The sequence below is a fragment of the Streptomyces sp. NPDC048612 genome, from assembly GCF_043199295.1.
GTDB lineage: Bacteria > Actinomycetota > Actinomycetes > Streptomycetales > Streptomycetaceae > Streptomyces.
In genome coordinates this window covers 1-56,522 of sequence record NZ_JBICVV010000031.1, presented here as the reverse complement: position 1 = coordinate 56,522, position 56,522 = coordinate 1, and the positions used below count along the sequence as shown (strand labels likewise).

Annotated in this window: 48 protein-coding genes, 1 tRNA gene and 1 riboswitch; of the genes, 25 read left to right on the top strand and 24 right to left on the bottom strand. The window is 72.3% G+C overall.

Annotation, left to right across the window (positions count from 1 at the left end):
* Positions 1 to 35: 35 nt before the first annotated feature.
* A complete protein-coding gene (locus ACGFN2_RS32575; RefSeq protein WP_018093152.1) occupies positions 36 to 404 on the bottom strand; it encodes an STAS domain-containing protein in 369 nt (122 codons plus the stop codon).
* A 259-nt stretch (positions 405 to 663) separates the two neighbouring features.
* Between ACGFN2_RS32575 and ACGFN2_RS32570 the strand changes: the two genes are divergently transcribed.
* Positions 664 to 1,602, top strand: coding sequence for an RNA polymerase sigma factor SigF (locus tag ACGFN2_RS32570; RefSeq protein ID WP_393366338.1), 939 nt, complete (start codon positions 664 to 666; stop codon positions 1,600 to 1,602).
* Between the two features lie 136 nt (positions 1,603 to 1,738).
* Here ACGFN2_RS32570 and hutI read toward each other — a convergent pair whose 3' ends face one another.
* The 4 genes from hutI to hutU are packed head-to-tail and all read right to left on the bottom strand — an operon-like array spanning position 1,739 to position 7,183.
* Positions 1,739 to 2,920: an imidazolonepropionase gene (gene hutI / locus ACGFN2_RS32565; RefSeq protein ID WP_393366336.1), complete on the bottom strand. Its 1,182-nt coding sequence runs from the start codon at positions 2,918 to 2,920 to the stop codon at positions 1,739 to 1,741.
* Between the two features lie 17 nt (positions 2,921 to 2,937).
* Positions 2,938 to 4,293 carry a formimidoylglutamate deiminase gene (locus ACGFN2_RS32560; protein WP_393366334.1) on the bottom strand — a complete coding sequence of 452 codons (1,356 nt, stop codon included), beginning with the start codon at positions 4,291 to 4,293 and terminating at the stop codon, positions 2,938 to 2,940.
* Entirely contained in the window at positions 4,284 to 5,501 is a 1,218-nt protein-coding gene (locus tag ACGFN2_RS32555) for an allantoate amidohydrolase (RefSeq protein WP_362608893.1), read from the bottom strand. Before ACGFN2_RS32555 ends, ACGFN2_RS32560 begins: the two co-directional genes overlap by 10 nt.
* Before the next feature lie 17 nt (positions 5,502 to 5,518).
* The gene (gene hutU, locus ACGFN2_RS32550; protein ID WP_362608818.1) at positions 5,519 to 7,183 is read right to left on the bottom strand and encodes a urocanate hydratase; all 1,665 of its coding nucleotides are present in this window, start codon (positions 7,181 to 7,183) and stop codon (positions 5,519 to 5,521) included.
* 217 nt (positions 7,184 to 7,400) lie between these two features.
* Between hutU and ACGFN2_RS32545 the strand changes: the two genes are divergently transcribed.
* The 5 genes from ACGFN2_RS32545 (at position 7,401) to ACGFN2_RS32525 (ending at position 11,867) form a co-directional block, all read left to right on the top strand.
* On the top strand, positions 7,401 to 7,907 hold the full coding sequence (locus ACGFN2_RS32545; RefSeq protein WP_362608820.1) for a hypothetical protein: 507 nt from the start codon (positions 7,401 to 7,403) through the stop codon (positions 7,905 to 7,907).
* Positions 7,904 to 8,278, top strand: coding sequence for a transcriptional regulator (locus ACGFN2_RS32540; RefSeq protein WP_362608821.1), 375 nt, complete (start codon positions 7,904 to 7,906; stop codon positions 8,276 to 8,278). Before ACGFN2_RS32545 ends, ACGFN2_RS32540 begins: the two co-directional genes overlap by 4 nt.
* On the top strand, positions 8,275 to 9,267 hold the full coding sequence (locus ACGFN2_RS32535; protein ID WP_393366331.1) for an ABC transporter ATP-binding protein: 993 nt from the start codon (positions 8,275 to 8,277) through the stop codon (positions 9,265 to 9,267). The genes ACGFN2_RS32540 and ACGFN2_RS32535 overlap by 4 nt, the downstream gene beginning before the upstream one ends.
* Positions 9,268 to 9,278: 11 nt before the next feature.
* Positions 9,279 to 10,259 (top strand): ABC transporter permease, encoded by a 981-nt coding sequence (locus tag ACGFN2_RS32530; protein ID WP_393366329.1) that lies wholly within the window; start codon positions 9,279 to 9,281, stop codon positions 10,257 to 10,259.
* Positions 10,260 to 10,532: 273 nt separating this feature from the next.
* On the top strand, positions 10,533 to 11,867 hold the full coding sequence (locus ACGFN2_RS32525) for a diaminopimelate decarboxylase (protein ID WP_393366327.1): 1,335 nt from the start codon (positions 10,533 to 10,535) through the stop codon (positions 11,865 to 11,867).
* A 61-nt stretch (positions 11,868 to 11,928) separates the two neighbouring features.
* Here ACGFN2_RS32525 and ACGFN2_RS32520 read toward each other — a convergent pair whose 3' ends face one another.
* The 3 genes from ACGFN2_RS32520 to ACGFN2_RS32510 all read right to left on the bottom strand — a co-directional run bounded on the left by ACGFN2_RS32520 (position 11,929) and on the right by ACGFN2_RS32510 (position 15,667).
* Positions 11,929 to 12,540, bottom strand: coding sequence for a hypothetical protein (locus ACGFN2_RS32520; RefSeq protein WP_393366325.1), 612 nt, complete (start codon positions 12,538 to 12,540; stop codon positions 11,929 to 11,931).
* A gap of 356 nt (positions 12,541 to 12,896) precedes the next feature.
* The gene (locus ACGFN2_RS32515; protein ID WP_393366323.1) at positions 12,897 to 13,952 is read right to left on the bottom strand and encodes a MurR/RpiR family transcriptional regulator; all 1,056 of its coding nucleotides are present in this window, start codon (positions 13,950 to 13,952) and stop codon (positions 12,897 to 12,899) included.
* A 242-nt stretch (positions 13,953 to 14,194) separates the two neighbouring features.
* Positions 14,195 to 15,667, bottom strand: coding sequence for an aromatic amino acid ammonia-lyase (locus ACGFN2_RS32510; protein WP_393366357.1), 1,473 nt, complete (start codon positions 15,665 to 15,667; stop codon positions 14,195 to 14,197).
* Positions 15,668 to 15,852: 185 nt separating this feature from the next.
* Between ACGFN2_RS32510 and ACGFN2_RS32505 the strand changes: the two genes are divergently transcribed.
* From ACGFN2_RS32505 to ACGFN2_RS32490, 4 genes are read left to right on the top strand one after another with little or no spacing between them, the layout of a single operon-like run.
* On the top strand, positions 15,853 to 17,076 hold the full coding sequence (locus ACGFN2_RS32505; RefSeq protein ID WP_393366321.1) for an ABC transporter ATP-binding protein: 1,224 nt from the start codon (positions 15,853 to 15,855) through the stop codon (positions 17,074 to 17,076).
* Complete coding sequence (locus ACGFN2_RS32500; RefSeq protein ID WP_393366319.1) at positions 17,073 to 17,747, top strand: ABC transporter permease; 675 nt, start codon at positions 17,073 to 17,075, stop codon at positions 17,745 to 17,747. The genes ACGFN2_RS32505 and ACGFN2_RS32500 overlap by 4 nt, the downstream gene beginning before the upstream one ends.
* Positions 17,748 to 17,754: 7 nt before the next feature.
* Positions 17,755 to 18,426 (top strand): ABC transporter permease, encoded by a 672-nt coding sequence (locus ACGFN2_RS32495; protein WP_393366317.1) that lies wholly within the window; start codon positions 17,755 to 17,757, stop codon positions 18,424 to 18,426.
* Positions 18,427 to 18,485: 59 nt separating this feature from the next.
* On the top strand, positions 18,486 to 19,412 hold the full coding sequence (locus ACGFN2_RS32490) for an ABC transporter substrate-binding protein (protein WP_393366315.1): 927 nt from the start codon (positions 18,486 to 18,488) through the stop codon (positions 19,410 to 19,412).
* Here the strand turns inward: ACGFN2_RS32490 and ACGFN2_RS32485 are convergent.
* Both ACGFN2_RS32485 and ACGFN2_RS32480 read right to left on the bottom strand, forming a co-directional pair.
* A complete protein-coding gene (locus tag ACGFN2_RS32485; RefSeq protein WP_393366355.1) occupies positions 19,390 to 20,454 on the bottom strand; it encodes a sigma-70 family RNA polymerase sigma factor in 1,065 nt (354 codons plus the stop codon). The genes ACGFN2_RS32490 and ACGFN2_RS32485 overlap by 23 nt on opposite strands.
* 220 nt (positions 20,455 to 20,674) lie before the next feature.
* Positions 20,675 to 21,718: a LacI family DNA-binding transcriptional regulator gene (locus ACGFN2_RS32480; RefSeq protein WP_393366313.1), complete on the bottom strand. Its 1,044-nt coding sequence runs from the start codon at positions 21,716 to 21,718 to the stop codon at positions 20,675 to 20,677.
* Positions 21,719 to 21,935: 217 nt separating this feature from the next.
* Here ACGFN2_RS32480 and ACGFN2_RS32475 point away from each other — a divergent pair, with 217 nt between their 5' ends.
* The 4 genes from ACGFN2_RS32475 to ACGFN2_RS32460 all read left to right on the top strand — a co-directional run bounded on the left by ACGFN2_RS32475 (position 21,936) and on the right by ACGFN2_RS32460 (position 25,491).
* Positions 21,936 to 22,931: an amidohydrolase gene (locus ACGFN2_RS32475; RefSeq protein WP_393366311.1), complete on the top strand. Its 996-nt coding sequence runs from the start codon at positions 21,936 to 21,938 to the stop codon at positions 22,929 to 22,931.
* Positions 22,928 to 23,482, top strand: a complete 555-nt coding sequence (locus tag ACGFN2_RS32470) for a cysteine dioxygenase family protein (protein WP_362608842.1) — start codon at positions 22,928 to 22,930, stop codon at positions 23,480 to 23,482. Before ACGFN2_RS32475 ends, ACGFN2_RS32470 begins: the two co-directional genes overlap by 4 nt.
* A gap of 141 nt (positions 23,483 to 23,623) precedes the next feature.
* Positions 23,624 to 25,036: a cytosine permease gene (locus tag ACGFN2_RS32465; protein ID WP_362608843.1), complete on the top strand. Its 1,413-nt coding sequence runs from the start codon at positions 23,624 to 23,626 to the stop codon at positions 25,034 to 25,036.
* A 41-nt stretch (positions 25,037 to 25,077) separates the two neighbouring features.
* Positions 25,078 to 25,491: a hypothetical protein gene (locus ACGFN2_RS32460; protein ID WP_362608845.1), complete on the top strand. Its 414-nt coding sequence runs from the start codon at positions 25,078 to 25,080 to the stop codon at positions 25,489 to 25,491.
* Between the two features lie 356 nt (positions 25,492 to 25,847).
* Here ACGFN2_RS32460 and ACGFN2_RS32455 read toward each other — a convergent pair whose 3' ends face one another.
* Positions 25,848 to 27,236 carry a cystathionine beta-synthase gene (locus ACGFN2_RS32455; protein WP_362608847.1) on the bottom strand — a complete coding sequence of 463 codons (1,389 nt, stop codon included), beginning with the start codon at positions 27,234 to 27,236 and terminating at the stop codon, positions 25,848 to 25,850.
* 197 nt (positions 27,237 to 27,433) lie between these two features.
* Between ACGFN2_RS32455 and ACGFN2_RS32450 the strand changes: the two genes are divergently transcribed.
* The 3 genes from ACGFN2_RS32450 (at position 27,434) to ACGFN2_RS32440 (ending at position 31,482) form a co-directional block, all read left to right on the top strand.
* Positions 27,434 to 28,447 (top strand): SGNH/GDSL hydrolase family protein, encoded by a 1,014-nt coding sequence (locus ACGFN2_RS32450; RefSeq protein WP_393366307.1) that lies wholly within the window; start codon positions 27,434 to 27,436, stop codon positions 28,445 to 28,447.
* Positions 28,448 to 28,652: 205 nt separating this feature from the next.
* Positions 28,653 to 29,873: an acetyl-CoA C-acetyltransferase gene (locus ACGFN2_RS32445; protein ID WP_393366305.1), complete on the top strand. Its 1,221-nt coding sequence runs from the start codon at positions 28,653 to 28,655 to the stop codon at positions 29,871 to 29,873.
* Positions 29,874 to 30,525: 652 nt separating this feature from the next.
* Complete coding sequence (locus ACGFN2_RS32440; RefSeq protein ID WP_362608852.1) at positions 30,526 to 31,482, top strand: hypothetical protein; 957 nt, start codon at positions 30,526 to 30,528, stop codon at positions 31,480 to 31,482.
* A 16-nt stretch (positions 31,483 to 31,498) separates the two neighbouring features.
* Here the strand turns inward: ACGFN2_RS32440 and ACGFN2_RS32435 are convergent, their stop codons facing one another.
* Positions 31,499 to 31,858, bottom strand: coding sequence for a hypothetical protein (locus ACGFN2_RS32435; RefSeq protein WP_393366303.1), 360 nt, complete (start codon positions 31,856 to 31,858; stop codon positions 31,499 to 31,501).
* A 98-nt stretch (positions 31,859 to 31,956) separates the two neighbouring features.
* Between ACGFN2_RS32435 and ACGFN2_RS32430 the strand changes: the two genes are divergently transcribed.
* Positions 31,957 to 32,184 carry a DUF4287 domain-containing protein gene (locus ACGFN2_RS32430; RefSeq protein ID WP_362608855.1) on the top strand — a complete coding sequence of 76 codons (228 nt, stop codon included), beginning with the start codon at positions 31,957 to 31,959 and terminating at the stop codon, positions 32,182 to 32,184.
* Between the two features lie 137 nt (positions 32,185 to 32,321).
* On the opposite strand, the gene ACGFN2_RS32425 is transcribed toward ACGFN2_RS32430, so the two are convergent.
* Complete coding sequence (locus tag ACGFN2_RS32425; RefSeq protein WP_362608857.1) at positions 32,322 to 33,185, bottom strand: Bax inhibitor-1/YccA family protein; 864 nt, start codon at positions 33,183 to 33,185, stop codon at positions 32,322 to 32,324.
* A 627-nt stretch (positions 33,186 to 33,812) separates the two neighbouring features.
* On the opposite strand from ACGFN2_RS32425, the gene ACGFN2_RS32420 reads away from it, so the two are divergent.
* Entirely contained in the window at positions 33,813 to 36,659 is a 2,847-nt protein-coding gene (locus ACGFN2_RS32420) for a CDP-glycerol glycerophosphotransferase family protein (RefSeq protein WP_393366353.1), read from the top strand.
* Positions 36,659 to 37,828, top strand: coding sequence for a glycosyltransferase (locus tag ACGFN2_RS32415; protein ID WP_362608859.1), 1,170 nt, complete (start codon positions 36,659 to 36,661; stop codon positions 37,826 to 37,828). The genes ACGFN2_RS32420 and ACGFN2_RS32415 overlap by 1 nt, the downstream gene beginning before the upstream one ends.
* Before the next feature lie 92 nt (positions 37,829 to 37,920).
* On the opposite strand, the gene ACGFN2_RS32410 is transcribed toward ACGFN2_RS32415, so the two are convergent.
* Positions 37,921 to 38,002, bottom strand: a tRNA-Leu gene (locus tag ACGFN2_RS32410).
* Between the two features lie 471 nt (positions 38,003 to 38,473).
* On the opposite strand from ACGFN2_RS32410, the gene ACGFN2_RS32405 reads away from it, so the two are divergent.
* Positions 38,474 to 39,286, top strand: coding sequence for an ABC transporter ATP-binding protein (locus ACGFN2_RS32405; RefSeq protein ID WP_393366300.1), 813 nt, complete (start codon positions 38,474 to 38,476; stop codon positions 39,284 to 39,286).
* 48 nt (positions 39,287 to 39,334) lie between these two features.
* Positions 39,335 to 41,866, top strand: a complete 2,532-nt coding sequence (locus tag ACGFN2_RS32400; protein ID WP_393366298.1) for an ABC transporter permease — start codon at positions 39,335 to 39,337, stop codon at positions 41,864 to 41,866.
* 279 nt (positions 41,867 to 42,145) lie between these two features.
* Here ACGFN2_RS32400 and ACGFN2_RS32395 read toward each other — a convergent pair whose 3' ends face one another.
* A complete protein-coding gene (locus tag ACGFN2_RS32395) occupies positions 42,146 to 43,462 on the bottom strand; it encodes a class I SAM-dependent methyltransferase (RefSeq protein ID WP_393366296.1) in 1,317 nt (438 codons plus the stop codon).
* Between the two features lie 211 nt (positions 43,463 to 43,673).
* Complete coding sequence (locus ACGFN2_RS32390; RefSeq protein WP_362608866.1) at positions 43,674 to 45,065, bottom strand: NAD(P)/FAD-dependent oxidoreductase; 1,392 nt, start codon at positions 45,063 to 45,065, stop codon at positions 43,674 to 43,676.
* Between the two features lie 572 nt (positions 45,066 to 45,637).
* Between ACGFN2_RS32390 and ACGFN2_RS32385 the strand changes: the two genes are divergently transcribed.
* Complete coding sequence (locus ACGFN2_RS32385) at positions 45,638 to 45,910, top strand: type II toxin-antitoxin system Phd/YefM family antitoxin (protein WP_393366294.1); 273 nt, start codon at positions 45,638 to 45,640, stop codon at positions 45,908 to 45,910.
* Positions 45,907 to 46,176, top strand: coding sequence for a type II toxin-antitoxin system RelE/ParE family toxin (locus tag ACGFN2_RS32380; RefSeq protein WP_362608870.1), 270 nt, complete (start codon positions 45,907 to 45,909; stop codon positions 46,174 to 46,176). The genes ACGFN2_RS32385 and ACGFN2_RS32380 overlap by 4 nt, the downstream gene beginning before the upstream one ends.
* Positions 46,177 to 46,224: 48 nt before the next feature.
* Here the strand turns inward: ACGFN2_RS32380 and ACGFN2_RS32375 are convergent, their stop codons facing one another.
* From ACGFN2_RS32375 to ACGFN2_RS32340, 8 genes are all read right to left on the bottom strand, one after another.
* A complete protein-coding gene (locus ACGFN2_RS32375) occupies positions 46,225 to 47,226 on the bottom strand; it encodes an exopolyphosphatase (RefSeq protein WP_393366291.1) in 1,002 nt (333 codons plus the stop codon).
* Entirely contained in the window at positions 47,223 to 47,783 is a 561-nt protein-coding gene (locus ACGFN2_RS32370) for a DUF501 domain-containing protein (protein WP_362608873.1), read from the bottom strand. The genes ACGFN2_RS32375 and ACGFN2_RS32370 overlap by 4 nt, the downstream gene beginning before the upstream one ends.
* Positions 47,784 to 47,903: 120 nt before the next feature.
* Positions 47,904 to 48,356 (bottom strand): septum formation initiator family protein, encoded by a 453-nt coding sequence (locus tag ACGFN2_RS32365; RefSeq protein ID WP_362608875.1) that lies wholly within the window; start codon positions 48,354 to 48,356, stop codon positions 47,904 to 47,906.
* Positions 48,357 to 48,513: 157 nt separating this feature from the next.
* Positions 48,514 to 49,836, bottom strand: coding sequence for a phosphopyruvate hydratase (gene eno / locus ACGFN2_RS32360; RefSeq protein ID WP_393366288.1), 1,323 nt, complete (start codon positions 49,834 to 49,836; stop codon positions 48,514 to 48,516).
* 298 nt (positions 49,837 to 50,134) lie between these two features.
* Entirely contained in the window at positions 50,135 to 50,788 is a 654-nt protein-coding gene (locus tag ACGFN2_RS32355) for a transglycosylase family protein (protein WP_362608878.1), read from the bottom strand.
* A 7-nt stretch (positions 50,789 to 50,795) separates the two neighbouring features.
* Positions 50,796 to 50,966: riboswitch (cyclic di-AMP (ydaO/yuaA leader) on the bottom strand.
* 251 nt (positions 50,967 to 51,217) lie between these two features.
* Positions 51,218 to 52,255, bottom strand: a complete 1,038-nt coding sequence (locus ACGFN2_RS32350) for a transglycosylase family protein (RefSeq protein ID WP_393366286.1) — start codon at positions 52,253 to 52,255, stop codon at positions 51,218 to 51,220.
* A gap of 322 nt (positions 52,256 to 52,577) precedes the next feature.
* A complete protein-coding gene (locus tag ACGFN2_RS32345; RefSeq protein WP_362608880.1) occupies positions 52,578 to 53,885 on the bottom strand; it encodes a cytochrome P450 in 1,308 nt (435 codons plus the stop codon).
* Positions 53,886 to 53,944: 59 nt separating this feature from the next.
* Positions 53,945 to 54,820 carry a LysR family transcriptional regulator gene (locus ACGFN2_RS32340; RefSeq protein ID WP_393366284.1) on the bottom strand — a complete coding sequence of 292 codons (876 nt, stop codon included), beginning with the start codon at positions 54,818 to 54,820 and terminating at the stop codon, positions 53,945 to 53,947.
* A gap of 154 nt (positions 54,821 to 54,974) precedes the next feature.
* Between ACGFN2_RS32340 and ACGFN2_RS32335 the strand changes: the two genes are divergently transcribed.
* Positions 54,975 to 56,270, top strand: a complete 1,296-nt coding sequence (locus ACGFN2_RS32335) for an MFS transporter (RefSeq protein ID WP_362608884.1) — start codon at positions 54,975 to 54,977, stop codon at positions 56,268 to 56,270.
* Positions 56,271 to 56,522 lie beyond the last annotated feature (252 nt).

Below are 56,522 nucleotides of genomic sequence, written 5' to 3'. Positions count from 1 at the left end.
GCCCGGAATGCAACCTTCCGGACACCGCCGGCACGTCAGTCGGCCAGCGCGGCGTCGAGCGAGTCGTGCACGGTGAAGACCGCCTCCGCGCCCGTGATCTCGAAGACCCGGGCCACCACCGGCTGCATCCCCGCCAGGTGGACCCCGCCCCCCTCGGCCTCCGCCTTCAGGCGCGCGCCGAGCAGCACATTGAGTCCGGTGGAGTCCATGAACTCAAGGGGTGAGCAGTCCACCACCAGGCGTGCGTAACCGTCGTCCACACACCCCTCCAGTGATTCACGCAACAGATCAGCCGTGTGGTGATCCAGCTCACCGGAGACCGTCACCACCGCGCTGGCGCCGTGATGGCGGATCTCGACGTGAAGCCGGCCCCGGCTTGCACTGCCGACCGTCCCGCGGTCCATGCGCGCGCACCCCTCTTGCTGTCTAGACGACTGTTTGCTTACGACTGCGCTCGTCGAACCCTACGCCTTCGCGATGCCTCTCGGTAGCGGAACAATCCGCATATTGCTCAATATACGGACACCACGCACTTGCCATCTTCAGCCAAACCCAGGTAGGCGTAGAAGCACACATCCGAAACGGCCGGCTTTGGAGGCGCCGCACACCGCAGCTTCGCGTAGAGGCATCGGCAGCCATATGCCGAGAACGATGGAGGAGACCATGTCACCCCGGCTCGACGAATTGCGCACTGACGACACGCTGCAGCCCGCATCGTCGACACCCCCGTCCGACCCGACCGGACAGATCCCTGCCCAGTCCTCGCCCGCCGAATCAGATCTGGCGGCTCTGACTGAGATCGACGATCTGCCCGAGATCCCGCCGTTCGACGAGGTGGGCCCGGTGGACGCGAGGGCTCTGTCCAAGACCCTCTTCGAGCGCCTCGAAACGCTTGAGGAAGGCACCCACGAATTCGCGTACGTCCGCAACACCCTGGTCGAGCTCAACCTCGCGCTGGTGAAGTTCGCGGCCTCCCGGTTCCGCTCGCGCAGCGAGCCCATGGAGGACATCGTCCAGGTCGGCACGATCGGCCTGATCAAGGCGATCGACCGCTTCGAACTCAGCCGTGGTGTGGAGTTCCCGACGTTCGCGATGCCGACCATCGTCGGCGAGATCAAGCGTTTCTTCCGTGACACCAGCTGGTCGGTGCGGGTACCGCGGCGGCTGCAGGAGCTGCGGCTGGACCTCGCCAAGGCGGGTGACGAACTCGCGCAGAAGCTGGACCGCGCCCCCACGGTGCAGGAACTCGCCGCGCGGCTCGACATCAGCCGTGACGAGGTCGTCGAGGGCATGGCCGCGAGCAACGCGTACACCGCGAGCTCGCTGGACGCCCAGCCCGAGGAGGACGACAACGAGGGCGCGCTGGCGGACCGCATCGGCTACGAGGACCACGGTCTCGAGGGCATCGAGTACGTGGAGTCCCTCAAGCCGCTGATCGCCGAACTCCCGCCGCGCGACCGCAAGATCCTCTCGCTGCGGTTCGTCGCCAACCTGACGCAGTCCGAGATCGGCGAGGAGCTGGGCATCTCCCAGATGCACGTCTCCCGTCTGCTCTCCCGCACCCTCGGCCGGCTCCGCAAGGGCCTGATGATCGAGGAGTGAGCACCCCGCGGTACCTGCCGGCCCACCACGGCCGGCGGTTCGCCCGCGCGGAGGAGGGCCTGCCCCGGGATCACCCGGGACAGGCCCTCCTCCGCTTGTGCGGGGCGGGGCGGCCAGGCCGCCCCGCAGCCCGCTGTCAGACGAGAACTCCCTTGTGCCACACGGCCGATACGAGCGGGACGCCCGGCCGGTAGGCGAGGTGGACGTGGGAGGGGGCGTCCAGGAGGGCGAGGTCGGCGCGGGCGCCGGGGGCGATCCGGCCGACGTCGGTGCGGCGCAGGGCGCGGGCGCCGCCCGCGGTCGCCGCCCACACGGCCTCGTCGGGGGTCATGCCCATGTCGCGGACGGCCAGCGCGATGCAGAACGGCATCGAACTCGTGAAGGACGAGCCGGGGTTGCAGTCCGTGGACAGCGCGACGGTGGCACCGGCGTCCAGCAGCGGGCGGGCGTCGGGCCACTGGGCGCGGGTGGAGAACTCGGCGCCCGGGAGCAGCGTGGCGACGGTGTCGGACTGCGCGAGGGCGTCGATGTCGGCCGGGGTGAGGTGGGTGCAGTGGTCGGCGGAGGCGGCGCCGAGTTCGACGGCGAGCTGGACGCCGGGGCCGTGGCCGAGCTGGTTGGCGTGCACCCGCGGCACCAGGCCCCTGGCCTGCCCCGCGGTGAGGACGGCGCGGGCCTGGTCGCCGTCGAAGGCGCCCTTCTCGCAGAAGACGTCGACCCAGCGGGCGTGCGGGGCGCAGGCGTCCAGCATCGGGCCGGTGACGAGGTCGACGTAGCCGGCCGGGTCGTCGGCGTAGTCGGGCGAGACGATGTGCGCGCCGAGGAAGGTGACCTCGTCGGTGTGCTCGGCGGCGATGCGCAGGGCGCGGGCCTCGTCCTCGACGGTGAGGCCGTAGCCGGACTTGGTCTCCTGGGTGGTGGTGCCCTGGCGGAGTGCCTCGGCGAGGTAGCGGGCGATGTTCGCGTGCAGGGCCTCGTCGGTGGCGGCGCGGGTGGCGGCGACGGTGGTGCGGATGCCGCCGGCGGAGTAAGGGCGGCCGGACATCCGGGCGTTGAACTCCGCGGTACGGTCACCGGCGAAGACCAGGTGGGAGTGGGAGTCGACAAAGCCGGGGATGGCTGCCCGGCCGCCGGCGTCGACGGCGTTGTCGGTGGCGGGTGCTTTGCTGGAGGGACCGACCCAGGCGATGCGGTCGCCGTCGATGACGACCGCCGCGTCCTGGATCAGACCGAGGGGGCCTTCGCCGAGGGAGGGGTCGTTGGTGACGAGCTGGGCGATGTGGGTGATGGCGGTGGTGGGCGCGGAGGTCGTCGTCATCGCGGGGTTGTTCTCCTTCAGCCGCGTACGGCGGCGATGGATGCGGCGAGGGCGGTGGGTACGTCGGGGACGAGGGTGTGCACACCGTCCCGGACGATCTGCCGGCCGCCGACGATGGTGTGGCGTACGTCCGCCGCGGAGGCGGCGAATACGGCCGTTTCGGCGGCCAGCCGGGGCAGTGGTCCGGCGGTGCGTACGGAGTCCAGTGCGATCGTGGTGAGGTCGGCGAGCGCACCGGCCTCCAGGGTGCCGGCGTCGTCCCAGCCCAGGGCGGCGTGACCGTCGGCGGTCGCGGCGCGCAGCAGGGCGGCGGCCGTCCAGTGCCCGCGGGTGCGGGTGCGCAGCCGTTCGTCGAGCTCCATGGCGCGGGCCTCTTCGAGCAGGTCGATGACGGCGTGGCTGTCGCTGCCGAGGGAGAGCGGGCTGCCGCTGCCCTGGAGCCGGGCGGCGGGGCCGATGCCGTCGGCGAGGTCGCGTTCGGTGGTGGGGCACATGCACACGCCCGTGTGGGAGCCGCCGAGCAGCGTGATGTCCTCGTCGGTGAGGTGGGTGGCGTGCACGGCGGTGGTGCGCGGGCCCAGCACTCCGTGGTCGGCCAGCAGCCGCGTGGGGGTGACGCCGTGGGCCTCGCGGCAGGCGTCGTTCTCGGCGGTCTGCTCCGAGAGGTGGACGTGCAGGGGGGCCTGCCGTGCGCGGGCCCAGTCCGCGACGGTGCCGAGCTGCCCGGCGGGGACCGCGCGTACGGAGTGGACGGCGGCGCCGATGCGGGCGTGTGCGCGCTCCTTGAGTCCCTCGGCGCGCTGGGCCCAGTCGTCGGCGGTGCCGTCGGAGAACCGCAGCTGGTGGTGGTTGGGCGGGGCGCCGAAACCGGCCGAGAGATAGGCGGTGTCGAGGAGGGTGATGCGGATACCGGCCTCGTCGGCGGCGGCGAGCAGCGCCTCGCCCATGGCGTTGGGGTCGCTGTAGCGGGTGCCGCCCGGCGCGTGGTGCAGGTAGTGGAACTCGCCGACGCAGGTGATGCCGGCCAGCGCCATCTCGGCGTAGGCGGCGCGGGCGAGGGCGAAGTAGGTGTCGGGGGTGAGCCGGTCGGCGACGCTGTACATGACCTCGCGCCAGGTCCAGAAGGTGCCGGTGCCGACCTGGACGGCGCCGCGCAAGGCGCGGTGGAAGGCGTGCGAGTGGGCGTTGGCGAGACCGGGGAGGGTCAGGCCGCGCAGCGCGGTGGCGCCGGGCGGCGGGGTGTCCGCCCCGGTGCGGACGGCGGTGATCCGCCCGTCCGCGGTGTCCACGGCCACGCCCGGCTCGACGTGGGTGCCGAGCCAGGCGTGTTCGAGCCAGTACGTCGTCGGTGTTGCCTGCGTCGTCAGCGGCACGCCAGCCCCTCCAGTACGTCGGCGAGTGCGGTGACCCCGGCGACGCAGTCGTCCTCCTCCGCCGCTTCGGCGGGTGAGTGGGAGACCCCGGTGGGGTTGCGGACGAACAGCATCGCGGTGGGGACGGTGCCGGACAAAATACCGGCGTCGTGCCCGGCACCGGTGCCCAGGACCGGCACGGGCCGCTCCGCCGTCTTGCCGAGGATCGCGCTCAGCTCGTCCCGCAGGGCGTGCTGGAACTCCACGACGGGCGTGAAGGATTCACGGACGACGGTCAGGTCCACCCCGTCGCGGGCGGCGCGCTCGGCGGCGGCCCGCTCGATCCCGGTGATCACGGTGTCGAGGGTGTCCTGGTCGGCGGCGCGGGAGTCCAGCCAGCCGCGGACCAGCGAGGGGATGGCGTTGACGCCGTTCGGCTCCACGCTGATCTTCCCGAAGGTGGCCAGGGCCCCGGCCAGCCGGGCCTGCTCGCGGGCGGCGAGCACGGTCGCGGCGTAGCTGAGCATCGGGTCGCGGCGGTCCTCCAGGCGGGTGGTGCCGGCGTGGTTGGCCTCGCCGTGGAAGTCGAACCGCCAGCGGCCGTGCGGCCAGATCGCGGAGGCGATGCCGACCGGGTCGTCGGAAAGGTCCAGGGCGCGGCCCTGCTCGACGTGGAGTTCGACGAACGCGCCGATCCGGGCGAGCCGTTCGGGGTCCGGGCCGATGGCTTCCGGGTCGTATCCGGCGCGCTCCATGGCCTGCGGGAGGGTGATGCCGTCGCCGTCGCGCAGCCGGTGCGCGGCCTCGGTGGTCAGCGCCCCGGCGGCGAGCCGGGAGCCGACGCAGGCCAGGCCGAAGCGGGCGCCTTCCTCGTCGCCGAAGTTGACGATCGCCAGGGGCTTGCCGAACTCCGCTCCCCTCCGGCGGAGTTCGTCGAGCGCGGCGAAGGAGGAGACGACGCCCAGCGGGCCGTCGAAGGCGCCGCCGTCCGGTACGGAGTCCAGGTGGGAGCCGGTGACGACGGCGTCGCCGGGGGCCACGTCCCGGTAGCCGGTGGCGCCGAGCCAGGCCCACTGGTTGCCGTTGCGGTCCAGCTCGTAGGCGAGCCCGCGGGCCTCGGCCTGGGCCCGGAACCACGCGCGGCAGTCGGCGTCGGCGCCGGTCCAGGCGTAGCGGCGGTAGCCCCCGGAGGAGGAGTCGCGGCCCAGCGGCCGCAGCTCCTGCCACATCTCGTGGAACGAGGCGGTCACGCGTCCCCGCCTTCGCGCATCGGGATGCGGACGCCGCGCTCGGCGGCCACCTCGTCGGCGCGCTCGTAGCCCGCGTCGACGTGCCGGATGACGCCCATGCCAGGGTCGTTGGTGAGGACCCGGCGGATCTTCTCGCCGGCCAGCGGGGTGCCGTCGGCGACGGTGACCTGGCCGGCGTGGATCGAGCGGCCCATGCCGACGCCGCCGCCGTGGTGCAGGGAGACCCAGGAGGCTCCGGAGGCGACGTTGACCATTGCGTTGAGCAGCGGCCAGTCGGCGATCGCGTCCGAGCCGTCCTTCATGGCCTCGGTCTCGCGGTAGGGCGAGGCGACGGAGCCGCAGTCGAGGTGGTCGCGGCCGATGGCCAGCGGGGCGCGCAGGGTGCCGTCGGCGACCATCTCGTTGAAGCGCTCACCGGCCTTGTCGCGCTCGCCGTAGCCGAGCCAGCAGATGCGGGCGGGCAGGCCCTGGAAGTGGACCCGTTCGCCGGCCAGTTTGATCCAGCGGGCCAGCGACTCGTTCTCGGGGAAGAGGTCCAGGATCGCCTTGTCGGTCGCGGCGATGTCCCGGGCGTCGCCGGACAGCGCGGCCCAGCGGAACGGCCCCTTGCCCTCGGCGAACAGTGGCCGGATGTAGGCGGGGACGAAGCCGGGGAAGGCAAAGGCCCGCTCGTATCCGGCGAGTTGGGCCTCGCCGCGGATCGAGTTGCCGTAGTCGAAGACCTCGGCACCGGCGTCCATGAAGCCGACCATGGCCTCGACGTGCCGGGCCATGGACTCGCGGGCCCGCTGGGTGAAGTCGGCGGGCTTCTCGGCGGCGTAGGCGGCCATGTCGTCGAAGTCGATGCCGACGGGCAGGTAGGCCAGCGGGTCGTGGGCGCTGGTCTGGTCGGTGACGATGTCGATCGGCGCGCCCTCGGCGAGCATCTGCGGCAGCAGCTCCGCGGCATTGCCGAGCAGCCCGATGGAGAGCGGCTTGCGCCGGTCGCGGGCCTCGACGGCGAGTTCGAGGGCGTGCTTGAGGCTGTCGGCCTTGACGTCCAGGTAGCGGTGCTCGATCCGGCGCTCGATGGCGCGCGGGTCGACGTCGATGCAGATCGCGACGCCGTCGTTCATGGTGACGGCGAGCGGCTGGGCGCCGCCCATGCCGCCGAGGCCGGCGGTGAGGGTGATCGTCCCGGCGAGGGTGCCGCCGAACTTCTTCGCCGCGACGGCGGCGAAGGTCTCGTAGGTGCCCTGGAGGATGCCCTGGGTGCCGATGTAGATCCACGAACCGGCGGTCATCTGCCCGTACATGGTGAGGCCGAGGGCCTCCAGGCGGCGGAACTCCTCCCAGTTGGCCCAGTCGCCGACGAGGTTGGAGTTGGCGATGAGCACCCGCGGCGCCCATTCGTGGGTCTGCATCACGCCGACCGGGCGGCCGGACTGGACGAGCATCGTCTCGTCCTGCTTGAGCGTGGTGAGCGTGCGCACCATCGCGTCGAAGGAGCGCCAGTCACGCGCGGCCTTGCCCGTGCCGCCGTAGACGACGAGCTGGTCCGGGTGTTCGGCCACCTCCGGATCGAGGTTGTTCTGCAGCATGCGCAGCGCGGCTTCCTGCTGCCATCCCCGAGCACTCAGCTCCGTACCGCGCGGTGCCCGCACGGGTCGCGGTCCCGACATGGGCCGTGCCTCCCTGACGTCGAATGGATTGAGCTATTCACATCTTGGGGTTACTGAATAGCGCTAGTCAACAGGACGCGGCGCGCCGCTCACGGCGAGCCGCACGAACCGGCCAACCGGCCGCGGTTTCGACTTGCCTGCCGGGAAAGTCTGCGCTAACTTTCCTATCAGGCAAGTAAACGGGGTACAGCTCGACCGCCTTGGGGAGGCGATGGCCATGTCCACGACCGTGGATGCCGAACAGGCCTGGCAGGATCTACAGCGCATCCGGGTCCCGCAGGAGCGGGTCTACGACGAGATCGAGAGAACCGCCCAGGGCGACACCGGGGCGACGCAGGCCACCGCGGCACTCATGTGGGTGTTCCTGGCCGTTTCCGGACTGGATATTCCCCGCTGGGCGTTCTGGCTGGCACTGACCGCCTACGTCGCCGTACTGGGCACCCTGGGCGTGGTGTTCAACCGCCGGACGCGGATGCGGCTGCACCGCTCGCGCCACAGCTGGCGTTCGTTCGCGACCTTCTTCGCCGGCATGGCGGTGACCCTCGTGGCCATCCTGCTCTCCGGCCGACTGGTCGAGTGGCTGGCGCTGCCGTTCGGCAGCCTGATCCAGGCCACCCTCTCGGCGGGCACCTTCCTGCTCTTCGTCGGACCGGCGAACCGCTGGGCGGTCAGCACACTCCGCGACCGGGGCGAAAGAACGATCTACGCAAAGGCATCCCGATGAGTACCCCGAGTGGTTTCGACGAACTGATCCACCCCTCCACCCGGCTGTCCGTGGTGGCACTGCTCGCCGCCACGGAATGGGCCGACTTCCCCTTCATCCGCGACAGCCTCTCGCTCAGCGACTCGGCGCTCTCCAAGCAGCTGCACACGCTGGAAGAGGCCGGATATCTGGAGATCCACAAGGAGGGCGGCGGCCGCAAACGCCGCACCAAGGTGCGGCTGACGAGCCGCGGCCGGACCGCCTTCGAGGGCCATGTGGCCGCCCTCCGCGCCATCGTCGAGGGCGCGGGGCCCACCCCGGCTCCGGAGTCCGCAGCGGCGACACCGACCGGCACACCACACCAGCAACCACACGCAAAGGCGGGCCGATGACGACAACCGAACACCCGCCCGTAGGCCCGGCCACGACGGCCGGGGCCCCCACGGGCCCGACCGCACCCGGCCAGTCCGTGATCCGTACGAGCGGCCTGCAGATGTCGTACGGCAGCTCCCACATCCTGCACGGCATCGATCTGGACATCCGCCGGGGCGAGATCTTCGCGCTGCTCGGCCCCAACGGTGCGGGGAAGACCACCACGGTCGAGATCCTGGAGGGCTTCCGCCAGCGGTCGGCCGGCGAGGTCAGCGTCCTGGGCACGGACCCGGCGCACGGCGGGGACGCCTGGCGCGGCCGGATCGGACTGGTCCTGCAGTCCTGGCGCGACCACCGCCGCTGGCAGGTCGCCGAGCTGCTGAGGCACTTCGCCACCTACCACCCGCATCCGCGCGACCCGGACGAGCTGCTCTCCGTGGTGGGCCTCACCGAGCAGGCCGGCCGGCAGGTGGGCCAGCTGTCCGGTGGCCAGCGCCGCCGTCTGGACGTCGCACTCGCCATCGTGGGCCGCCCCGAACTCCTCTTCCTGGACGAGCCGACCACCGGTTTCGACCCCGAGGCCCGGCGCCACTTCCACGACCTGGTCGAACGGCTCGCCCGTGACGAGGGCGTCACCGTCCTGCTCACCACTCACGACCTGTTCGAGGCCGAGCGGCTGGCCGACCGGATAGCGATGCTGGTCAACGGCCGAATCCGGGTCTGCGGCACCCCGTCGGAACTGTCCCGGAGGGCCGCCGCGCAGGCGGAGGTCCGCTGGACGGCGGCCGACGGCACCGCCCGTCGTGAACGCTCCTCGGACCCGTCCCAGCTGGTCTGGGAACTCCATCAGGAGACGGGTGGACCGGTCGCCGGTCTGGAGGTGCGCCGCCCGACGCTGGAGGACACCTATCTGCACATGGTCCACCAGCACGCCAAGGACGGAGCCGAGGCCGGAATCCCGGGCGCCCAAGAGGCCGGGGCCCCGGACGGAAGGAAGCGAGCCGCATGAGGGGGACCGAAGTGACTGACACGACAGCGGCGACGGGCACGGTCGAGCGGACCGGCACCACGCACACCACACACGCGGCGGGCGCCACCGGCCCGTCCCACACCGGCGGGACGGCGCCCGGCGCCTCCGCACCCCGCACCCGCCGCCGCACCTGGCGCGCCGGTGTGCTGCGGGGCGGGATCGAGCTGCGGCATCTCCTGCGTAATCCCAAGGAGTTGAGCGGCCATCTGGTCAATGTGGTCGTCGCGCTGGTGATCGCCGGTTATGTGGACTCCAAGGTGCCCGGCACCGACATCCCGATGTCCCATCTGACGCTCTCGGGCTTCGCCGCCTATCTGCTGGTCCAGATCGGTCTGGTCAACCTCCCGCAGATCATGGTGACCGAGCGCGAGGAGGGCGCCCTGCTGCGGCTGCGCGCCACCCCCGGCGGCATCCCGGCCTATCTCGTCGCCAAGTCGGTGATGGTGGTCGCGATGGCACTCGGGACGCTGGTCCTCCTGCTGGGAGCCGCCGCCCTGGTGGCGGACGGGCCGCTGCCCCACGGGCCGGAAGGCTGGCTGACGCTGCTGTGGGTCAGTGCTCTCGGGCTGCTCGCCGTCGTACCCCTGGGAGCGGCGCTCGGCGCCGTGCTGCCCAACCCGCGTGAGGCGATTGCGCTGATCATGCTGCCGGTGATGGCGCTGCTGATGACCTCGGGGGCGATGTTCCCGCTCTCCACGCTGCCCGAGATGGTTCAGAAGATCGCCTCCGTCTTCCCGCTCAAGTGGCTGGCCCAGGGTCTGCGCTCCTCCCTGCTGCCGGACGCCGCACGGGCCGCGGAACCAGCCGGTTCCTGGGAGCTGCCGACGGTGGCCCTGATACTCACCGCCTGGGCCGTCCTCGGCTTCCTCCTCGCCGTGCCGCTCCTGCGCCGCGCCGCCCGCCGCGAGTCGGGCTCCCGCCTCACCGAACGCCAGGGCAAGGCGGGGCTGAGCGGAGGCTCGGCGACCTGAGAGGGAGGGCGTCCCGAGCAGCGCCCGGATCGTCCCCACCCCAGCAGATGCCTCCGGCCCGCCCCCGGGGCCGGAGGCATCGGGGGCGGGACCGAGGCAGCGGGGGCGAGCCCGAGGCAGCGGGGGCGGGCCCGAGGCATCCGGGGTGGTTCGACGCCCTGAGGGTGGCGGCATCCGGGGCCGGGCGGGCCGGGGACGTGGGTCAGCGGCGGCCTGACCAGCGCATTCGATGTCCATTGGCGTGACACCCCCACCCAATGATGGAGTTGTCCCATGAGCTTCACGGACCGAGACCGTGCCGTAGAGACCGCCATCGCACAGGGCCTGGTGGGGCCCGGCGAGCCCGTTGCCGGGCTGCTGGACATCGCCGGAATCCGCCGCTCGGCACGTGAACTCCGTGCCGCGTTCGAGGAGTTCACCGCACCGGACACCCCGGTCCTGCACGCCTTCGCGGTGAAGGCCGCCTCGCTCGTCCCCGTCCTGCGGCTGCTCGCGGAGGAGGGGCTCGGCTGCGAGGTGGCCAGCCCCGGCGAGCTGGCGCTGGCCCGTGCCGCCGGGGTGCCGGTCGCCCGGACCGTGCTGGACTCGCCCGCCAAGACCCACGCCGAGCTGCGCGAGGCGCTGGCCCTCGGGATCGCCGTCAACGCCGACAACCCCGAGGAACTGGCGCGGATCGACGCGCTGATGTCCTCCGCGCCGAGCACCGCGCCCATCGGCCTGCGGGTCAACCCGCAGATCGGCGGCGGCAGCATCGGGGCGATGAGCACCGCCACCGACACCTCCAAGTTCGGTGTCGGGCTGCGCGACGAGGGCGCCCGCGAGTGGGTGATACGGGCCGTCCTCGACCGTCCGTGGCTGACCCGGCTGCACGCCCACGTCGGCTCCCAGGGCATGCCGCTGGAGCTGATGACCTCGGGCGTGGAGGCCCTGTTCCTCCTGGCCGAGGAGATCAACGAGCGGGCCGGGCGACGCCAGATCGACACCCTCGACATCGGCGGCGGCCTGCCGGTGAACTTCTCGTCGGACACCCAGACCCCGACCTACCGCGAGTACGCGGCGCGGCTCCACGCCGCCGTCCCCGGCCTGCTGTCCGGACGCTACGGCCTGGTCACCGAGTTCGGCCGCTCACTGCTGGCCAAGCACGGCACGGTCCTCGCCCGCGTCGAGTACGCGAAGTCGGCCGGCGGCCGGCCGATCGCGGTCACCCACGCCGGGGCCCAGGTCGCCACCCGTACCGTCTTCGTCCCCGGGGCCTGGCCGATCCGCGTGGGCGCCTACGACGCCGAGGGGCGCCCCAAGACGGGTGATCCGGTCGCCCAGGACATCGCGGGGCCGTGCTGCTTCGCGGGGGACCTGGTCGCCGAGAACCGTCCGCTGCCCCTCCTGGAGTCCGGCGATCACGCCGCCCTCCTGGACACCGGCGCGTACTACTTCTCCACGCACTTCGCCTACAACTCCCTCCCCCGCCCCGGGATTTACGGCTACGCACCGGACGCGGACGGCACGATCCGCTTCGCGACCATCCGCACCCCGCAGACCCTGGAGGACCTCACCGCGGAAAGCGGCGCCGCCCACACGGAGTCCCTCCGCGGCCTCGGCCGGGCGTAGCCGAACGGGACCGACGAGGCCGCACAGCCTCGGCCGGTCCCACGGTCACCGCCACCGCCCCTCAGCCCCCGGCCCGCGCGCCACCGGCCCGCGGACCTCCAGCCCGTGCGTGCCCCGCCCGCGCCCCGCCCGGCCGCGCGTCCCCCGCCGCGGGTCCCGTCAGTACGTAGCCATGGACCTCCGTGCCCGCCGGGCCGCCATGGCGGGCGGCCTCGGGGCGGACCCACAGGAGGGCCTCGTTACGGCGTTCCCAGCGGCCCAGCCACCGGGCCTTGCCCCACAGTCCGAGCGCGGCGCCCGCCATCAGCAGACCGCCGGCCGTCGGCAGCACGGCCGACGAGGCGACCGCCGCCAGGAAGGCGAGCAGCAGGCGCCGGCGGTGCGCCCGTCGCCAGACCCGGAGGGTGACCGCCCGGTCCTGGAGGATGACGGCCTTCCCGGCCCGTGCCGCGCCGCTCGCCAGCGCCGTGTACCGGCCGCGCCGGGCGATGAACGCCACGAGCGCCGCGCCCACGAACAGCACCGCCCCGACCGCGGCTCCGGCCGTCCGGCCGGTCAGCCCCGGCACCAGCGCCCCGACCCCCGCGGCCAACAGCCCCGGCCACCACAGCCAGCCGGCCGGTGCCCGTAGCATCACCGCCACCCGCGCCAGCGCATACACCCCACGCCCCACGACAGACCTCCTCGCCCCGAGACCGCTACGCCCTGCCCGCCCGGCAGCCGTCCGGGAGGTCCCGGAGCTGACGGCCCCCGGCGACGGGCGCACCTGTACCGGCGGCGGATCGTAACCAGCCCCGATGAGGATTCCCTGAGACGGCGGGGAGCACAGCGACCTGCCGAGGCGAGGAGGGAGCGGGGAAGGTGTGGGGAGGGCAGGCGGAGGGCGCTATGACGTGCGGGCGCCACCGGAACGAGTGACGCCGCCCGGCCCGTCACGCCACAAGCAACGCGGCCGACACCACGGACATCACGGCTCCCGGCACGGGCAGCTTCCGCCCACACCCCGCAGAGCCCAGGAACCGCCCCGGCTCACTCCACGAACAGCCCCCGTGCCGCCGCCCTCGCGTCGAATTCCTCCAGGCGGGCCTGGGCGTCCGGCAGTGCGTCGCACATCGCCTCCAGGAGGACGCGGCCCAGCAGCATGGGCGCGCAGGCCGTGTCGAAGGCCAGGCCGGTGCCGACGGGTGCCGGGAGGAGGAGGTCGGTGTGGTGGGCGACGGGGGCGAAGGCGCTGTCGGCGACGGTGACGACGGTCAGGCCGGCCGTGCGGGCGTACTCCAGCGCGTCGACGACCTCGCGGGGGTGGCGGGGCAGCGCGAAGCAGAGCAGGGCGCTCGCCCCGGCGCGTACGGCGGCGTCGATGCGGTCGGTGAGCAGGGTGCCGCCCTCGTCCAGCAGCCGGACGTCGGGGTGCACCTTGCGGGCGAAGTAGCTGAAGCCGGCGGCCTGGGCGGTGGCGGCGCGCAGGCCGAGGACGGGGAGCGGGCGGGAGGCGGCGAAGAGGCGGCCGGCCTCGATCACCGGCGACGGGTCGGCGAGGGCGGCGGCGAGATGGCGGAGGTTGTCGATCTCGGCCTGCACGGCCTGCTGGTACTCGTTGGCGGAGCCGGCGTCGGCGGGCTTGTCCGCGGGGGCGACCTCGCGGAGATGACGGCGGAGCGCCGGGTAGCCGTCGAAGCCGAGGGCGACGGCGAAGCGGGTGACGGACGGCTGGCTGACACCGGCCAGTTCGGCCAGTTCGACGCTGGAGAGGAAGGGCGCGTCGGCGGCCCGGCGCACCATGCAGTGGGCGATCCGGCGCTGGGTGGGGGTCAGCCGGTGGCCCTCGAACAGCTTCTGGAGCCGGGCGGCGGTGCCGGTTTCCCCACCGGAGCCCACCCCGGAGCCAGACCCGGAATCCACACCGGACTCCGCCCCGGCAACCGCACCCGCACCCGTCGCAGCCCCTGTCCCGGCACCCGTCCCGGAGTCCGGGCCCACGGCGCCCCGCGAGCCCCGTGCGCTCCGCGTCGTCCCGGCCTCGTCCCGCGGCCCGTCACCGGCCGCGCCGCCGATACCGCCGCCGTTGTCCCCGTCCCCGCTCATCGCCTCTGCTTCCCGGCCCGGTCGGGGCCTTGTCCTGTGTCGACCGACTGTACGGAATTCCTGGCCCGCTCCGGTCCGCGTACGCGACACGATCCGGCCGCACGGCACCACCCCGGCCACCGGCAGCCCCACCGGACACCGGCCACCCCCACCGCCATACGCCCCCACCGGAACGCCGAGCACCGCGCCCCCGCCGCCGTACACAAACACCCGGGGCACGAGTAGCCCCACCGAACTCCCCCTCACACCCCCGCCAGCCTCTCCAGCACCCCCATCGCCACCCCCACGTCATCGGTCAGCGGGCGGTCCTCCATGCGCGGATCAAGGACCTCGGCGGCAAGGTGGTAAGCCGTGGCCAACGGGAGGCCCGGGTCCGGTTCGAGGGATCGCAGGCGCAGGGCGCGTATGGCGGCGACGAGTTCGCAGGCGAGGATCTGGCGGTAGTAGGTGCAGGCGCGCAGGGCCTGGCGGGCGCCGAGGGAGGCGAAGCTGGCCTGTTCCTCGACGCCGCGGGAGAGCACGGCGTGGCCGAGCGAGGCCGGGTGGGAGACCGCGCGCATCTCGCCGAGCGCCGCGCCGGCCGCGTACTCCAGGATCATCACGCCGGAGCTGGCGGGCGCCGCGTCGCCGAGGAACGGCCGCAGCCGGGTGAGGTCGGGCTCGGAGAGCGCGGCGAGCCGGGCGGTGGACAGCCGGGCGGTCTGGAGCACGGCCAGCCGGAAGGTGTCCAGGGCGAGCGCGGCGTGGGCGGCGTAGAAGTTGCCGTGGTGGTAGGCGGCCTGGTCCTCGATGCTGATGAGCGGGTTCTCGGCGGCGGCGTTCACCTCGACGGTCAGCACCCGGTCCAGGGTGTCGGCGGCGTCCAGCGCCGGGCCGTGGATCTGCGGGAGGCAGCGGAAGCCGTACGGGTCCTGGATGCGGCCGAGGGGCGGGGTGGGGCGGGGCGGGATGCCGGAGAGGGTGCGCAGCCGGGTGGCGGCGGCCGCTGAGCCGGGGTGCGGGCGGGCGAGCACGACCGGTTCGGCGAAGGGTTCGGCGGAGCCGCCGACCGCGAGCAGGGAGAGCGCGGCGACCGGGAGCGAGGCGGCCAGCAGCCGGCGCAGCTCGTCGAGGGCGAGCGCGGACTGGCCGAAGGTGAGGGCGTTGCTGCTGATCAGGGCAAGGGCGTCGTTGTTGTCGAGGGCGAGGGGGGCGGGGGCCCGGCCGCCGGGCGCACAGTGCCAGGGGTGTTCGCCGGCCAGGGCGAGGCCGGTCTGGGCGAGCGCGGCCAGGTCGCCGGTGCCGACGGCGCCGTGTTCGTTGACGACGGGGTGGGCGCCGCTGTCCAGGGCGTCGAGGAGCGCGGTGATGACGGCGGGGTTCAGGCCCGCGCCGCCCGCCAGCAGCTGGTTGGCGCGTACCGCGAGCATGGCCCGCACCTCGCGGCCGGGCAGCGGGTCGCCGATGGCACCGGCGTGACTGCGCAGCAGCCGCAGTCCGTGGTCGGCGCCGGCGGCCCCGACGTCCTCCGTGCGGTTGGCGCCGACGCCGGTGCTGCGCCCGTAGACCCGGCCGGTGGCGGCGAGACGGCGGGCGGTTTCCCAGGACTGCTCGGCGCGGGCGTAGGCCTTGGGGTCGGGTGGCGCGGGGTGTGCGGTGCGGTCGGCGAGGGCGGCGACATCGGTGGTGCGCAGGGCGCTGCCGTCCAGTGTCACGCGTCGGCCGTTGTCCAGCATGTGAGAAACCAAGGGGCTCAACTCCCTCATTTAACGCGCTTTGTGGCCGGAAGTCCGACACCTCGTTCCGTACGGTGACCCGAAGCAACGGGCGGGGTACCGGGCGATCCCCCACCACCTATTGACTTCTATTCACGCGCCTAAGACTCTGCATGACCATATGCAGGCCGGGCAAGGGGCAGCGGATGATCAAGTTCGACGCAGTCAGCAAGCGATACCCGAACGGCACCACCGCCGTGGACGAGCTGTCCCTGGACCTCCCCGAGGGCGGTGTCACCGTCCTCGTCGGCTCGTCGGGCTGCGGGAAGACGACTACCCTGCGGATGGTCAACCGCATGGTCGAGCCGACGTCCGGCACGGTCAGCGTCGGCGGCCGTGACATCCGGCGGGCGGACGCCGCCGAGCTGCGCCGCGGCATCGGCTACGTCATCCAGCAGTCCGGCCTCTTCCCTCACCGTACGGTCCTGGACAACATCGCGACCGTCCCGCTGCTGCTGGGCTGGGGACGGCGCAAGGCCCGCGCCCGCGCCGCCGAGCTGCTGGAGCGGGTCGGCCTGCCCGCCGACGCCGGCAAGCGCTACCCGCACCAGCTCTCCGGCGGCCAGCAGCAGCGGGTCGGCGTGGCCCGTGCGCTCGCCGCCGACCCGCCCGTGCTCCTGATGGACGAGCCGTTCGGTGCGGTCGACCCGGTCGTCCGCACCCAGCTGCAGAACGAGCTGCTGCGGCTCCAGGAGGAGCTGCGCAAGACCGTCGTCTTCGTCACCCACGACATCGACGAGGCGGTCCGGCTGGGCGACCGGATCGCGGTCTTCCGCACCGGCGGCCGGCTGGTCCAGTGCGCCGAGCCCGCCGAACTGCTGGCCCGCCCGGCCGATGACTTCGTCGCGGACTTCCTGGGCGCCGAGCGCGGGCTGAAGCTGCTCTCCCTCACCACCCTCGCGGACGTCCCCTCCGCGCCCGGCCGGGAGATACGCGCGGACGAGCCGGTCGGCGCGATATCCCGCGACGGCAACCGCTGGCGCCTGGTGACCTCCCCGCGCGGCAAGCCGCTGGGCTGGCTGGACACCGACGCGCTGCCCTCCGGCGGCACGGCAGGCGAGGCCCCCCTGGAGGCCGTCCGGCCGCTGCGCGACACCGACTCGCTGCTCTCCGCGCTCAACGAGGCGGTCTCCTCCCCCGCCGCCGCGGTCGCCCGGATCTCCGCCGACGGCGTGCTGACCGGCCTCACCTCGCGCGACGCCATCCACGACCGGGCGGGCCGCAGCCACACGGAGGCGGGCCGGGCGGCGGCCGCCAAGAAGTCCGCCGCGCAGTCCCCCCAGGAGCCCGCGCCCGAGCCGCCCGCCTCCGGGGACACCGGCGGCGGCGCGTCCCCCGAGGCCGACGCCGCCCCGGAGCGCTCCGCATGACCATCGAATGGGGCTGGTTCCCCGACCACGCCGACGAGCTGGCCCGGCTCACCGCCGACCACCTCGCCACCGCCGTCCCCGCGGTCCTCCTCGGCCTGCTGATCGCGCTGCCGCTGGCGGTCCTGGCGCACCGCGTACGGCCGCTGCGCGGCTTCGTGCTCGGCGCCTCCAACATCCTCTACACCATCCCCTCCCTGGCCTTCTTCGTCCTGCTGCTGCCGGTCACCGGCCTCACCCGCACCACCGCGATCACCGGCCTGACCGCGTACACCCTGGTCGTGCTGGTGCGGAACACCGTCGAGGGGCTGGACGCGGTCCCGGCCAAGGCCCGCGAGGCCGCCGAGGCGATGGGGACCCGGCCGCTGCGCACCCTGCTCACCGTCGAGCTGCCGCTCGCCCTCCCCGTGATCATGGCGGGCGTACGGGTCGCCACCGTGATGTCCATCTCCCTGGTCAGCGTGGCCAGTTACATCGGCTACGGCGGCCTCGGCCAGCTCTTCACCGACGGCTTCCAGCGCAACTACCCCACCCCGGTCGTCGCCGGTGTGGCCCTGACCCTGCTGCTCGCCCTGGTCGCCGACGCGCTGCTGGTGACCGTCCAGTGGCTGTGCACCCCCTGGCGGCGCGGCACCTCCCGGCAGCGCACCTCTCTGTGGCGGAAGGCAGCGTGACGCGCCGATGCTCGAACTCCTGAAGAACCTCGCCGCCTGGCTGACCAGTCCGGCCCAGTGGTCCGGCCCCGAGGGCATCGCCGTCCGCGTCATGGAGCACCTGGAGTACTCGGTGCTGGCCACCCTCGCAGCGGCCGTGATCGCCCTGCCGGTCGGCCTGCTCATCGGGCACACCGGCCGGGGCGCGTTCCTCGCCGTCAACCTCGCCTCGTTCGGCCGGGCGCTGCCCACCGTCGGCCTGGTCACCCTGGTGTTCCTGGCGGGCGGGCTGAGCGTCTGGCCGGTGTACGTGTCCCTGGTCGCGCTCGCCGTGCCGGTGATCATCACCAACACGTACGCGGGCATGGCCGCCGTCGACCCCGAGGTCAGGGACGCCGCCAAGGGCGTGGGGCTGCGCGGCCGCCAGGTCCTCTGGCAGGTCGAACTCCCGCTCGCGCTCCCGCTGATCATGACCGGCATCCGGCTGGCAACCGTGCAGGTCGTCGCCACCGCCACCATCGCCGCCTACGTCAGCTTCGGCGGGCTGGGCCGCTACGTCTTCGACGGCCTGGCGCAGCGCGACCTGGTGCAGGTCCTCGGGGGCGCGGCGCTGGTCGCCGTGCTCGCCGTCGCCGCCGACCTGGCGCTGAGCGGTCTGACCCGGCTGCTGTTCCGCGGCCGCCCGGCCGCCGCCCGCTGAGCACCGCGCCGCCCGCCGGGCACCGCCGCCCCGTCCCTCCGTCCCGAGGAGTCCCGCCCATGAACCGCCGTACCGTCCTGACCACGCTCCTCGCCGGCGCCTCGGCCCCGCTGCTGGCCGCCTGCTCCTCCGGCATCACCTCCCTCAAGGGCAACGGCGTGGGCGGTGACAGCGGCAGCAGCAGCGGCGGACTGACCATCGGCACCGCCAACTTCACCGAGAACCAGATCCTCGGTTACCTCTACGCGGGCGTGCTGAACGCCGCCGGGGTGAAGACCACCGTCAAGCCCAACCTCGGCTCCCGCGAGATCGTGGTCCCCGCCCTGCGGTCCGGCGATATCGATCTGCTCCCCGAGTACCAGGGCAGCCTGCTGCTCTACCTGGACAAGCACGCCACCGAGACCGAGGCGGGCGCGATGCAGAACGCGCTGGCCACCGTGCTGCCCAACGGCCTCGAAGTCCTCCCGTACGCCGCCGCCGAGGACCGCGACAGCTTCGCCGTGACCCGGGAGACCGCCGACCGCTACGGGCTGAAGACGCTCGACGACCTGCGCAAGGCCGACGGCGAGCTGGTCTTCGGCGCCGCCGCCGAGATGAAGAAGCGGGTGGTCGGGCTGGTCGGCCTCAAGGAGAAGTACGGCGTGGAGTTCAAGGAGTTCAAGGCGCTGGACTCCTCCGGTCCGCTGGTCAAGGGCGCCCTGAAGAAGGGCGACATCGACGTCGCCAACGTCTTCACCACCGACGTCGACACCGCGGCGAACGGCTGGGTCCTGCTCGCCGACCCCAAGCAGCTGATCCCGGCCCAGCACATCGTCCCGCTGATCGCCGCCCGCAAGGCCGACTCCAGGGTCCGCAAGGCGCTCGCCCGCCTCGGCAACACCCTCACCACCCCGCAGCTCACCGAACTCAACCGCCTCGTCGACAAGGAGAAGCGCGACCCGGACCGGGTGGCCGAGGCCTGGCTCAGGAAGCAGAAGCTGAGCTGACCCCGGTGCCGTCGTAGCGGGGCGGCAGTCCGAAGAGCGGGAACAGCCGCTCGGTGTCCAGGAAGCACTGGAGCGCGGTGACCCGGCCGTCCGCCGCCTCGATGACCTGGATCGCCCAGGGCGTGCCGTCCGCGCGGTACTGCCCGAACGCCGCCCGGCCGTTCGCCCGGACCGGCACCAGACGCGAGCCCTCGCAGCCGCCGCCCGGCCCGAGCAGCCACTTCAGGATGTCGCCGCGGCCGTGCAGCCACAGTGCGTACGGCGGCATGGACAGCGTGGAGTCCTCGTGCAACACGGCCGTGAGCGCGTCCATGTCGAACCGTTCGAAGGCGTCGACATAGCGCCGCAGCAGCGCCTCCTGGGCCTCGTCCAGCGGCTGCCGCGGGGCGTCGGCGGCGCCGTCACCGGACGCGGCGAGGGTGGCGCGGGCGCGCTGGAGCGCGCTGTTGACCGAGGCGACCGAGCTTCCCAGCAGCTCGGCGACCTCGCTCGCCGACCAGCTCAGCACCTCCCGCAGGATCAGCACCGCGCGCTGCCGGGGCGCCAGCCGCTGCAGCGCGGAGATGAAGGCCAGCCGGACCGACTCCCGGGCGACGGCGGTCTCCGCCGGGTCCCCGGCGGACGCCAGCACCCGCTGGTCCGGGACGGGCCCGATCCAGGTCGCCTCCGGCAGCCCCGTGCCGATCGGGGCGTCCACGCTCGACGGGGAGGCGAGGTCCATCGGCCGGGCCCGGCGCTGACTGCCCTTGAGCAGGTCCAGGCAGACGTTCGTGGCGATCCGGTAGAGCCAGGACCGCAGCGAGGAGCGCCCCTCGAACCGGTCGTAGCTCCGCCAGGCCCGCACCATGGTCTCCTGCACGGCGTCCTCGGCCTCGAACGCCGACCCCAGCATCCGGTAGCAGTAGCCGGTCAGTTCGGTACGGTGCGCCTCCAGCCGGTCCGCCGGCTCCCCCTGCGGCGCGCCCCCGTCCGCCGCCGCGCCACCACGCCGCCCGGCGGCCTCACCCGCCGCCGCGGCCTCGTCCGTCGAGGACCGTTTCATCGAGGACCCGCCCATCCGCCCGTCGGCCGACCACCGGTACACACGCCCCGACCGTACCGGAGCGCCCGGCACCAGTCTGCTCCTCACCACGGCACCGTGCAGCCGGAGCCCGGACGGGGACGGCGGGCCCGGCGCGGCCCACGCGGACGGGCCGGCCCCCGGGTCCGGTGCCCCGGTTACGTGTCCACTGCGCGGCGTTCGGCGACGGCCGCCCGCGGCCTCATCCCCGCACGGGCGCCGCCGCCGAGCCCCGTTCCGAGAGGCGGGGGGCGCACAGGATGCGTTTGCGGCGGACGCGGCGGCCCTCGATGGCGGCGACCGCGAGGCGGGCAGCCTCCTTGGCGATGTCGGTCAGGCCCCAGTCGACGGTGGTCAGGGGCGGGGTGAGGACCCGGGAGACGGGGTGGTCGTCGAAGCCGACGACGGAGAGGTCGCGGCCGACGGTGAGGGAGGCCTCGGCGGCGGCCGCGTAGACGCCGTAGGCGATGGAGTCGGAGAAGCAGAAGACGGCGGTGGGCGGGGCGAGCGCGCCGGCCGGGCGGCGGCCGTCCGGGCTGTTGGCCAGGACGCGGCGGGCCATCGCGGTCGCCGCGTCCAACTCCTGCGGGCAGGGCAGGACTTCGGCCTCGATGCCGAGGCGGCCGGCGGCCTCGCGGACATAGACGTCGGCGGGGCGGTCGGGGGTGGAGGGGCCGGTCGGAGTCAGCACGGTGACCCGGCGGTGGCCCAGTCCGCGGAGGTAGTCGAGGACCGCGTCGATGCCCGCCCGGTTGTCGAAGAGCACCTCACCCGCCGTACGGGCCCGGCTCAGCGCGTCGCCGATGGAGACCACCGGCACGGCGTCGGCGATGACCGACCAGCCCTCGGCGGACGGATCGACGGGCGAGACCAGCAGACCGTCCACCCGCTGGTCCCGCAGCTGCTTGGCGAGGGCCAGTTCGCGTAGGGGGTCGCCGCCCGCGTCGAGGATCAGTGCGTAGCGGTCCCCCGCCAGCAGCTCACGTCCTATGGCCGCCATCAGGTGCTGCTGCCACAGGTCCTGCAGGTCCCCGGCGAGCACCCCGACCGTGCTCGTACGGCCGCTGGCCAGCGCGCGGGCGATCGGGTCGGCCTCGTAGCCGAGCTCGGCGGCGGCCCTGCGCACCCGCTCCTCGGTCTCCTTGGAGACGTGTTTGCCGCGCAGCGCGTAGGAGACGGCGGCGGTGGAGAGTCCGGTGGCCTCGGCCACCTCGCGGAGGGTGGTGCGCTTATTGGGCCTGGCCATGCCCGGAAGCCTACCCAAGGAGGGCACCGCGCCCGGCCACGATGCGGTCGCGCCCGGTGGCGCGCACGGCCCGGCGGGGCCGGTGCGTCCTTGACAGCGGCGGCTGTTAACCGTTTCACTTAAGCGCATCAGTGAACCGTTTAAGTGAAGCGGTTCAGCGCGGCGGGCCCGGCCGCGAGTGCCGTTCCCCCGACCGCGCCGCCCCGGAGGGAGGCCCGTGCACACCGACGTCCACCAGCACCTCTGGCCGCCCGGGTTCGTGGCCCTGCTGCGGTCCCGCGCCGCGCCGCCCCGGCTCGACGGCTGGACGCTGCACCTGCCCGGCGAGCCGCCGTACGCCGTCGACCCCGCCGACCACGACGCCGCGGCCCGCACCCGGCTCGCCCGCGCCGACGGCCTGGACCGCGCCCTGGTGTCGCTCTCCAGCCCGCTCGGCATCGAATATCTGCCGCCCGCGGAGGCCGCCCCGCTGCTCGCCGCCTTCCATGACGGCGCGCTGGAGCTGCCCGCCCCCTTCGGCGTCTGGGCCTCGGCCTGCCTCTCCGGCGCCGAGCCGGACACCGCGGCACTGCGGGGTGCGCTGGCGCGCGGCTGTGTGGGCCTCCAGCTCCCCGCCACCGCCCTCCTCGACGCCGCGGGCTGGGCCCGCTGCGCACCCCTGCTGGACGTCGTCGCCGAGCAGGACAAGCCACTGTTCGTCCACCCCGGCGCGGCACCACCCACCGACACGCCGGCCCCCACCGCCGGCACCGCCCCCACCCCCGCCTGGTGGCCCGCCCTGGTTCCCTACGTCCAGCAGCTGCACGCCTCCTGGTTCGCCTTCCGGGCCTTCGGTCGGTCGCGCCACCCGGAGCTGCGGGTCTGCTTCGCCGCGCTGGCCGGCCTGGCGCCGCTGCACGGTGAGCGGCTGGTCGCGCGCGGCGGCGGCCGGGACCGCGGCAGGGTGGACTGCCGGGTCTTCTACGAGACGTCGTCCTACGGGGCCCGTGCGGTGGACGCCCTCGTCCGGGCCGTCGGCATCGATGTGGTGGTCAGCGGCAGCGACCGCCCCTATGCCCGACCCGTCGCCCGCCACCACTCTCCACGGGAAGCGCCGCTTGCCGCGTCTCTTGATCCCGCCCTCCCCGGCCTCGGCTCGGACGCCGCCGTCCACGCCCTGCGCCACACCAATCCGGCCCGCCTCCTGGGCCCGACGAATGGAGCCCGCCCATGACGGACACCACCTCCCAGGCCGCCGCCCGTGAGGTCCCCGACGGCGAGCAGCCGTTCTCCGCACTGCCCGAGCGCACCCTCGACAAGCGCGAGCTGCGGACCCTGGTCGACACGCTCGCCGCGCGCCCGGACCTGTGGCGCGAGCAGGTCGCCTTCTCCGACACCGAGCGGCACTACGCGTCCCTCTACCGCGATGAGTTCGTCGATGTCTGGCTGCTGTGCTGGACCCGGCAGAACGACACCGGCTGGCACGACCACGACCTCTCCTCGGGGGCGGTGCGCGTCGTCCAGGGCGTCCTGACCGAGTCCAACCCCCGGATCGGCGGCGCGCACCCGGCCACCGCGGTCGGCGCGGGCTCCTCGTTCTGCTTCGGCCCGGACCACATCCACCGGCTGACCGGGGCGACCGACGACGCGGTGTCGGTGCACGCCTATTCGCCGCCGTTGTGGCGGCTGGGGCAGTACGACATCACCGAGGACGGGCTGATGCGGCGGCTCTCGGTCTCGTACGCCGAGGAGCTGCGGCCGCTGGACGCGACGGCCGCCACCTGAGGCGGTCACCGCCTCAGGCGACCGCTGCCCGAGGTGGCCGTTACCAGTAATTAACCGTGGTCATCGGCCCTACCTATTGACCTTCCATTCACTGCCATCGATCCTGCATGAATCCATACAGGCGGCGACCGAGGCGGATTCATGGCAGGTGTGGTCGAACGGCGCTCCATCGATGTCGTCCCCGACGACGAACGGCACGGCAGCGCGGTCAGTCAGTTCACCCTCTGGCTGGGCGCGAACCTCCAGATCACCGCCGTCGTCACCGGCGCCCTGGCCGTCGTCTTCGGGGCGAACGCCTTCTGGGCGGTGATCGGGCTGCTGCTCGGCAACCTCCTGGGCGGCGCCGTGATGGCGCTGCACTCCGCGCAGGGGCCCCGGCTGGGGCTGCCGCAGATGATCACCTCCCGGGCGCAGTTCGGGGTGCGCGGTGCGGTGGTCCCGCTGGCGCTGGTCATCGTGATGTACATCGGGTTCTTCGCCAGCGGCAGCGTGCTGGCCGGGCAGGCGGTCGGCGAGCTGACCCACCTCGGGGAGACGCCGGGGATCGTGCTCTTCGCCGCGGTCACCGCCGTCGCCGCGACCGTCGGCTACCGCCTCATCCACACCCTCGGCAAGATCGCCGGCCTGGTCTGCGCGCTGGCCTTCGTCTACCTCGGCATCCGGCTGCTGCAACGCGCCGACCTCGGCACGCTCCTGGCCGACCACCGCTTCGGGCTGCCGGTCTTCCTGCTCGCCGTCTCCCTCTCGGCGTCCTGGCAACTGGCGTTCGGCCCGTACGTCGCCGACTACTCGCGCTACCTCCCGCGGCACACCTCGGCGCGCGCCACGTTCTGGTGGACGCTGGCCGGTTCGGTGCTCGGCTCGCAGTGGTCGATGACGTTCGGCGCGCTGGCGGCCGCCGCGGCACCGGCGGCGTTCGTGGGACACGAGGTCGGCTATGTCGTCGGCCTGGGCGGCGCGGGGCTGATCGCCTCGTTCCTCTACTTCGTGATCGCGCTCGGCAAGCTCACCATCAACGTCCTCAACACCTACGGCGGCTTCATGTCGCTGGTCACCAGCGTCAGCGGCTTCCGCGGGCAGCGCACCCTCTCCCCGCGCGGACGCGCCGCCTACATCGCCGGGATCATGGTGGCCGGCACCGCCGTCGCGCTCCTGGGCAAGGACTCGTTCCTGACGTCCTTCAAGGACTTCCTGCTCTTCCTGCTGACGTTCTTCACACCCTGGTCGGCGATCAACCTCGTCGACTACTACCTGATCTCCAAGGAGCGTTACGACATCCCGGCGCTCAGCGACCCGGCCGGCCGCTACGGGGCCTGGAACGCCCGGGCGCTGACGGTCTACGTCCTCGGGGTGCTGGCCCAGCTGCCGTTCCTGGCCACGCACTTCTACACCGGCCCACTGGTGGCACCGCTCGGCGGCGCCGACATCTCCTGGCTGGTCGGGCTCGCGGTACCGGCCGTCCTCTACTGGTTCGCCGCCCGTCACGACACCGCCCGCACGGCCGGGCCCGGCACGCTCGAAGGGGAGCGCACCCCCGCCGGATCGGGGGGTTAACCCCAGCGCGCCGCCCGCTCACCGTCCGTACGCTCTGCAGCATGGCGACACACGACCCCGAACTGCGCAAGGAACTCGACGCGACCCTCCAGACGCGCAAGGAGCTGGGGCCGGAGTACGAGACGGAGCTGCTGGAGTCCTTCCTGGAGAAGCTGGAGGCGGGCGTCGACCGGCGGGTGCGGCGGCAGCTGGCCGAGCAGCAGATACAGGTGGCGCGCGGCACCCTGCCACCCCGCCGGGCGGGCGGCGGCAGGGAGTTCTGGGAGCGGTTCGGCTTCGCCGCCTTCTCCCTGTTGCTGGCCATCCCGCTGTCCACGGTCGCGGCGGCGTACGCCGGCCTGGCGGGCCTGCTGGTGACCTGGGCCGGCATCGTCGGCGTCAACGCCGTGCACGGCTCACGCACCCGGCAGGCGCCGCGTCCGCGGACGGAGCGCGGCGACGGCGCGGTGGACTGAGGCTCCGCCAGGAGCGGGCCGGGGAAGGTGTCGCGGGGACCGCCGCACCCCGGCCGGGGGGCCAGGGGCGGGACGACGGCGGTCCCCGCGAGGGACGCGCCGGGTCAGGGCCGGTCGCGTCCGGGCGGCGATGAGGGAGGTCCGGGAGCCGCTCCGGAGGTCCTTGTCGCCGTACCCACGACTGTGCCCGACGCGTGTTAAGCGTGTGCTGCGCGCACATGACGCCCGCGTACACCTTCCGGTGACGGCCCGTTTCCCGACGCCCGTGCACCGACGTCCTTTTCCCGTCGGCCAGTTGACGCCGTGACGGGCACGGCGCGGCGGCCGCCCCGGAGGACGGCCGCCGGGAACCGCTGCTACTTGCCGGCCTCGCGCGCCAGATAGGCCAGCAGGTCCTGCCGGCTCACCACGCCCTTCGGCTTGCCCTCGACGAGGACGATCGCGGCGTCCGCGCTCTCCAGGACCGCCATCAGGTCGGCGACCGGCTCGCCCGAGCCGACCTGCGGCAGCGGCGGGCACATGTGCTTCTCCAGCGGGTCGGTCAGCGAGGCGCGCTGGGTGAACAGCGCGTCCAGCAGCTCGCGCTCGACGACCGAGCCGACGACCTCGGCGGCCATCACGTCGGGGTGCCCGGCACCCGGCTTGACGATCGGCATCTGCGAGACGCCGTACTCGCGCAGCACCTCGATCGCCTCGCCGACGGTCTCCTCCGGGTGCATGTGCACCAGCGAGGGCAGCGCGCCCTCCTTGTGCTGGAGCACGTCGCCGACGCGGGCGGCGGGACCGCCCTCCTCCAGGAAGCCGTAGTCGGCCATCCACTCGTCGTTGAAGATCTTGGAGAGGTAGCCCCGGCCGCTGTCCGGCAGCAGCACGACCACCACGTCGTCCGGGCCGAGCTTCGCGGCGACCTCCAGCGCGCCCACGACGGCCATCCCGCAGGAGCCGCCGACCAGCAGGCCCTCCTCCTTGGCCAGCCGCCGGGTCATCTGGAAGGCGTCCTTGTCCGAGACCGCCACGATCCCGTCCGCGACCGTACGGTCGTAGGCCGTCGGCCAGAAGTCCTCACCGACGCCCTCGATCAGATACGGGCGCCCGGAGCCGCCGCTGTAGACGGAGCCCTCCGGGTCGGCGCCGATGACCTTGACCCTGCCGTCGCTGGCGTCCTTCAGATAGCGGCCGGTGCCGCTGATCGTGCCACCGGTGCCGACGCCCGCCACGAAGTGGGTGATCCGCCCGCCCGTCTGCTCCCACAGCTCGGGGCCGGTGCTCTCGTAGTGGGAGCGCGGGTTGTTCTGGTTGCTGTACTGGTCCGGCTTCCAGGCACCGGGCGTCTCACGCACCAGCCGGTCCGAGACGTTGTAGTACGAGTCCGGGTGCTCCGGGTCGACGGCGGTGGGGCAGACCACCACCTCGGCGCCGTAGGCCCGCAGCACATTGATCTTGTCCGTCGACACCTTGTCGGGGCAGACGAAGATGCACTTGTAACCCTTCTGCTGCGCGACGATCGCCAGGCCCACACCGGTGTTGCCGGAGGTGGGCTCGACGATGGTGCCGCCGGGCTGCAGCTCACCCGACTGCTCGGCGGCCTCGATCATCCGCACGGCGATCCGGTCCTTGACCGACCCGCCCGGGTTGAAGTACTCGACCTTCGCCAGGACGGTGGCCTGGATGCCCTTGGTCACGTTGTTGAGCCGCACGAGCGGGGTGTTGCCGACGAGCTCAATCATCGAATCGTAAAACTGCACGGTGGTCTCCGCGGTCGGGGGCACGCTCTCCTGCGCCCGTGCGGCCAGCCTATTGCCCGGGTCCGTTAGAGGAAGGGTGCGTTGCGTTCCGTGCAGGAACGGGCAACACCCTGTTGTAGGAGTTCTTGCCGTTTCAAGCGCGCGTCCGGCCCCCGGGGCCGTGGCGCGCCCGCACTGCACGGGGAGGTGCCCGGCCCATGCCGATGACGATGTCCAGGGCGCGCGTGGCCCGCCGGATCGCCACCGCCGCCGCGTTCGGCGGCGGCGGGGTCGGGCTGCTCGGCGTCGCCACCGTCGGGGTACTGCTGACCGAGGTCCGGCTGGCCCGCCGTACGGTCGGCGGCTCCAGCGACATCCCGCCGTGCGCCGACGGCCGCTACGGCGCCGCCTTCGGCCACCGCACCGACCGCCCGCCGCTGCGCCTGGGCTTCCTCGGCGACTCCACCGCAGCGGGCCAGGGTGTGCACCGCGCCTCCCAGACGCCGGGCGCCCTGCTCGCCTCCGGCCTGGCCGCGCTCTCCGAGCTGCCCGTCGACTTCCGCAACGTGGCGCTGCCCGGCGCGCAGTCCGACGACCTGGAGCGCCAGGTGGAGCTGCTGCTGACGGCGGGCGCCGAGGTCCCGGACGTCTGCGTCATCATGATCGGCGCCAACGATGTCACCCACCGGATGCCGCCCGCGCAGTCCGTCCGCCATCTTTCCGGGGCGGTGCGCCGGCTGCGCGCCGCGGGCTGCGAGGTGATCGTCGGCACCTGCCCTGATCTGGGCAGCGTCGAGCCGGTCTACCAGCCGCTGCGCTGGGTGGCCCGGCGGCTCTCCCGGCAGCTGGCCGCCGCCCAGACGATCGGGGTGATCGAGAGCGGCGGCCGTACGGTCTCGCTCGGCGATCTGCTGGGCCCCGAGTTCGAGGCGCACCCGCGCGAGCTGTTCGGGCCGGACAACTACCACCCGTCGGCCGAGGGCTACGCCACCGCCGCGATGGCGGTGCTGCCGACGCTGTGCGCCTCGCTCGGCCTGTGGCCGGAGGAGGAGCGGCCGGAGCCGGCCCGTGGCGAGGGCATCCTGCCGGTCGAGCAGGCGGCCGCCGAGGCGGCTTCCGAGGGCGGCACGGAGGTCACCGCCTCCCGCGCCCCCTGGGCGCTGCTCAAGCACCGCAGGCGCCGTCAGCTGCCGGCCGCGGAGCGCACCGGCCCGTCGTCCGTCACCCCATGAGCGGGCGGCCGCCGGCCCGGCGGTGAGCGGTGCACGGCGGAACGGGGCGGGGTCGTACGGGAATACCCGGCGGCCCCGCCCCGTTCCTATAAGCGCCCGCTTAGAAAAGAGGCCCGCATCACAGCACCCACCCCGTGACCTCAGCTGTACGTGCAGGTAACTTCCCACACAGTCCGCCCATTTCCCGCGCACTTGGAGCCGTGTGATGCCCGAAGCCGTGATCGTCTCAGCCGCCCGCTCCCCGATCGGCCGCGCCTTCAAGGGCTCGCTCAAGGACGTCCGCCCGGACGACCTGACCGCGTCGATCATCCAGGCCGCGCTGGCCAAGGTCCCCGAGCTGGACCCCCGGGACATCGACGACCTGATGCTCGGCTGCGGTCTCCCCGGCGGCGAGCAGGGCCACAACCTCGGCCGCATCGTGGCCGTCCAGATGGGGATGGACCACCTCCCGGGGTGCACCATCACCCGTTACTGTTCCTCCTCGCTCCAGACGACCCGTATGGCGCTGCACGCCATCAAGGCGGGCGAGGGCGACGTCTTCATCTCGGCCGGTGTCGAGACCGTCTCGCGCAGCGTCAAGGGCAGCTCCGACGGCCTGCCGGACACCCATAACCCGCTCTTCGCCGACGCCGAGGCCCGTACCGCGGCGCGCGCCGAGGAGGCGGGCGCCGGCTGGCAGGACCCGCGCGAGGACGGCCTGATCCCGGACGCCTACATCTCCATGGGCCAGACCGCGGAGAACCTCGCCCGCCTCAAGGGCGTCACCCGCCAGGACATGGACGAGTTCGGCGTGCGGTCCCAGAACCTCGCCGAGAAGGCGATCAACGACGGTTTCTGGGAGCGGGAGATCACCCCGGTCACGCTGCCCGACGGCACGGTCGTCTCCCAGGACGACGGCCCGCGCGCCGGCGTCACCGTCGAGGGCGTCTCCGGCCTCAAGCCGGTCTTCCGCCCCGACGGCCTGGTCACCGCCGGCAACTGCTGCCCGCTGAACGACGGCGCCGCGGCGCTGGTCGTCATGTCCGACACCAAGGCGCGCGAGCTGGGCCTGACCCCGCTGGCCCGGGTCGTCTCCACCGGCGTCTCCGGCCTCTCCCCCGAGATCATGGGCTACGGCCCGGTCGAGGCCAGCAAGCAGGCCCTGCAGCGGGCCGGCCTCTCGGTCTCCGACATCGACCTGGTCGAGATCAACGAGGCGTTCGCCGCCCAGGTGATCCCGTCCTACCGGGACTTGGGCATCGACCTGGACCGTCTGAACGTCAACGGCGGCGCCATCGCCGTCGGCCACCCCTTCGGCATGACCGGCGCCCGTATCACCGGCACGCTCATCAACTCCCTCCAGTGGCACGACAAGCAGTTCGGCCTGGAGACGATGTGCGTCGGCGGCGGCCAGGGCATGGCGATGGTGATCGAGCGGCTGAGCTGAGCCGCAGCGGAGGGTGGAGGCCGGGTGCGAGGAACGAGTGCCCGGCATCCGCCCGCAGCGGAGGCGAAGCTCAGCGCGACCATGAGCGCGCGGCTGAGCTGAGCCGCAGCGGAGGGCAGGGGCCGGCCTCCCGGCCTCACCCACCGCCGTGCGCGGCAAAACGGACCAACTCCCGCCCCGCGCACACCCTTCGCACTCGCGTGAACACGGGCGGCGACACGGCGTGACCTGCGCCACTCGGTAACGAGATCGCGACCCAATCTCCCCCAGGATTGTGACCAACGCCCTGGGGGAGAGGCGTTCTTGCAGGTCAGCGCGGTGGCGCCACCTCTCACAGAGCCCCGACTCCCCGCCATTTCGGGGCATAGGGCGCAAGGTGCGGTCGCCGACCCCCGGCAGCCTGATGTAGGAAGTCGGAGAACATTCTGCTAACGGGAGTACGCCGGTGACCGAGCCACTACCAGGCGTGATCCCGGGCGAGCGCATCAACTAGGGGGCCCCGTCCGACGGCCGGGGAAGTCCGGGTACCGATGCGCGGTCCGTGGGAACAGGGCCGCCGAGCGAAGTGGGGAGGACGCATGAGCGAGCACCCCGAGCGCATCACGAGGTGCGCGTCTCGCGCATGCGGGACGGAACGGAGAGAGGTTTCGGCATGAACGTCACCACCCTCGTCCTGCTGCTGGCCGCGGCCACCGCCGTGGCGCTGGGCGCCGCCGCCCTGCGCACCGCCCGCGCCCTGCGCCGGCAGATCGCCGAGCTGCACGCCGACCTCCTCGCCGTCCGTCAGGACACCGCGGCCGGCGCCGCCGCCGTGTCCCCGGCCGCCGCGGCCATTCCCGCCGCGCGCGCCGTACCGGCCGCCGAGACCCCGCTCGCGGACATACGCGCCGCCGTCGCGGACGCGCTGGCCGAGGAGCGGGAGCGCGAACTCGCCGAGGCCCGCGCCTTCTGGGCCGCCCAGGAGGCCCGGGACGCCGCCGACGCCCCGTCCCTGCTCGGCGGGCTGGTCGGGCTCGGCGACGAGAGCCTGCTGGACCCCCGCGCCGACCAGCGCGACCCGTCCGACCGCCCGGAGTACGACCGGCTCGACACCCAGCCGTTCCTGCCCCGCCAGGCGGACCCGGCCGGCCTGGAGCCGCTGCTGGGCCCGGACGCCCTGGAGGCGATGGAGTCCCTGGAGGCGCTGGACGCCTTGGACGCGCCTGAGTTGGAGCCGGTCGAAGAGGCCGAGTCCGCCGAGCTGGCCGCCGCGCGCCGGCGCCACCCCTCGCACCCGGACTTCTCGCCCTCCCCGGTGATCAGTGATCATGAGCGCACCGTGGCGCGCCTGGAGGAGCTGGCGCAGGACGCCACCCCGCTCGCCGACGTCCGCCCCGGCCCGCTGGGCACCCTGGACGTCTACGTCTTCGCCGACGGCACCACGCTCTGCCTGACTCCCGGGCAGCGCGAGACCGCGGAGCGGGTGGCCGCCGCCCTGCACGCCGGGCGCACCCCCGTCCTCCTGGGTGGCTCCGGTATCTCCGGGGCGTACGCGCTGACCTTCTCCTGGGGCGAGTCCCGCGAGGAGAGCGTCTACATCCTCGCGGACCGCGTCATCGCCTCGCTCTGACCCGGCGCGGCGGACCTCAGCAGCGGTCCGCCACCGCCCGGACGTCCCGTACGGCCTCCGCCAGTTCGCCGGCGGGGGCCGCTTTCGCGTCAGAGTCCCCCGTCCCGTCGGCCAACCGTGCCGCCGCGGCCCGCAGCGCCTCGACCAGATCGTGTCCGGCCACCGCCAGCTGGTCGCCGACCGCGAACATCCCGGCGTCCGGTAGCTCGTACGGGGACTCGCCCGGCCGCTCCAGCAGCTGCGCCCGGGTCGCCAACCGCCGCGCCAGGGCGAGCGCTTCGGCCGCCGCGCCCTGGTCGAGCCTGCTCTGCGGCAGCGCGCGGAGGCGGTCGGCGAGGGCGTCCACGGCGGTCTGCAAGGGGGTCACGTCAAGCACGCCGTGAGCCTATGCGCCACTCCCGGGTGGTTGCCAACGCCCGAACGCTCAGGCACGGTGGGCGGAAGAACCAGCATCGACCGCGTCCGGAGGCGCCGATGTCTCAGCTCTTCTCCGAAGAGACCCACCGGAACATGCTCTCTCGTATCCCGCAGTGCACCGGCCGGGAAATCGCCGACTGGCTGCGCGCCGTCGACGAAGGCCCCGCTCTCTTCCGTTTCGATGAAAAGGTCAGCTGGCTGCGCGGCGAGCACAACCTCGCCTACGGCCACGCCAAAGCAATCGTCCATGAACACGACCTCAGGCGCGCTGCGCGCAAGTTCTGATCCACGGCGCCGGTCAGAGGGCCGGCCCCGCTCGGGACACGCATCACCCGGCACTCACGCCGAAGGGCCCGCAGGCAGTTCGCCTGCGGGCCCTTCGGCGTGAGTGCCGGGCGCGGTGCGCCGGGCGTCACGGGGCGTCAGTCGCCCCTGAGGATCGAGATCAGCCGCAGCATCTCCATGTAGATCCACACCAGGGTCAGCGTCAGACCGAACGCCGCCAGCCAGGACTCCTCACGCGGAGCGCCGTAGGCGATGCCGTCCTCGACCTGCTTGAAGTCCAGCGCCAGGAAGAGCGCGCCGAGGACCACACCGACGATGCCGAAGACGATGCCCAGGGGGCCGCTGCGGAAGCCGAGGCCCTCGCCGCCGGCGAACACCATGAACAGCACGTTGACCAGCGACAGCAGGACGAAGCCCAGCGCCGCGATCATCACGAAGCGGGTGAAGCGGGCGGTGACCCGCACGATCCGCGTCTTGTAGGCGACCAGCATGGCGACGAACACCGCCATCGTGCCCAGCACCGCCTGCATCGGGGCGCCGTGCATGTTCGGCAGGCCGTCGAGGAAGCCGCTCAGCGCACCGAGGAACAGGCCCTCCAGCGCCGCGTACCCGAGGATGAGGGCGGGCGACGGCTTCCGCTTGAAGGACTGGACGAGCGCCAGCACCATCGCGACCAGACCGGCCCCGATGGCGAAGCCGAGGCTCTGGGTCAGGAACAGCCAGCCGACGGTGGCGCCCGCGATGACCGTGCCGAGCGTCATGCCCGTGCGCGTGACGACATCGTCCATCGTCATCGGGCGGGTCTGCGGCGTGTACTGCGGCGGTGCCTGGGTGACGGGCTGCTGGCCCTGGGCGTAGGGGTTGCCACCCTGCGCGTAGGGGTTCGCTCCTGCGTACGGGTTCGCGGCGGGGCCCCCGGCCTGCGGCGGCGCGTTGAAGCCCGCGTAGCCGGTGTCGCGGCTGAACCCCCGTCGCGAGAAGACCGGGTTGCTGCTCCTCATCTCACTCCTCCATGGCCGCCCTGCGCGGCCTTGACGGCAAGCGTAATGGCTTGGCAAAGGCACGTCGCTAGTTCTTGAGCAGGATCTTTCCCTGAACCGGTGACGGCACCTCCACCATGAGGAGGACGTACGGGCCGCCGGAGACGTGCCCGGGCGGGATGCGGACCGCGCCGCTCGCCGGACCGCCGGCACAGCGCCCCACTGCCCGGCGCCGGGCATTCCCCCTATTCGGTCTCCACCCGGTGCCCGTTCACCTTCTCGCCGACCTCTTGTCCTCCTCCGTTGCCGTACCGCCGGCGCTCGAACAGGGATTTCCCTTCTGCTCCGTCCGGGCGCCTTCCCACTGCCGGCGAACGGAATCCGATAAAGGTCTGATCGCAACGGACGTCTCCGGGCGCGACAGGCAACCGATTCACGGGAGGGGCCGTCTTCCCTGCCGGCCGGAGCTCGCCCCGGTGGGTGGATCTGCCGGGCTGACGCAGGGTCAAGATCCGATCCCGGAATGCCCCTTCTCACTGCCCCCGGAGCTCACTATCTGTAATGCTATGGGTGCGATCGGTTGTCATCCGAAGGTACAGATAGGGCTATTCTGGCGGGAAACAGCAGCGAAAGAGGGTTGAGGTGCCTGTGCCTGACGTCTCAGTAGTCGTCATCGTCTACAACGACGCCGACCGGTTGCCGACCGCGGTTCAGTCCGTGCTGGACCAAACGCTCCGGGACGTCGAGGTGGTGATCGTCGACGACTGCAGCACCGACCGTTCTTTCGAAGTGGCGCAGCGACTGGCGGCCGACCACCCCGGGCGGGTCAGAGCCTTCCAGCTGCCGGAGAACAGCGGTGCGGGAGGCGAGCCGCGCAATGCGGGAATCCAGCACACCGAGGGCCGCTATGTCATGTTCCTGGACAGCGACGACGTCCTGGAAATCAATGCGTGCCGCAATATGCTGGAGGCCGCCGAGGAATCCGGTTCGGATATCGTTTCCGGGCTGTGCGTCCGGCTGCACAAGGACACCCGCAACCAGAAGCGCGACGAGTGGTACGCCTGGCTGTATTCCACGACCCGCACGCTGGAGTCCGTCACGGAATTGCCGGACCTGTTCGTCTGGGACACCCTGTCCACCAACAAATGCTATCGCCGTGACTTCCTCATCGAGAACAATCTCCGATTCCCCAAGGGGATGTTCTACGAGGACCTGATGTTTATCGCCGACGCCTACCTCGCGGCGCGGCGCATCACCCTGATCCCCAATCAGGTCTATTTCTGGCACGTATACGAACGGGCCGCCGTGAAGTCGGTGACGAACCGGCGCCACGAAATGACGAACTACGCGCACCGGCTGGAGATTCACCGGCGCATCGACGCATTGCTGGCCGAACGCGGACTGGAAGAGCTGAAGCTCGCCAAGGACGTGAAATTCCTCAAGCACGATCTGGTGCTGCATCTGCGGGACCTGCCGTTCCGCGACGACGCCTACCGCCGGGAATTCTCCGAGCTCTCCCGGGAATACCTCGCGAGCATCGCCCCCGAGGCCTACGAACGGGTGCAGCCGATCCAGGCCATCTGTGCCTATCTGCTCCAGCAGGGTGACTGGGACAACCTCATCCCGGCGGTCGACACCCTCATCAACCGCGACAAGGTCTCCGCACCGCTCACCGAGCACAACGGCCGGATCTACTGGTGCGGCGGCCATTTCGATGACGCGTTCGGGCGCGAGATCCTGGACGTGACCGATATCGGCTACCACGAGAAGCCGGTCAACCAGCTGTTCCTGCGCAACCAGCTCACCCGCTTCAGCACGTCCGGCAAGGCCGTCTCCCTGGCCGGCCGGATCACCAACCCGCTCGGCGTCGTCCCCCCCGGCGCCCGGCTCAGGGGCGACCTGGAGTTCAGCGCCCGGCGGCGCAGCCTGCAGTCCTTCCACTTCCCGGTACGGGAGCTGCGCCACGAGGGCGAGACCCTCACCTGGGAGGCCGACGCGGACCTCGCCGCCAAGCTGCGCCCGCTCGGGATCGTCGACACCATCTGGGACGTCCGGCTCCGCCTGGACGTGGACGGGGTGCGCACCACGACCCGGCTCACCGTCGCCGACACCGGGCTGTCCGGGCCGCTGCCGGTGCGGCCGCGGCTGACGCGGATGGTCGCCGACCACCTCCAGCCGCATGTCTCGGCCAAGGGGCATCTGGCGTTCCGCCTGGTCAGCGAGGGCCGCGGCGCCGAGCGCGTACAGGAGCTGATCACCCGCGGGGTGCGCGGCACCCCGGGCACGCTGGCCAAGACCGGCTACCGCAAGGCGAAGGCGCTGCGGAAGAAGGTCACCTCCGGCGACAACAAACTCCGCGCCTACCACGAGGTGTTCTGCCGGCTGCCGGTCAAGAAGCGCACGGTGGTCTTCGAGAGCCACCTGGGCAAGCAGTACAGCGACAGCCCGCGCGCGATCTACGAGGAGATGAAGCGGCAGGGCCTGGAGTTCGAGGCGATCTGGTCCTACAGCGGGTCCCCGAAGGACTTCCCGAAGGGCGTCACGCTCGTACGGCGCTGGTCGCTGCCGTATCTGAAGGCGCTGGCGCAGGCCGAGTTCTGGGTGGACAACCAGAGCTACCCGCTCAAGCTCACCAAGCGCCCGGAGACCACCTACCTCCAGACCTGGCACGGCTCGGCGCTGAAGAACATGGGCTTCGACCAGCCGGCGCTGAAGGCGCAGACCCGCCGGCAGCAGGACGAGCAGCAGCGTTCGCTGGACCGCTTCGACCGCTTCCTGATCCGCTCCGAGCACGATGTGCACACCCTGGCCAGGGCATTCCGGCTCAAGGAGCGGACGCTGCTGCGGGTGGGGTACCCGCGCAATGACGCGCTGGTCCGCGCCCGGCAGCGGGAAGCCGAGCGGGGAGTGCGTGAACGGGGGCCGCTGGCGGCGGAGTTGGGCATTCCGGAGGACCGGACGGCGCTGCTTTACGCACCGACGTTCCGCAAGGCGGGCGGCCGGCACGGGCGCTTCGAATTGCCCTTTGACGTGGAGCGTTTCGCCGATCAGTTCGGCGACCGCTATGTCCTCCTGGTCCGTTCGCACTACCTCAATCACGTGGTGCTGCCGCCGACCGTGCAGGGCCGGGTCATCGACGTATCGGCGCGCCACGATGTGACGCCCCTGCTGGAGCTGGCCGACGGGCTGATCACCGACTATTCGTCGGTGATGTTCGACTATGCGCTGCTCGACCGTCCGCAGGTGTTCTTCACCTACGACTACGACGCGTATGTGCACGAGGGCCGCGGCACCTACTTCGATCTGCTGGAGCACGCGCCGGGCCCGGTGGTCCGCACCGAGGACGATTTCCACGAGGCGATCAAGTCCTTCGAGTCACAGACCCTGGAATACGCCCAGCGCCGCAGGGAATTCGTCGCCAAGTTCGGCGAATACGACCGGGGGGATGCCGCCCGGAGCATCGTCGATCAGTTTTTCGCGCAGTGGAGCCGTTGATGACCAAGTCGAACGCAGCCGAGCCGCGGGACATCCTCTTCGTGTCCAACAGCGTCAACGAGCTGGGCGGCATCACCAGTTGGTCGCACCAGATGGCGCGGCTGTTCAGCGAGCGGGGCCACCGGGTGCACCTGGTCGGGGTGGTGCCGCCGCCCGAGGGGCGGGTCCAGGAACTCGCCGCCGACCTGCCGTTCCGGACCACCACGCTGTACGCCGAGCACCCGCCGAGCGTGACCCCCGTCCGCGGGATCAGGGACCGGCTCAACGTCGTCGAGCAGCGCCGCCGGGCGGCCCGGGAAGCCGGGATGCGGGAACAGGCCGCCAAGCTCAGCGCACTGTTCCGTGCGGCGAAGCCGGGCGGGGTGGTGATCGTCACACAAGTCTGGGCCATGGAGTGGGTCGCGCTGGCCGACACGGCGGGCCTGACGGTGATCGGGATGAGCCATGAGTCCTTCGACACCTGCCGCAAGTCCTCCCGCTTCGCCCGGGTCAAGCGGTTTTACCAGGACGTCGACCGGATGCTGACGCTCACCCGGGAGGACGCGGACCGCTGGATTCGGCAGCGGATGGACAACGTCGGCTTCATGCCCAACCCGCTGCCCTTCTTCCCCGAGGTGCCCTCGGACCGCTCCGGCAAGGCCGTGGTCAGCATCGGCAGGCTGCACGAAGAGAAGGGCGTGGACCTGCTGTTGGAGGCCTGGGCCCGGGTCGCCCCGCAGCACCCCGACTGGACGCTGCGGGTCTACGGCTCCGGCGAGGAAGAGGAGGCACTGCGCAAACAGGCCGCGGAGCTGGGCATCGCCGCCTCGGTCGCCTGGATGGGCCGGACCTCCGATGTGCCCGGGGCGCTGCGGGAGGGCGCGGTCTTCGCGCTCAGTTCGCGCGGGGAGGGCTTCCCCCTGGCGCCCATGGAGGCGATGGCGACGGCGGTGCCCTGTGTGGCCTTCGACGTGGCTCCGGGCGTCCACGAGATCATCACGGACGGCGTGGACGGATTCCTCGCCCCGCCGGGCAATGTCACCGAATTCGCCCGGCATCTCGGCGCTCTGATGTCCGACAAGGAGCTTCGGGACACCATGGGCGAAGCGGCCCGGGAGAACATCCAGCGGTTCTCCACGGAGGAGATTGCCGGCCGCTGGGAGAGCCTGTTCGCGCTCGTGGAGCGCTGAGCCGGCAACGCACAATGATGGAAGGGCCGTCGGCTTTCCCCCGGGCGGCCCTTCTCGTTGAAAATTCAGTTAAGCTCCGCTGCGTTGCGGAGTGCCCGGAGCCGGACTTGAACCGGCACGGCCCGTAGGCCAGCGAGGTTTAAGCTCGCCGTGTCTGCATTCCACCATCCGGGCCTGGGGTCCCCCATGCCACCTCAAAGAGGGCAGCACGAGCGTAGCCCGCAGCGCACCACGCAGATCGGCCGCTCTTCCCGAGGTTGTCTTATTTTATTGGCAACTGAGTGAGCATCAGCGGCCGGTACAGGCCTTCGGCACATGCCTGAAGCCCGCCTCCGCCGGGAAGCCCCCCGGCGCATTTTCATGCCCGAATTGACGGAAAGTCGACGTCTCGTCAGCTCGCCCGTCAGCGCCGCCGGACCGCCCCTCCGGCCGCCGCGGGCACGGCAACGGCATCTGGAGCCGCCTCCTCCGCAGGGATGACAGCCGGACCTCCGATACATCCCAGGGGTGGTCGAAAGCGACCACAGGGGTTGACGTACGGGCCCGCCCGCTGGCTCACGATGGAAACGTCCGCTTCCCGTCGGCAGCCCGAACCCGCGCGGCCGCAGCGGATCAGACGGTCCCCGTACGACAGGAGCCCCTCCCGTGACCACCCACCACTCCGGCGTCGCCACCGCCACCCGCGCCACCGTGGCGGCAGCCCGCGCCACGGACCTCACCAAGGTCTACGGACAGGGCGAGACCCAGGTGGTCGCCCTGGACGCGGTCTCCGTCGACTTCCGGCAGGCCGAGTTCACCGCGATCATGGGTCCCTCGGGGTCCGGCAAGTCGACGCTGATGCACTGCATGGCCGGGCTGGACTCGATCTCCGGCGGCTCCGCCCGGATCGGCGACGTCGAGCTGAACGGACTCAAGGACAAGAAGCTCACCCAACTCCGGCGCGACCGCATCGGGTTCATCTTCCAGGCCTTCAACCTGCTGCCGACCCTGACGGCCCTGGAGAACATCACGCTGCCCATGGACATAGCAGGCCGCAAGCCCGACCGCGCCTGGCTGGACCGCGTCGTCGAGACCGTCGGCCTGGCCAACCGGCTCAAGCACCGCCCCAGCCAGCTCTCCGGCGGCCAGCAGCAGCGGGTCGCGGTCGCCCGCGCCCTCGCCTCCCAGCCCGAGATCATCTTCGCCGACGAGCCCACCGGAAACCTCGACTCCCGCTCCGGCGCCGAGGTCCTCGGCTTCCTGCGCAACTCCGTGCGCGAACTCGGCCAGACCGTGGTGATGGTGACCCACGACCCGGTCGCGGCCTCCTACGCGGACCGGGTGGTCTTCCTCGCCGACGGCCGGATCGTCGACGACATGCCCGGCCCGACCGCCGACACGGTGCTGGAGCGCATGCGGCGGCTCTCCGGGAGCACCGCCCACTCCTCCGGACCCGGCTCCCAGGGCCGTACGAGCTGACCTTCGGCAGCCGCCACCCGTACCCGGACCTCTCCTCCAGGACCCCTCATGTTCCGTACCGCCCTGCGCAACGTGCTTGCGCACAAGGCCCGGCTGCTGATGACCGTCCTCGCCGTCATGCTCGGCGTCGCCTTCGTCTCCGGCACCCTGGTCTTCACCTCGACCCTCTCCGACGCCTTCCGCAACAGCTCCCAGAAGAGCTTCGAGAACGTCGACGTCACCCTCCACGCGCCGTCGGGCGACGCCTCGTCCGACGCCGCGGGCACGTCCCCGCAACTCGACCGCCCGCTGCTCGACACGGTGGCCAAGGTGCCCGGCGCCGCCACCACCATCGGCCTCGTCGACGGCTACACCGCCATCGCCGACAAGCACGACAAGCTGATCGGCTCCGGCTTCTCGACCCGCGGCAGCAACTACTTCCCCGGCAAGGACGGCAAGGACAGCCGCTACCCGCTGCGCGACGGCACCGCCCCCACGCGTGCGGACCAGTTCGCGCTGGACGCGCGGACCGCCGACCGGGCCGGCTACCGGGTCGGCGACACCGTACGGATCTCCGTCGACGGACCGGTCCGTGAGCAGAAGCTGACCGGCATCTTCACCACCGACGACGCCAAGGTCGCGGCCGGCGGCACCCTCGCGCTGTTCGACACCAAGAGCGCCCAGAAGCTCTTCCACCAGCCCGGATTCAGCGAGATCCAGGTCACCGCCGCGTCGGGCACCTCCCAGACCGCCCTCCGGCAGGCCATCGGGAAGGCCCTGCCCCCGGGCAGCGCCGAATCCATGACCGGCAAGCAGCTCGCCGACGGCCAGGCCAAGATGGTCGAGCAGCAGATGGAGGGTATGAAGACCGGGCTGCTGGTCTTCGCCGGAATCTCGCTCTTCGTCGGCCTCTTCCTCATCGCCAACACCTTCACCATGCTGGTCGCCCAGCGCACCCGCGAACTGGCACTGCTGCGGGCCGTCGGCGCCAGCCGCCGCCAGGTCACCCGCTCGGTGCTGATCGAGGCGTTCGTGGTCGGCGCGATAGCCGGCGTGACGGGCCTGCTGGCCGGAATCGGCATCGGCGCCGGACTGCGCGCGCTGATGAGCACCACCGCCGAGGCGGTGCCCGACGGCCCCCTGGTGGTCTCACCCACCGCCGTCCTGACCGCGCTGGGCGTGGGCATCGTCATCACCGTGCTGGCCGCCTGGCTGCCGGGCCGGCGCGCCGCGAAGATCCCGCCGGTCGCCGCGATGAACAGCGTGCACGCGGTCCCCACCACCAAGTCGCTGGTGGTCCGCAACACCCTCGGGGCGCTCTTCGCCGGCGCCGGCACCGCCGCGGTACTGGTCGCCACCGGCATGAAGGACGGCAAGGCCGTGATGGCCGTCGGGGCGGTCCTGCTGGTGATCGGCGTGTTCATCCTGACGCCGCTGCTGTCCCGCCCGCTGATCGCCCTGGCCTCCCCCGTACTGCGCCTGTTCGGCACCGCGGGCACCCTCGCCCGGCAGAACGCCGTCCGCAACCCGCGCCGCACCGCCGCCACGGCCTCCGCGCTGATGGTCGGGCTGACCCTGATCACCGGCATGACGGTGATCGCGGGCAGCGTGCAGAAGGGCATCGACAAACTCGCCAGCGAGTCCCTGAAGGCCGACTACGTCGTCTCCATGGACAGCCACCTTCCGCTCTCCCCCGAGGTGGCGAAGACCCTCAAGGACACCGACGGGGTCGTGGCAAGCAGCCCGATGCGCGAGGACGCCGCCCGGACGGACCGCGGCACGGAGCAGCTGACCGGCGTCGACGGCCGGAGTTTCGGCACCCTCACCCAGCTCCCCTTCACCGACGGCTCACTCGGCAGCCTGCGGGGCAACCAGGTCGTCGTGGACCAGGACACCGCCGAGTACAACGGCTGGCGGACCGGCTCCTCGGTCCCGGTGACGTTCCTCGACGGCAAGAAGACGACACTGACCGTCGCGGGCGTCTACCAGGGCAACGACATGTTCCGCGGCATCATCCTCGACAACGCCACCCTGGCACCCCACCAGAAGTCCGCCACCGACACGCAGGTGCTGGTCAAGATGGACGGCGGCGCCACCGACGCGCACAAGGACGCGCTCGCCAAGGCACTCGGCAACAGCCCGGCGATCACCGTCGCCGACAAGCAGGACATCTCCGCCGGCATCGCCAAGATGTTCAACCTGATGCTGAACATGCTCTACGGCCTGCTGGCCATGGCCGTGATCGTCGCGGTGCTCGGCGTCGTCAACACCCTGGCCATGTCGGTCTTCGAACGGTCCCAGGAGATCGGCATGCTGCGCGCCATCGGCCTGGACCGGCGCGGCATCAAGCGCATGGTGCGGCTGGAGTCACTGGTGATCTCGCTCTTCGGCGGGGTGCTCGGCGTCAGCCTGGGCGTCTTCTTCGGCTGGGCCGCCGGTGAACTGCTCGCCAAGGTGCTGCCGAGCTACGAACTGGTGCTCCCCTGGGGCCGACTGGCCCTCTTCCTCACCCTCGCCGCCGCCGTCGGCGTCCTGGCCGCCCTCTGGCCGGCCCACCGCGCGGCCAGGATGAACATGCTGGCCGCCATCAAGGCCGAATAGGGGGCGGAGGCCGGGCGGAGGTCCCGGGCGGGGCCGGCCGGGGCCTCCGCCCGGGGCCGCGGACACACTGCCCCGCTCCGCGAAGGGATTGCCGCGGCCGCCCTCTCCGCGACGGCTGGTCCCCACCTGCCCACTCGACGCCCCGCCCGCGACGGCGCTTCCCACGGCCGCATTTCCGCCCCCCGCCCCCACCCCCCGCCACCGGCCCTCCCCCCTTCGGGGGGAGGGCCGGTGGGGGCGGGGGAGGGTGTGTGGGTGGGGTGGGGGGGCTCGTCAGCGTCAGCCGCCCCACCCGCGCGTCCGCAGTGGCATCCCCGAGTCGCCGGTCTCCGGGGTCCGGACCGCCAGTACCTGGTTGACCCCCATCCGGTTCCGTTCGAAGGACAGTGCCGACGCGGCCATGTAGAGCCGCCACACCCGGGCCCGGCCCGGGGAGGTGAGCCGCGCCGCCTCGTTCCAGTGCTGCTCCAGATTGGTGACCCAGCTCCGCAGCGTCAGCGCGTAGTGCTCCCGGAGCGCCTCCACGTCCCGTACCTCGAACCCGGCCTCCTCCAGCTGGCCGACGGTCCCGCCGACCGGCGCCAGCTCCCCGTCCGGGAACACGTACCGGTCGATGAACTCGTCGACGTGGTACGCCTCCTCGTCCGCGACCGGCCGCCGGGCGATCTGGTGGTTGAGCAGCCGCCCGCCGGGCCGCAGACGGGCGTACAGAGCCGCCGCGTACTCCGCGTACTGGGTGCGGCCGACGTGCTCGGCCATGCCGATCGAGGAGATCGCGTCGAACGGCTCGTCGTGGATCTCGCGGTAGTCCTGCACCCGGATCTCGATGCGGTCGGCGAGCCCGGCCTCCGCGATCCGCTTCCGGGCGAAGGTGGCCTGCTCCTCGGAGAGGGTGATGCCGACCGCCCGTACGCCGTACTCGCGGGCCGCGTGCAGCACCATCGAGCCCCAGCCGCAGCCGACGTCGAGCAGCCGCTGCTCCTCGCGGAGGCCGAGCTTGCGGCAGATCAGGTCGAGCTTGTCGCGCTGGGCGTCCTCCAGGGTGGCGGCGGTGCCCTCGCCGGTGCCCCAGTACGCGCAGGAGTAGACCATGGACGGGCCCAGCACCAGGGCGTAGAAGTCGTTGCCGACGTCGTAGTGGTGGCTGATGGCCTCCTTGTCGCGCCGCAGGGTGTGCAGCGGTCCGCGGCGGCGGCGGAGTTCCTCCGCGGGCGGCGTCGGCGGGACCGGGGCGCCGGCCAGCGACAGCAGCTCCCGGGCGGCGGCGCGCAGCTCCGGGCGGGCCAGGGCGCGGAGTACGGCGGCGCGCCGCGGCCCGGGAGCGTCGGGGCGCTCCCAGATCAGTCCGGCGAGCCGGTCGAGCGCTTCGTAGAGATCGCCGTCGATGTCGAGGTCGCCGGCCACCCAGGCGCGGGCCAGGCCCAGTTCGCCCGGCTTGAACAGCAGCCGACGCAGGGCCCGGCGGTGGCGGATGACGAGGGTGGGGGCTCCCGGCGGTCCCGACTCGCTGCGGTCCCAGGCGCGGATGCGTACCGGGAGCGGGGCTCCCAGCACCTCCTCGGCGAGCTTGGTGAGCCGTCCAGCGGCATCGGCCATGTCGCACACCTCCGTGTTGACGAGTCGGGCGAAGAAGATTCACCCACCACGTAAACGCCAATGGGGCGCCCAGTTAGTCCCGTTCACACGCTAGAGAACCGCACACCGCCCGCTTTGCGCCAGAGTGGACACACCTCCGGACACGCCAAAGGGCGCCCGCCCCACGGATGGCGGACGCCCTTCGGGCTGGTCGGAGTAGCCGACCGGTGATTCAGGAAGCCTTGGCCTTGGGCTTGTCCCCGGCCTCGGCGGCGGTCGGCGGGGCCGGCGCCGGCTTGGCGGCCTCGTAGAACTCCTCGCGGGGGTTCTCCATGGCACCGAGCGAGACCACCTCGCGCTTGAGGAACATCGCCAGCGTCCAGTCGGCGAAGACCCGGATCTTCCGGTTGAACGTCGGCATCGCCATGCCGTGGTACGCGCGGTGCATGTACCAGGCGAGACGGCCCTTGAGCTTGATCTTCACCTTGCCCATGACGATCATCGCGACGCCCTTGTGCAGGCCCAGACCGGCGACCGCACCCTTGTTGGCGTGGCTGTACTCCTTCTGCGGGAAGCCCCGCATGCCGGAGAGCACGTTGTCACCGAGGACCTTGGCCTGCCGCAGGGCGTGCTGCGCGTTCGGCGGGCACCAGGCGTTCTCGTTGCCGTTCTTGCGGCCGACCATGTCCGGGACCTGGGCGTTGTCGCCGGCGGCCCAGATGTAGTCGGTGCCCTGCACCTGGAGGGTGGTGCCGGTGTCGACGTGGCCGCGCGGGCCGAGCGGCAGACCGAAGCGGGCCAGCGCCGGGTTCGGCTTGACGCCCGCGGTCCACACGATGGTGTTGGAGTCGACCTCAAGGCCGTTGTTGAGCTTCACGTGGCCGTCGACGCAGGAGTCCATGCCGGTCTTGAGGTAGACCTCGACACCGCGGCCCTCAAGGTGCTCCTTGCCGTAGGCGCCGAGCTTCGGGCCCACCTCGGGGAGGATCTTGTCGGCGACGTCGACCAGCAGGAAGCGCATGTCCTCGCGCTTCACGTTGTTGTAGTACTTCGCGGCGTCGCGGGCCATGTCCTCGACCTCGCCGATGGTCTCCGCACCCGCGAAGCCGCCGCCGATGAAGACGAAGGTGAGCGCCTTGCGGCGGACGTCCTCGTCGGTCGTGGAGTCGGCCTTGTCCAGCTGCTCCAGCACGTGGTTGCGCAGGCCGATGGCCTCTTCCACGCCCTTCATACCGATGCCGCTCTCGGCCAGGCCGGGGATCGGGAAGGTACGGGACACCGCGCCCATGGCGATGACCAGGTAGTCGAAGGGCAGCTCGTACGCCTCGCCGACCAGCGGGGCGATCGTGGCGACCTTGCGGTCCTGGTCGATGGTGGTGACCCGGCCGGTGAGGACCTCCGCCTTGGGCAGCACGCGCCGCAGCGGAACCACGACGTGGCGGGGGGAGATGCTGCCGGCAGCAGCTTCGGGGAGGAAGGGCTGGTACGTCATGTACGAGCGCGGGTCGACGACCGTGACGGTCGCCTCGCCGTACCGCATCTGCTTGAGGATGCGGCGTGCCGCGTACAGGCCTACGTACCCACCGCCTACAACGAGGATCCTGGGACGCTCCGTGGTGCTCATGCAATCGAGTATCCACCCCCACATGGGGGGTCGCTCGTGAGCCCCTTCACAAGCACGCCAGGGGCATCTGCTACACTCCGCCAGCTTCGTGACCGACGCCATAGTCCAATGCGGAACCACCCTATGCCGCGAGGCGTTGGAGACCCGCGTTGATCAGGCGTTGTTCCATCGTGACCGCCCGCCGGGCAGTCGGACCGCCGCTTCCGCGGGCGTGCCGCCGCCGCACTCGGAACCGCGCATTCTCCGGGTCGAGGGGGCCCGGAACCTTCGAATGAGGGTCGGACGATCAGATTGTTCGTCCAACGCGAGGCTTTTTCATGTGAAGGATTTCACGAACTTTCTCCTCTGAACCCTCCGCGGAGCCCTCCCGAGCCCCCTGAAAGCCGCTCAGACGCGCGCCCCGCCCACCCAAAAAGCCGGGCGGCAGAGGCCGTTGCCGACCCCTGCCGCCCGTCGCCCCCGCCGTCTCAGCCGGCGAGGCTCCAGGCGATGCCGTCCAGGGTTGCCCGCGAAGCGCCACTCGTCCCGCACGCCCCTTCCCGCGTGTACACGCTGACGCGTACACTGGCTGCATGACGGAAAGCACCGTGACAGTACGCGAGGCCCGCGCGCATCTCGCGGACCACATCAACCGTGCCGAGCAGGGCACACCTACGGTGATCACTCGCAACGGCGTGCCAGTTGCGGCCGTGGTTCCGATCGCGGACTTCGATGCGCTGGAAGAGGCCGCCGATGTACTGCTGGCCCGGGAGGCGGAAGCGGTCCTGGCCGAGGAAGGCCCGACCGTGACGATGGCCGAGCTGCTGGCGGACCTGTTTACCGAGCGCACCGAAGACGCGGCGTGAAGTACGCCTTCCGGTTCACCGCAGCTGCTCAGCGGCAGCTTCGAGCCATCGACCGGCCTGCCGCCATGCGCATCCTCGCCGCACTGACCGCGCTTGGCGACGATCCGTACCGCGAGGACGCCGACATCAAGAAGCTCACCGGCCCCTCGGGGCTCTATCGGCTCCGGGTCGGCAACTACCGGGTCGCCTACCAGGTCGAGGACGGCGAACTCATCATCCTCGTCGTCAAGGTCGGCGACCGGCGCGACGTCTACCGCAACATCTGAGAAACAGGCCACCGGAGCCCGAAGGCTCCGGTGGCCGCGCCGGGAGGGTCACTCGTCGTCGAGTGCCGCGTGCCAGGCGATGCCGTCCAGGATGTCGTGCTCGCTGACGACGACCTCCTGGGCGCCGCTGCGCTCCATGATCGACAGCAGCACGAGCGCGCCCGCGGCGATCACGTCGACCCGGCCGGGGTGCATGACCGGGATGGCCGCGCGCTCGGCGTGGGTGGAGGACAGCAGCCGGCCGGTGACCTCGCGGACCGTCGCCAGGGGAATCCGGGAGTGGTGAATGGCCTCGGAGTCGTACTGGTCCAGGCCCAGTGCGATCGCGGCGACCGTGGTCACCGAGCCGGCCAGGCCGACCAGGGTGGCCGCCTCGCGCAGCGGGACGGTCTCCTCGGCCCGGTCCAGGGCCGCCGAGACATCGGCCTTGATGGCGGCGATCTGGCCCTCGGTGGGCGGGTCGCTGATCTCTCCGCCGTGCACCAGATGGCGCTCGGTCATCCGTACGCAGCCGACGTCGACCGAGCGGGCGGCGCGATAAGAGGTACGACGCGCAGCGTCTCCAGGGAGGGCGGTGGTGGGCGACGGGTGGGCGGAGCCGAGGACGAACTCGGTGGAGCCGCCGCCGATGTCCACCACCAGGAACGGCCGCTCGTGGTCGGCGCGGCCGGTGAGCTCCTTGGTGGCGCCGTTGAAGGAGAACTCGGCCTCCTGGTCACCGGTGATCACCTCGGGCTCCACGCCCAGGATGTCGACCACGCCGCGGACGAAGTCGTCGCGGTTCTCCGCGTCGCGGGAGGCGGAGGTCGCCACGAAGCGGACGGCCTCGGCGCCGAGGCCCTTGATCACCGCGGCGTACTCCCGGCAGGCCGCGAAGGTGCGCTCCAGCGCCTCGGGTGCCAGCCGCCCGGTGCGGTCCACGCCCTGGCCCAGCCGGACGATCTGCATCCGGCGGTCGAGGTCCTTCAGCTCGCCGGTCGCCGGGTCGGCGTCCGCGACCAGCAGCCGGATGGAGTTCGTACCGCAGTCGATGGCGGCGACCCGCTTCACGTGGCGTCTCCTTCGGGGGCGTCCTGGGCTGGGGTGGTGTCCTGGCACGAGGTCACGCACGGGCCCTTCTTCCACCACTCCGGCAGCATCGCGAGGGCCTCGTCACCGAGCGGGTTGACGCCCGGCCCGGCCGCCAGCGAATGGCCGACGAGGACGTGCAGGCACTTGACCCGGTCGGGCATGCCGCCCGCGCTCGGGAAGCCCTGCAGCACCTCGATGGCGTCCCGCCGCCGGATGTAGTCCTCGTGGGCCGCGCGGTAGGCGGCAGCCAGCTCGGGGTCGGCCGCGAGCCGTTCGGTCATCTCCTTCATCACGCCGTTGGCCTCCAGCGTGCCGATCGCGGAGGCCGCGCGCGGGCAGGTGAGGTAGTAGAGCGTGGGGAAGGGCGTGCCGTCCTCCAGGCGCGGCGCCGTCTCGACGACGTCCGGCTGGCCGCAGGGGCAGCGGTGCGCGATGGCGCGCAGCCCGCGGGGCGGGCGGCCGAGCTGCTCCTTGAAGGCCGCGATGTCCGCGGCGGTGGGCTCGGTGGGCTCGGTCTGGGGCGGGGGCGTGTCCATGTGCGCTTTCGGTGAGGTGAGTGGTGTGGAGGGGGCGGTGCGGGCCGTCCGCTGTCGACAGTACGGGCTGCCGGCGGCCGGCGGTACGGGCGCCGGCCGGTCCGGCGGACGCGGCTCGTCCTAGCGCTTGTCGGCCGTGTCGACGGCGTCCCACAGATTCTCGTACCAGGGGCGCTGCGCCGCCCGCGCCCCCTTCGGTGCGGAGCCGGTGCCGGAGCCGTCCGGGACGATGTAGCCGGACTCGCCCGGTTTGACGTAGTGGAGGTGCCGGCGGGCCTGCTGGCGTACGTACTCCGGGTCCTGCCAGCGGGCCTTCTGCTCGCGCAGCCGCTCCAGGGCAGTCCCGGCGTCCTGCGCCTTGCGGCGCTGCTCGGCGATGTCCGACCGCTGGGAGACGTACTGCCTCATGGGGTACGCGAGGGCGACGACCAGGGAACACATCACCAGGGCCAGCAGGGCGGCACGGCCGGTGAGGCGGTTGCGGCGGGGCGGGCGGGCGCGGTAGACGCGGGCGGCGGCCTGCTCGCCGAGCGCCTTGAGTCGGGTCGCGGTCGAGAACCGGTCCGCGGGCACGTCGCCTCCCCTTCACTGACGGACGCCTGACTGCTTCAAGCAGGTACGTCCCCGGCAACGGTACGGGACCGTCGCCGGGGACGTACGGGGCGCGGGGCGAGTGCCTCGCCCGTTCGGCCCCTGCTGCCCTGTCCGGCCTGGCAGCGGGCCGCCTTCGTCAGCTGCCGTGGCGGAAGCGGGGGAAGGCGGAGCGGCCGGCGTAGACCGCGGCGTCGTCGAGGATCTCCTCGATGCGCAGCAGCTGGTTGTACTTGGCGACGCGCTCGGAGCGGGCCGGGGCGCCGGTCTTGATCTGGCCGCAGTTGGTGGCGACGGCGAGGTCGGCGATGGTGACGTCCTCGGTCTCACCGGAGCGGTGCGACATCATGCACTTGAAGCCGTTGCGCTGGGCGAGCTCGACGGCGTCCAGGGTCTCGGTCAGCGAGCCGATCTGGTTGACCTTGACCAGGAGGGCGTTGGCGGAGCCCTCCTCGATGCCGCGGGCCAGGCGCTCGGGGTTGGTGACGAACAGGTCGTCGCCGACCAGCTGGACCTTGGCGCCGAGCTTGTCGGTGATGACCTTCCAGCCGGCCCAGTCGTCCTCGAACAGCGGGTCCTCGATGGAGACCAGCGGGTAGGCCGCGACCAGCTCCTCGTAGTACTCGGTCATCTCGGCGGCCGAGCGGGTCTTGCCCTCGAACTCGTACGAGCCGTCCTTGTAGAACTCGGAGGCGGCGACGTCCAGGGCGAGCGCGATGTCCTGGCCGGGGGCGTAACCGGCCTGCTTGACGGCCTCCAGGATGAGGTCGAGGGCCTCGCGGTTGGAGCCCAGGTTCGGGGCGAAGCCGCCCTCGTCGCCGAGGCCGGTGGACAGCCCGCGCTCCTTCAGGACCTTCTTGAGGGTGTGGTAGACCTCGGCGCCCCAGCGCAGCGCCTCGGAGAAGGACTCCGCGCCGATCGGGGCGATCATGAACTCCTGGATGTCCACGTTGGAGTCGGCGTGCGACCCACCGTTGAGGATGTTCATCATCGGGACGGGCAGGACGTGCGCGTTCGGGCCGCCGAGGTAGCGGAACAGCGGGAGGTCGCTGGCCTCGGAGGCGGCGTGCGCGACGGCGAGGGAGACGCCGAGGATGGCGTTGGCGCCGAGCGAGCCCTTGTTGTCGGTGGCGTCCAGGTCGAACATGGCCTGGTCGATCAGCCGCTGCTCGGTCGCGTCGTAGCCGACGAGCTCCGGGCCGATCTGCTCGATGACGGCCAGGACGGCCTTCTCCACGCCCTTGCCCAGGTAGCGGTTCGGGTCGCCGTCGCGGAGCTCGATGGCCTCGAAGGCGCCGGTGGAGGCGCCGGACGGCACGGCGGCACGGCCGGTGCTGCCGTCGTCGAGGCCGACCTCGACCTCGACCGTGGGATTACCTCGCGAGTCGAGAATTTCGCGGGCTACGACGACGTCGATCGACGGCACGTTGTCTCCTTCGTGGGTGTCTGGCGTTCTGCGCATGAGCCTAACGGCCCCGGAGGTGTCCGTCGGTGCTTGGCCCGCTCCGTGGGACGGAAGACCCCGGAATGCTTACCGAAGTCCCAGTTCACGGGACCTTTCGGCACATTGTTCGCGGAACGGGGAATGCCGTGGGACGGCGCCGGTCGGCGGGGTGCCGCGGCGGGCACTCCGGGCGCGGGGCCGGGACACGAGAAGCCCCGCCACGGCGCGTCGGGGGGAAGTGCGCGCCGTGGCGGGGCTGGTCTCACGGAGGAAGGGGGCCCGCCGCTCGAACCCCGGAGTCCGCTGGGCGGGTGGCTCAGACGGTGAGCTGCTGGCCGGGGATGATCAGGTTCGGGTTGCCGCCGATGACCGACTTGTTCGCCTTGTAGACGGACTTCCAGTCGGCGCCGTGGGCCTTGGCGATCTTGGCGAGGGTGTCGCCCGCCTTGACGGTGTAGTTGCCCTGGCCGGTGGACTTGCGCTCGGCGGACCGCGAGGCACGGTCCTCGGACGGGGCCTTCTTGGGCTCGGGCTTGGCCGACTCCTGCTTCGGCGCGGACTCGGTCTGCGCGGAGGTGTCGACGTCGGCGGCGGGGCCACCGGCGGTCAGGTTGCCCGCACCGGCGCAGGACCAGGCACCCGGACCCTGGATGGCGAGGAGCTTCTCGGCGGCGGCTATCTGCTGGGACTTGCTGGCGAGGTCGGCGCGCGGCGCGAATTTGGTGCCACCGGCGGCGGCCCAGCTGGAGTTGGAGAACTGCAGGCCACCGTAGTAGCCGTTACCGGTGTTGATCGACCAGTTGCCGCCGGACTCGCACTGGGCGACCTTGTCCCAGGTGGCGACGGAGGCGGCGGAGGCGGAGGTGGCGCCCATCATCGGGACGGCCACGGCGGCACCGGCGACACCGGCGAGGGTGGCGACGCGGACGGCCTTGGAGGGACGACGGTGCTTGCCCTTGAAGATCAGCATGGTTCGTTCGTTTCCTCACCGACGCCTACGAGGTGAGCTGTCGGGTTCGGACTGATGAGTCGCCCGGCCGGGTGCGCGGAACGCACCTGGCTTCACCCCAAGCCGGTTGACCCGTTTTCACGGGCGGGGCCGGCACAAATCCTGGGTCCCCCGCTCCTGCCTTCGGCGCTTGCGCGTCAAGTGCCTTCGACCACCGGCAGGACTCGGCGTGTGATCGAAGGGCCCGCTTTGGCGAGCGGTCCTGACGTTAAGCAGTAATCCCCTTGGGGTTCAAACCCCACCATCTGGACCAAGTTGACCGTTTTTGATCGGGGCTTGGATGCATTTTCGCAGGTGGGGCCCGGTATGCCGGGGTTGGGCACACCGGACCCCTCCGGAGTCAACGAGACCCTTGTCTCACTTTCCCAAAAGAGGGCGAAGGGAGGCGAACTACCCTGCGTTCCGCCCGAGATCGAGCCGCTGGCCGGGCTGGATCAGGTCCGCGTCGGAGCCGATGACGCCCTCGTTGCGGTCGTAGAGCGCGGACCAGCCGCCGGACAGCCGGTGGGCCGCGGCGATGGCTGACAGGCTGTCACCCGGGCGCACCGTGTAGTCCCCGTCGGCCGCCGGGCCCGTACGGTGCGCGTCGCCGCCGCGTGAGGCGTGCCGGCCGGCGGACCGCCCGGCGTCGCCGTCCCCGGCGTCCTCGCCGTCCGCCCCACCGCGGTGCTTGCCCTTGCCGGGCACCTCACGCGGGGTGCCGGTGCCGTCCGTACGGCTGCCGCCCCCGGAGTGGTCGGCGTCCTCGGACGGGTCCGCCGCGGGGCCGTCGGACGGGTCGGCGGACTGCGACGGGTCGTCGTCACCTTGGCCGCTGTCCTGGTCACTGCCCTGGTCGCCGTCCCGGTCGCCGGACGGTTCCGGGCTCGTGGACGCGTCGCCGGGCTCGCCGGAGTCCGAGGCATCGGGCGAGGGCGTGGCGTCGGACGGCCGGCCGCCCGGCTCGTCGCCGGCCTTGTCGCCCGGTGCGTCGCCCGGCTCGTCGTGCCGTCCGGACGTGTCCGTGCCGTCGTGGTCGTGGGACGAACCGGTGTCCCAGGGGTCGAGGGAGCCCGCGGAGTCCGACGGGTCGGGCTCCGGGGTGCTGGTGCTGCCGGGGTCGACCTCCGGCGCGCGGCCGTCATCGGTCAGCCCGGCGTTCACCGCACAGCTCGGCCAGGCGTCCGGCCCCTTGTGGTCGAGGATCGACTCGGCGACCGCGATCTGCTGGGAGCGGCTGGCAAGGTCGGGGCGCGAGGCGTAGGCCGTGCCGCCGTAGTTGTCCCACATCTCCTGGGTGAGCTGCAGGCCGCCGTAGTAGCCGTTGCCCGACGCCGCGCTCCACACTCCGCCGCTCTCGCACTGGGCGACCTTGTCCCAGGTCGCGGTGTCGGCGGCCTGTGCGCCGCTCGCGGCGAACAGTGGCAGGGCGAGGCCCGCGCCGGTCACTCCCGCCGTGACAAAGATGGCCGGTGCCTGGCGGGGTCGACGGTGTCGGCCGTTCCCGGAACGCATGCGGATGCCTTTCGCGCGGCGGTTGAGTTGTCTCGACGAGCTCTTCGAGCTGCTCGACGGGGTCTCCGGCCGGCCGACGCACGCGAGCGGCACCGTTACACCGGTCCCCCACCTCACCGCTTCGACCGATCGAGTGAAACCTGTCGATCGTCGGGTCGAAAGGTAGCCGGGGTCCTGGGGAGTCACAAGTCGGTGTAGCACGGATCACGTAATGGTCACGCAGTTGACTCTGCGTCACATCCGACTTCGCCGCTGGTCAGGGCCGCTCCGGGGAGAACTCCACCGGAAGTGAACGGAGTCCGCGCATGATGAGCCCGCCCCGCCAGCGCACATCATCAGGTTCCACCGCAAGCCGGATGTCCGGGAGCCGGGTCAGCAGGGTCGCCAGCGCGCTCTGTCCTTCGAGCCGGGCCAGCGGCGCCCCCAGGCAGTAGTGGATGCCGTGCCCGTAGCCCAGGTGCTGGTTGTCACGCCGGGTCAGATCGAGCACGTCCGGCTCGTCGAAGCGGGCCGGGTCACGGTCGGCGGCGGCCAGCACCACCAGGACCGGGTCCCCCTTGGCGATCCGCTGTCCGGCGAGCGTCAGCTCCTCGGTCGCGAACCGCCAGGTCGCCAGCTCCACGGGGCCGTCGTAGCGGAGCAGTTCCTCGATGCCGGTGGTGAGCAGGTCGGTGTCGCCCGCCGCGATCGACTTCTGGAGCAGTTCCCGCTGGGCGGGGTGGCGCAGCAGGGCGTAGAGGCCGTTACCGATCAAGTTCACGGTCGTCTCAAAACCGGCGAACAACAAGATAAAGGCCATCGCGGCGACCTCGTTCTCGGTCAGGTGCTCCCCGTGGTCGGAGGCCCTGATCAGGGCGGAGATCAGATCCTCGTCCGGCTCGGCGGTCTCGCTCAGAGTCGCGCGCTTGCGGTGGATCAGCTCGGCGAGATAGCCGCGCATCTTCTTCACGGAGCGGGCGACGCCGCCGCGCGGGCCGCCGCCGTGCCGGATCATCATGCCCGCCCAGTCACGGAAGTCGTCCTGGTCCTCGCGCGGCACCCCCAGCAGGTCGCAGATCGCGTAGATCGGCAGCGGGAACGCGAACTCGTGGATCAGATCGGCCTCCCCGCGCTCGGCGAAGCCGTCGATCAGCCGGTCGGTCAGCTCCTGGACCCGCGGGGCGAAGGCGGCGACCCGGCGCGGGGTGAACGCCTTCGAGACCAGCCGGCGCAGCCGGGTGTGGTCCGGCGGGTCGATGTTGAGGAGGTGCGTCATCAGGTTGGCGCTGCGCTCCCCCGGGATGCCGACCTTGCCCTTGCCGTGCGCGGCCTCGCTGTGATGGGCCGGGTTCTTGGACAGCCGGGCGTCGGCCAGCGCCTGCCGCGCCTCCGTGTAGCGCGTCACCAGCCAGGCCTCGACGCCGCTGGGCAGCTCGGTCCGGTGCACCGGCGCATGCTCGCGCAGCCAGGCGTACGCGGGGTACGGGTCGGAGGCGAACTCCCAGGTGAACAGGGCGGGGGCGGGCCCGGCGGCGGGGCAGCCCGCGGGGGCTTCGGGGGCGGTGGTGTGGGGCTCGGCGTGCACCTTCCGACCGTAACCGCTGGGCGCACAACGGCGCGCCCGCGTACCGGCCGGGCCCTCCGCTACGCCGTGTCCACGCCCAGACCGGCCAGGAACGCCGCCGCCGCGGGCGAGGGGCCGAGGCCGCTCCACACCACCCGCTCGGTCCTCGCCGGCGCCGGCCGCACCCGCACGATGTGCAGCCCGGCCAGCTCGGAGGCGATGGCCTCCGGCACCATGCCGACGCCCAGCCCCGCCCGCACCAGCTTCGCCAGGAACTCGACCGTGGTCACCTCGAACGCCACCTCCGAGGTCAGCCCCGCCGCCCGGAACGCGTCATCGCGCTGCCGGCGGGCCGCGGACCCCGCCGTGAAGTCGACGAAGGTCTCCCGCGCCATCCGCGCCAGCGTGGTCCACTCCCGCTCCGCCAGCGGATGCCCCGACGGGACGACGCCGACCAGCTCACCGCGCGCCAGTTCCTTCTCCCGCACACCGACGGTCCGTGCCGCGGGCGCCAGCCCGACGAACGCGACGTCCAGCGCCCCCTGCCGCACCCGCTCGATGAGCTGGTCGCTCATCTCGGTCTGCAGACTGATCCGCACCTGCGGGCACCGGGTGCGGAAGGCGCCCAGCTCACGGGCGAGATCCACGGCCGCGACGGTGGAGATCGCGCCGACCGCGAGCCGCCCGCGCACCTCCCCGGTCGCCGCCGCGACCTCGGCGCGGGCCCGCTCGGCCGCCTCCAGCGCCTGCCGCGCGACCGGGACGAAGGCCTCGCCGGCCGCGGTCAGCCGGACGCTGCGGCTGGTCCGGTCGAAGAGCCGGGCCCCCAGCTCCTTCTCCAGCCGGGCGACCTGATGGCTGAGCGCGGACTGCACCACATGGCAGCGCTCGGCGGCCCGGGTGAACCCGCCGGTCTCCGCCACCGCCACCACGTACCGCATCTGCTGCAGCTCCATGGCCCGCACCCTAAGGGCTGTCCCGTAGCCGACATCGATCACGATTCACGATGGATGCGATGAAAACGATGTGTTGGACTCATTAATCTTCGGGCCGCAGGCTGGGACGTGCCCGCCGCCGCGGTGGCCGCGGGTGCACAAGGGGAGGTCAGTGATGGAAACCGAGCACACGGCGGAGCCCGCCCGGGACGCACCGGGGGCCGGGCCCGGCCTGGGCCGCGGCACCCTCCTGCTGATGTCGGTCGCCGCCGGACTCTCCGTCGCCGGCAACTACTTCGCCCAGCCGCTGCTGGACGTCATCGGGCGCGATCTGCACCTGCCGGCGGCCACCGCCGCGCTGGTGGTGACCGTCGCCCAGGTCGGCTACGGGCTCGGGCTGCTGCTCCTCGTGCCGCTCGGCGACCTGCTGGAGCGGCGCCGGCTGGCCGTCACCCTGACCGCGGCGACCGCGCTCTTCCTCACCGTGACGGCGAGCGCGCCCAACGCCGCCCTGCTGCTCACCGGCACCGCGCTGACCGGCCTCACCTCGGTCGCCGCCCAGGTCGTGGTGCCGTACGCGGCGACCCTCGCACCGCCCGCCGAGCGCGGCCGCACCGTGGGCACCGTCATGACCGGGCTGCTGCTCGGCATCCTGCTGGCCCGTACGGCCGCCGGGCTGCTCGCCGAACTCGGCGGCTGGCGCACCGTCTACTGGGTCAACGCGGCGCTGATGCTGCTGATGGCGCTGCTGCTGCGGCTCCGGCTGCCGGCCCTGCGCACCCCGGCCGGGCTGCGCTATCCGGCGCTGCTGCGGTCCACGGTGGCGCTGTTCGGCCAGGAGCCGGTGCTGCGGTGGCGCGGCGCGCTGGGGGCGCTGACCTTCGCGGGCTTCAGCGTGCTGTGGACGGCGCTGGCGTTCCTGATGTCCGGGCCGTCCTACGGCTGGCAGGAGTCGGCCATCGGGCTGCTGGGGCTGGTGGGCGCGGCCGGTTCGCTGGCCGCCTCGGCGGGCGGCCGGCTGGCGGACCGCGGCCTGGCGCACCGGGTCACCGGCGCGGCGGGCTTCCTGCTGCTGGGGTCGTGGGGCTTGCTGGCCCTCGGCGGCGCGGGCGGCGCCTGGTCACTGGCGGCCCTGCTGGCCGGGGTGATCGTGCTGGACCTGTCCGCGCAGGCGATCCACGTCAGCAACCAGCACCAGGTCTATGCGATCCGCCCCGAGGCCCGTAACCGCCTCAACTCCGCCTACATGACCAGCTACTTCGTCGGCGGCGCGGTGGGCTCGGCGCTGACCTCTGCGGTCTGGGGCCTGGCCGGCTGGAGCGGGGTGTGCGTCCTGGGGGCGGGGCTGGCGCTGGCCGTGGTGGCGCTGTGGGTGGCGGACCGCATACGGCGACGCCCCTCCGGCGGGGGCCGGGCGGGGCGGAGGCAGGCGGCCACCGCCGAGGCTCCGGCGGCGTCGCTCACGTCCTGACGGGCGGTGTCATCCGCACTGTGCGCCCGGTGCCGACCGCACAGGGCCGCTGCCGGGCTGCCTTCACGAAGTGCCGGGAGGGCTTCAGGGCCGCTTGAGAACTTCCGTCACCGCGGCGGGGGGGGGGGCCCCCCCCCCCCCGGGGGGGCGGCCCCCCCCCCCCCGGGGGGGGGGCGGGGGCGGGGGGGGGGGGGCGCCCCCGCCGCGCGGGGGGCACCCGGGACCGCCGGGGGGCCCGCACCCCCGGCGGGG

Bases quoted from the DNA above. Each gene is read 5' to 3' on its own strand.
- eno (WP_393366288.1), bottom strand. From the start codon at position 49,836: ATGCGCAGAACGCCAGACACCCACGAAGGAGACAACGTGCCGTCGATC.
- ACGFN2_RS32505 (WP_393366321.1), top strand. From the start codon at position 15,853: ATGATCAAGTTCGACGCAGTCAGCAAGCGATACCCGAACGGCACCACC.
- ACGFN2_RS32400 (WP_393366298.1), top strand. From the start codon at position 39,335: ATGTTCCGTACCGCCCTGCGCAACGTGCTTGCGCACAAGGCCCGGCTG.
- ACGFN2_RS32430 (WP_362608855.1), top strand. From the start codon at position 31,957: ATGTCTCAGCTCTTCTCCGAAGAGACCCACCGGAACATGCTCTCTCGT.
- ACGFN2_RS32385 (WP_393366294.1), top strand. From the start codon at position 45,638: ATGACGGAAAGCACCGTGACAGTACGCGAGGCCCGCGCGCATCTCGCG.
- ACGFN2_RS32335 (WP_362608884.1), top strand. From the start codon at position 54,975: ATGGAAACCGAGCACACGGCGGAGCCCGCCCGGGACGCACCGGGGGCC.
- ACGFN2_RS32415 (WP_362608859.1), top strand. From the start codon at position 36,659: ATGACCAAGTCGAACGCAGCCGAGCCGCGGGACATCCTCTTCGTGTCC.
- ACGFN2_RS32395 (WP_393366296.1), bottom strand. From the start codon at position 43,462: ATGGCCGATGCCGCTGGACGGCTCACCAAGCTCGCCGAGGAGGTGCTG.
- ACGFN2_RS32570 (WP_393366338.1), top strand. From the start codon at position 664: ATGTCACCCCGGCTCGACGAATTGCGCACTGACGACACGCTGCAGCCC.
- ACGFN2_RS32465 (WP_362608843.1), top strand. From the start codon at position 23,624: ATGGCAGGTGTGGTCGAACGGCGCTCCATCGATGTCGTCCCCGACGAC.
- ACGFN2_RS32555 (WP_362608893.1), bottom strand. From the start codon at position 5,501: ATGTGGCAGGAGCTGCGGCCGCTGGGCCGCGACTCCTCCTCCGGGGGC.
- ACGFN2_RS32495 (WP_393366317.1), top strand. From the start codon at position 17,755: ATGCTCGAACTCCTGAAGAACCTCGCCGCCTGGCTGACCAGTCCGGCC.
- ACGFN2_RS32460 (WP_362608845.1), top strand. From the start codon at position 25,078: ATGGCGACACACGACCCCGAACTGCGCAAGGAACTCGACGCGACCCTC.
- ACGFN2_RS32510 (WP_393366357.1), bottom strand. From the start codon at position 15,667: ATGCTGGACAACGGCCGACGCGTGACACTGGACGGCAGCGCCCTGCGC.
- ACGFN2_RS32500 (WP_393366319.1), top strand. From the start codon at position 17,073: ATGACCATCGAATGGGGCTGGTTCCCCGACCACGCCGACGAGCTGGCC.
- ACGFN2_RS32485 (WP_393366355.1), bottom strand. From the start codon at position 20,454: ATGAAACGGTCCTCGACGGACGAGGCCGCGGCGGCGGGTGAGGCCGCC.
- ACGFN2_RS32355 (WP_362608878.1), bottom strand. From the start codon at position 50,788: ATGCTGATCTTCAAGGGCAAGCACCGTCGTCCCTCCAAGGCCGTCCGC.
- ACGFN2_RS32445 (WP_393366305.1), top strand. From the start codon at position 28,653: ATGCCCGAAGCCGTGATCGTCTCAGCCGCCCGCTCCCCGATCGGCCGC.
- ACGFN2_RS32525 (WP_393366327.1), top strand. From the start codon at position 10,533: ATGAGCTTCACGGACCGAGACCGTGCCGTAGAGACCGCCATCGCACAG.
- ACGFN2_RS32515 (WP_393366323.1), bottom strand. From the start codon at position 13,952: ATGAGCGGGGACGGGGACAACGGCGGCGGTATCGGCGGCGCGGCCGGT.
- ACGFN2_RS32470 (WP_362608842.1), top strand. From the start codon at position 22,928: ATGACGGACACCACCTCCCAGGCCGCCGCCCGTGAGGTCCCCGACGGC.
- ACGFN2_RS32490 (WP_393366315.1), top strand. From the start codon at position 18,486: ATGAACCGCCGTACCGTCCTGACCACGCTCCTCGCCGGCGCCTCGGCC.
- ACGFN2_RS32535 (WP_393366331.1), top strand. From the start codon at position 8,275: ATGACGACAACCGAACACCCGCCCGTAGGCCCGGCCACGACGGCCGGG.
- ACGFN2_RS32390 (WP_362608866.1), bottom strand. From the start codon at position 45,065: ATGAGCACCACGGAGCGTCCCAGGATCCTCGTTGTAGGCGGTGGGTAC.
- ACGFN2_RS32440 (WP_362608852.1), top strand. From the start codon at position 30,526: ATGAACGTCACCACCCTCGTCCTGCTGCTGGCCGCGGCCACCGCCGTG.
- ACGFN2_RS32540 (WP_362608821.1), top strand. From the start codon at position 7,904: ATGAGTACCCCGAGTGGTTTCGACGAACTGATCCACCCCTCCACCCGG.
- hutI (WP_393366336.1), bottom strand. From the start codon at position 2,920: ATGACGACGACCTCCGCGCCCACCACCGCCATCACCCACATCGCCCAG.
- hutU (WP_362608818.1), bottom strand. From the start codon at position 7,183: ATGTCGGGACCGCGACCCGTGCGGGCACCGCGCGGTACGGAGCTGAGT.
- ACGFN2_RS32480 (WP_393366313.1), bottom strand. From the start codon at position 21,718: ATGGCCAGGCCCAATAAGCGCACCACCCTCCGCGAGGTGGCCGAGGCC.
- ACGFN2_RS32545 (WP_362608820.1), top strand. From the start codon at position 7,401: ATGTCCACGACCGTGGATGCCGAACAGGCCTGGCAGGATCTACAGCGC.
- ACGFN2_RS32425 (WP_362608857.1), bottom strand. From the start codon at position 33,185: ATGAGGAGCAGCAACCCGGTCTTCTCGCGACGGGGGTTCAGCCGCGAC.
- ACGFN2_RS32340 (WP_393366284.1), bottom strand. From the start codon at position 54,820: ATGGAGCTGCAGCAGATGCGGTACGTGGTGGCGGTGGCGGAGACCGGC.
- ACGFN2_RS32370 (WP_362608873.1), bottom strand. From the start codon at position 47,783: ATGGACACGCCCCCGCCCCAGACCGAGCCCACCGAGCCCACCGCCGCG.
- ACGFN2_RS32575 (WP_018093152.1), bottom strand. From the start codon at position 404: ATGGACCGCGGGACGGTCGGCAGTGCAAGCCGGGGCCGGCTTCACGTC.
- ACGFN2_RS32450 (WP_393366307.1), top strand. From the start codon at position 27,434: ATGCCGATGACGATGTCCAGGGCGCGCGTGGCCCGCCGGATCGCCACC.